Source organism: Pigmentiphaga sp. NML080357 (assembly GCF_002188465.1).
Classification (GTDB): Bacteria; Pseudomonadota; Gammaproteobacteria; order Burkholderiales; family Burkholderiaceae_B; genus Pigmentiphaga.
In genome coordinates this window covers 55,038-112,001 of sequence record NZ_NINW01000045.1, presented here as the reverse complement: position 1 = coordinate 112,001, position 56,964 = coordinate 55,038, and the positions used below count along the sequence as shown (strand labels likewise).

Annotated in this window: 51 protein-coding genes and 1 other RNA gene (1 of these 52 cut by a window edge); 37 read left to right on the top strand and 15 right to left on the bottom strand. The window is 67.5% G+C overall.

The window, feature by feature from the left end; translation table 11 throughout:
• Positions 1–41: 41 nt before the first annotated feature.
• Positions 42–1,061 carry a tripartite tricarboxylate transporter substrate binding protein gene (locus tag CDO44_RS20785; RefSeq protein WP_158213366.1) on the bottom strand — a complete coding sequence of 340 codons (1,020 nt, stop codon included), beginning with the start codon at positions 1,059–1,061 and terminating at the stop codon, positions 42–44.
• 188 nt (positions 1,062–1,249) lie between these two features.
• Between CDO44_RS20785 and CDO44_RS20780 the strand changes: the two genes are divergently transcribed.
• The 5 genes from CDO44_RS20780 to CDO44_RS20760 all read left to right on the top strand — a co-directional run bounded on the left by CDO44_RS20780 (position 1,250) and on the right by CDO44_RS20760 (position 6,780).
• Complete coding sequence (locus CDO44_RS20780; RefSeq protein WP_158213365.1) at positions 1,250–2,539, top strand: CaiB/BaiF CoA-transferase family protein; 1,290 nt, start codon at positions 1,250–1,252, stop codon at positions 2,537–2,539.
• 86 nt (positions 2,540–2,625) lie between these two features.
• Positions 2,626–3,408 (top strand): IclR family transcriptional regulator, encoded by a 783-nt coding sequence (locus CDO44_RS20775; RefSeq protein ID WP_158213364.1) that lies wholly within the window; start codon positions 2,626–2,628, stop codon positions 3,406–3,408.
• Positions 3,409–3,456: 48 nt separating this feature from the next.
• Entirely contained in the window at positions 3,457–4,434 is a 978-nt protein-coding gene (locus CDO44_RS20770) for a tripartite tricarboxylate transporter substrate binding protein (protein WP_087782193.1), read from the top strand.
• Between the two features lie 18 nt (positions 4,435–4,452).
• Positions 4,453–5,427 (top strand): NADPH:quinone oxidoreductase family protein, encoded by a 975-nt coding sequence (locus tag CDO44_RS20765; protein ID WP_087782192.1) that lies wholly within the window; start codon positions 4,453–4,455, stop codon positions 5,425–5,427.
• 177 nt (positions 5,428–5,604) lie between these two features.
• Entirely contained in the window at positions 5,605–6,780 is a 1,176-nt protein-coding gene (locus tag CDO44_RS20760; protein ID WP_233146293.1) for a PQQ-dependent sugar dehydrogenase, read from the top strand.
• A gap of 66 nt (positions 6,781–6,846) precedes the next feature.
• On the opposite strand, the gene CDO44_RS20755 is transcribed toward CDO44_RS20760, so the two are convergent.
• The gene (locus tag CDO44_RS20755) at positions 6,847–7,218 is read right to left on the bottom strand and encodes an SWIB/MDM2 domain-containing protein (RefSeq protein ID WP_087782190.1); all 372 of its coding nucleotides are present in this window, start codon (positions 7,216–7,218) and stop codon (positions 6,847–6,849) included.
• Between the two features lie 374 nt (positions 7,219–7,592).
• On the opposite strand from CDO44_RS20755, the gene CDO44_RS20750 reads away from it, so the two are divergent.
• The 6 genes from CDO44_RS20750 (at position 7,593) to CDO44_RS20725 (ending at position 12,730) form a co-directional block, all read left to right on the top strand.
• Positions 7,593–8,318, top strand: coding sequence for a DUF3047 domain-containing protein (locus CDO44_RS20750; protein WP_158213363.1), 726 nt, complete (start codon positions 7,593–7,595; stop codon positions 8,316–8,318).
• Between the two features lie 55 nt (positions 8,319–8,373).
• Entirely contained in the window at positions 8,374–9,567 is a 1,194-nt protein-coding gene (locus tag CDO44_RS20745; RefSeq protein ID WP_087782213.1) for a M20 aminoacylase family protein, read from the top strand.
• 146 nt (positions 9,568–9,713) lie between these two features.
• Positions 9,714–10,769: a dihydroorotase gene (pyrC, locus tag CDO44_RS20740; RefSeq protein WP_087782188.1), complete on the top strand. Its 1,056-nt coding sequence runs from the start codon at positions 9,714–9,716 to the stop codon at positions 10,767–10,769.
• Complete coding sequence (locus CDO44_RS20735; protein ID WP_233146292.1) at positions 10,751–11,587, top strand: DUF3025 domain-containing protein; 837 nt, start codon at positions 10,751–10,753, stop codon at positions 11,585–11,587. The genes pyrC and CDO44_RS20735 overlap by 19 nt, the downstream gene beginning before the upstream one ends.
• 11 nt (positions 11,588–11,598) lie before the next feature.
• An RNA gene (gene rnpB, locus CDO44_RS20730) (RNase P RNA component class A) lies at positions 11,599–12,013 on the top strand.
• 150 nt (positions 12,014–12,163) lie between these two features.
• A complete protein-coding gene (locus CDO44_RS20725; protein ID WP_087782187.1) occupies positions 12,164–12,730 on the top strand; it encodes a LuxR C-terminal-related transcriptional regulator in 567 nt (188 codons plus the stop codon).
• A 30-nt stretch (positions 12,731–12,760) separates the two neighbouring features.
• On the opposite strand, the gene CDO44_RS20720 is transcribed toward CDO44_RS20725, so the two are convergent.
• Genes CDO44_RS20720 through CDO44_RS20700 form a run of 5 tightly spaced genes read right to left on the bottom strand, consistent with a single transcriptional unit; the run spans position 12,761 to position 18,519 of the window.
• Positions 12,761–13,738, bottom strand: a complete 978-nt coding sequence (locus CDO44_RS20720; protein WP_087782186.1) for a fumarylacetoacetate hydrolase family protein — start codon at positions 13,736–13,738, stop codon at positions 12,761–12,763.
• A complete protein-coding gene (locus CDO44_RS20715; protein WP_087782185.1) occupies positions 13,738–14,748 on the bottom strand; it encodes an MBL fold metallo-hydrolase in 1,011 nt (336 codons plus the stop codon). The genes CDO44_RS20720 and CDO44_RS20715 overlap by 1 nt, the downstream gene beginning before the upstream one ends.
• Positions 14,749–14,797: 49 nt before the next feature.
• Positions 14,798–15,775 (bottom strand): tripartite tricarboxylate transporter substrate binding protein, encoded by a 978-nt coding sequence (locus CDO44_RS20710; protein WP_087782184.1) that lies wholly within the window; start codon positions 15,773–15,775, stop codon positions 14,798–14,800.
• Entirely contained in the window at positions 15,772–17,331 is a 1,560-nt protein-coding gene (locus CDO44_RS20705; RefSeq protein ID WP_087782183.1) for a class I adenylate-forming enzyme family protein, read from the bottom strand. Before CDO44_RS20705 ends, CDO44_RS20710 begins: the two co-directional genes overlap by 4 nt.
• 18 nt (positions 17,332–17,349) lie before the next feature.
• The gene (locus CDO44_RS20700; RefSeq protein ID WP_087782182.1) at positions 17,350–18,519 is read right to left on the bottom strand and encodes an acetyl-CoA acetyltransferase; all 1,170 of its coding nucleotides are present in this window, start codon (positions 18,517–18,519) and stop codon (positions 17,350–17,352) included.
• Positions 18,520–18,899: 380 nt separating this feature from the next.
• Here CDO44_RS20700 and mraZ point away from each other — a divergent pair, with 380 nt between their 5' ends.
• From mraZ to lpxC, 16 genes are all read left to right on the top strand, one after another.
• Positions 18,900–19,328 (top strand): division/cell wall cluster transcriptional repressor MraZ, encoded by a 429-nt coding sequence (gene mraZ / locus CDO44_RS20695; RefSeq protein ID WP_087782181.1) that lies wholly within the window; start codon positions 18,900–18,902, stop codon positions 19,326–19,328.
• Between the two features lie 4 nt (positions 19,329–19,332).
• Positions 19,333–20,394, top strand: coding sequence for a 16S rRNA (cytosine(1402)-N(4))-methyltransferase RsmH (rsmH, locus tag CDO44_RS20690; RefSeq protein ID WP_087782180.1), 1,062 nt, complete (start codon positions 19,333–19,335; stop codon positions 20,392–20,394).
• Between the two features lie 10 nt (positions 20,395–20,404).
• On the top strand, positions 20,405–20,755 hold the full coding sequence (gene ftsL / locus CDO44_RS20685) for a cell division protein FtsL (protein WP_087782179.1): 351 nt from the start codon (positions 20,405–20,407) through the stop codon (positions 20,753–20,755).
• Positions 20,752–22,485, top strand: coding sequence for a penicillin-binding protein 2 (locus tag CDO44_RS20680; protein ID WP_087782178.1), 1,734 nt, complete (start codon positions 20,752–20,754; stop codon positions 22,483–22,485). The genes ftsL and CDO44_RS20680 overlap by 4 nt, the downstream gene beginning before the upstream one ends.
• The gene (gene murF, locus CDO44_RS20675; RefSeq protein ID WP_087782177.1) at positions 22,482–25,454 is read left to right on the top strand and encodes a bifunctional UDP-N-acetylmuramoyl-L-alanyl-D-glutamate--2,6-diaminopimelate ligase MurE/UDP-N-acetylmuramoyl-tripeptide--D-alanyl-D-alanine ligase MurF; all 2,973 of its coding nucleotides are present in this window, start codon (positions 22,482–22,484) and stop codon (positions 25,452–25,454) included. Before CDO44_RS20680 ends, murF begins: the two co-directional genes overlap by 4 nt.
• The gene (mraY, locus tag CDO44_RS20670; protein WP_087782176.1) at positions 25,444–26,613 is read left to right on the top strand and encodes a phospho-N-acetylmuramoyl-pentapeptide-transferase; all 1,170 of its coding nucleotides are present in this window, start codon (positions 25,444–25,446) and stop codon (positions 26,611–26,613) included. The genes murF and mraY overlap by 11 nt, the downstream gene beginning before the upstream one ends.
• Before the next feature lie 21 nt (positions 26,614–26,634).
• Positions 26,635–28,173 (top strand): UDP-N-acetylmuramoyl-L-alanine--D-glutamate ligase, encoded by a 1,539-nt coding sequence (gene murD / locus CDO44_RS20665; protein WP_087782211.1) that lies wholly within the window; start codon positions 26,635–26,637, stop codon positions 28,171–28,173.
• Positions 28,174–28,177: 4 nt separating this feature from the next.
• Positions 28,178–29,371 carry a putative lipid II flippase FtsW gene (gene ftsW / locus CDO44_RS20660; RefSeq protein ID WP_087782175.1) on the top strand — a complete coding sequence of 398 codons (1,194 nt, stop codon included), beginning with the start codon at positions 28,178–28,180 and terminating at the stop codon, positions 29,369–29,371.
• On the top strand, positions 29,368–30,435 hold the full coding sequence (gene murG / locus CDO44_RS20655; protein ID WP_087782174.1) for an undecaprenyldiphospho-muramoylpentapeptide beta-N-acetylglucosaminyltransferase: 1,068 nt from the start codon (positions 29,368–29,370) through the stop codon (positions 30,433–30,435). The genes ftsW and murG overlap by 4 nt, the downstream gene beginning before the upstream one ends.
• A 5-nt stretch (positions 30,436–30,440) precedes the next feature.
• Positions 30,441–31,880 carry a UDP-N-acetylmuramate--L-alanine ligase gene (murC, locus tag CDO44_RS20650; RefSeq protein WP_087782173.1) on the top strand — a complete coding sequence of 480 codons (1,440 nt, stop codon included), beginning with the start codon at positions 30,441–30,443 and terminating at the stop codon, positions 31,878–31,880.
• Entirely contained in the window at positions 31,877–32,821 is a 945-nt protein-coding gene (locus CDO44_RS20645; protein ID WP_087782172.1) for a D-alanine--D-alanine ligase, read from the top strand. Before murC ends, CDO44_RS20645 begins: the two co-directional genes overlap by 4 nt.
• A 19-nt stretch (positions 32,822–32,840) precedes the next feature.
• Positions 32,841–33,656 carry a cell division protein FtsQ/DivIB gene (locus tag CDO44_RS20640; RefSeq protein ID WP_087782171.1) on the top strand — a complete coding sequence of 272 codons (816 nt, stop codon included), beginning with the start codon at positions 32,841–32,843 and terminating at the stop codon, positions 33,654–33,656.
• Entirely contained in the window at positions 33,653–34,885 is a 1,233-nt protein-coding gene (gene ftsA, locus CDO44_RS20635) for a cell division protein FtsA (RefSeq protein ID WP_087782170.1), read from the top strand. The genes CDO44_RS20640 and ftsA overlap by 4 nt, the downstream gene beginning before the upstream one ends.
• Positions 34,886–35,206: 321 nt before the next feature.
• On the top strand, positions 35,207–36,382 hold the full coding sequence (gene ftsZ / locus CDO44_RS20630) for a cell division protein FtsZ (RefSeq protein WP_087782169.1): 1,176 nt from the start codon (positions 35,207–35,209) through the stop codon (positions 36,380–36,382).
• 387 nt (positions 36,383–36,769) lie between these two features.
• Positions 36,770–37,273 (top strand): peroxiredoxin, encoded by a 504-nt coding sequence (locus CDO44_RS20625; RefSeq protein WP_087782168.1) that lies wholly within the window; start codon positions 36,770–36,772, stop codon positions 37,271–37,273.
• Between the two features lie 221 nt (positions 37,274–37,494).
• Complete coding sequence (gene lpxC, locus CDO44_RS20620; RefSeq protein WP_087782167.1) at positions 37,495–38,418, top strand: UDP-3-O-acyl-N-acetylglucosamine deacetylase; 924 nt, start codon at positions 37,495–37,497, stop codon at positions 38,416–38,418.
• 255 nt (positions 38,419–38,673) lie between these two features.
• Here lpxC and CDO44_RS20615 read toward each other — a convergent pair whose 3' ends face one another.
• Positions 38,674–39,207 carry a DciA family protein gene (locus CDO44_RS20615; protein WP_158213362.1) on the bottom strand — a complete coding sequence of 178 codons (534 nt, stop codon included), beginning with the start codon at positions 39,205–39,207 and terminating at the stop codon, positions 38,674–38,676.
• Between the two features lie 82 nt (positions 39,208–39,289).
• Between CDO44_RS20615 and CDO44_RS20610 the strand changes: the two genes are divergently transcribed.
• Positions 39,290–40,249: a M23 family metallopeptidase gene (locus CDO44_RS20610; RefSeq protein WP_087782165.1), complete on the top strand. Its 960-nt coding sequence runs from the start codon at positions 39,290–39,292 to the stop codon at positions 40,247–40,249.
• 33 nt (positions 40,250–40,282) lie between these two features.
• Here CDO44_RS20610 and CDO44_RS20605 read toward each other — a convergent pair whose 3' ends face one another.
• Positions 40,283–41,218, bottom strand: a complete 936-nt coding sequence (locus tag CDO44_RS20605) for a LysR substrate-binding domain-containing protein (RefSeq protein WP_087782164.1) — start codon at positions 41,216–41,218, stop codon at positions 40,283–40,285.
• 111 nt (positions 41,219–41,329) lie between these two features.
• Here CDO44_RS20605 and CDO44_RS20600 point away from each other — a divergent pair, with 111 nt between their 5' ends.
• From CDO44_RS20600 to secA, 4 genes are all read left to right on the top strand, one after another.
• Positions 41,330–42,211 (top strand): amidohydrolase, encoded by an 882-nt coding sequence (locus CDO44_RS20600; protein WP_087782163.1) that lies wholly within the window; start codon positions 41,330–41,332, stop codon positions 42,209–42,211.
• On the top strand, positions 42,211–43,095 hold the full coding sequence (locus CDO44_RS20595; protein WP_087782162.1) for a hypothetical protein: 885 nt from the start codon (positions 42,211–42,213) through the stop codon (positions 43,093–43,095). Before CDO44_RS20600 ends, CDO44_RS20595 begins: the two co-directional genes overlap by 1 nt.
• A gap of 71 nt (positions 43,096–43,166) precedes the next feature.
• The gene (locus tag CDO44_RS20590) at positions 43,167–44,129 is read left to right on the top strand and encodes a tripartite tricarboxylate transporter substrate binding protein (RefSeq protein ID WP_087782161.1); all 963 of its coding nucleotides are present in this window, start codon (positions 43,167–43,169) and stop codon (positions 44,127–44,129) included.
• A 182-nt stretch (positions 44,130–44,311) separates the two neighbouring features.
• Positions 44,312–47,062, top strand: coding sequence for a preprotein translocase subunit SecA (secA, locus tag CDO44_RS20585; RefSeq protein ID WP_087782160.1), 2,751 nt, complete (start codon positions 44,312–44,314; stop codon positions 47,060–47,062).
• A 7-nt stretch (positions 47,063–47,069) separates the two neighbouring features.
• Here secA and CDO44_RS20580 read toward each other — a convergent pair whose 3' ends face one another.
• Complete coding sequence (locus CDO44_RS20580) at positions 47,070–47,540, bottom strand: RidA family protein (protein ID WP_087782210.1); 471 nt, start codon at positions 47,538–47,540, stop codon at positions 47,070–47,072.
• Between the two features lie 165 nt (positions 47,541–47,705).
• On the opposite strand from CDO44_RS20580, the gene CDO44_RS20575 reads away from it, so the two are divergent.
• A complete protein-coding gene (locus tag CDO44_RS20575; protein WP_158213361.1) occupies positions 47,706–48,023 on the top strand; it encodes a YciI family protein in 318 nt (105 codons plus the stop codon).
• Positions 48,024–48,032: 9 nt separating this feature from the next.
• On the opposite strand, the gene CDO44_RS20570 is transcribed toward CDO44_RS20575, so the two are convergent.
• A complete protein-coding gene (locus tag CDO44_RS20570; protein ID WP_087782158.1) occupies positions 48,033–48,995 on the bottom strand; it encodes a LysR substrate-binding domain-containing protein in 963 nt (320 codons plus the stop codon).
• A gap of 131 nt (positions 48,996–49,126) precedes the next feature.
• On the opposite strand from CDO44_RS20570, the gene CDO44_RS20565 reads away from it, so the two are divergent.
• The gene (locus CDO44_RS20565) at positions 49,127–50,197 is read left to right on the top strand and encodes a mandelate racemase/muconate lactonizing enzyme family protein (protein WP_158213360.1); all 1,071 of its coding nucleotides are present in this window, start codon (positions 49,127–49,129) and stop codon (positions 50,195–50,197) included.
• A 35-nt stretch (positions 50,198–50,232) separates the two neighbouring features.
• On the top strand, positions 50,233–51,219 hold the full coding sequence (locus CDO44_RS20560; protein WP_087782156.1) for a tripartite tricarboxylate transporter substrate binding protein: 987 nt from the start codon (positions 50,233–50,235) through the stop codon (positions 51,217–51,219).
• 38 nt (positions 51,220–51,257) lie between these two features.
• On the opposite strand, the gene CDO44_RS20555 is transcribed toward CDO44_RS20560, so the two are convergent.
• A complete protein-coding gene (locus tag CDO44_RS20555) occupies positions 51,258–51,950 on the bottom strand; it encodes a FadR/GntR family transcriptional regulator (protein ID WP_158213359.1) in 693 nt (230 codons plus the stop codon).
• A 383-nt stretch (positions 51,951–52,333) separates the two neighbouring features.
• On the opposite strand from CDO44_RS20555, the gene CDO44_RS20550 reads away from it, so the two are divergent.
• Positions 52,334–52,834 (top strand): aromatic-ring-hydroxylating dioxygenase subunit beta, encoded by a 501-nt coding sequence (locus tag CDO44_RS20550; protein ID WP_158213358.1) that lies wholly within the window; start codon positions 52,334–52,336, stop codon positions 52,832–52,834.
• Between the two features lie 50 nt (positions 52,835–52,884).
• On the opposite strand, the gene CDO44_RS20545 is transcribed toward CDO44_RS20550, so the two are convergent.
• Together CDO44_RS20545 and CDO44_RS20540 are read right to left on the bottom strand one after the other, a co-directional pair.
• Complete coding sequence (locus CDO44_RS20545; RefSeq protein ID WP_087782153.1) at positions 52,885–53,352, bottom strand: hypothetical protein; 468 nt, start codon at positions 53,350–53,352, stop codon at positions 52,885–52,887.
• Positions 53,349–54,626, bottom strand: a complete 1,278-nt coding sequence (locus CDO44_RS20540) for an aromatic ring-hydroxylating dioxygenase subunit alpha (protein WP_087782152.1) — start codon at positions 54,624–54,626, stop codon at positions 53,349–53,351. Before CDO44_RS20540 ends, CDO44_RS20545 begins: the two co-directional genes overlap by 4 nt.
• Positions 54,627–55,001: 375 nt before the next feature.
• Here CDO44_RS20540 and CDO44_RS20535 point away from each other — a divergent pair, with 375 nt between their 5' ends.
• Positions 55,002–56,756 (top strand): thiamine pyrophosphate-requiring protein, encoded by a 1,755-nt coding sequence (locus CDO44_RS20535; protein ID WP_087782151.1) that lies wholly within the window; start codon positions 55,002–55,004, stop codon positions 56,754–56,756.
• A gap of 37 nt (positions 56,757–56,793) precedes the next feature.
• Here the strand turns inward: CDO44_RS20535 and CDO44_RS20530 are convergent, their stop codons facing one another.
• Positions 56,794–56,964: the end of a tripartite tricarboxylate transporter substrate binding protein gene (locus CDO44_RS20530; RefSeq protein ID WP_087782150.1), read on the bottom strand. Its footprint extends 822 nt past the window's final position; the window shows 171 of its 993 coding nt (coding positions 823–993); its start codon lies beyond the right edge, outside the window; its stop codon occupies positions 56,794–56,796.

Below are 56,964 nucleotides of genomic sequence, written 5' to 3'. Positions count from 1 at the left end.
GAACCGCTACCCCGGCGGCGAGCCGGCCGTCGTGCTGTCCGTCAATGCAGCCGCGCGCCGCTTTTCTTCACGAGCGCGTCCCACTGCGCGTTCTCGGTGCGGATCAGTGCCCGGAACTCGTCCCCGGCGATCTGGCGCGGCGCGATCCATAGCCTTTCCATCTGTCCGCGCAGAGTCGGGTCGGCCATGGCCTCGCGCGCCGCACGGGCAACCGTTGCGGTTACCGCCACGGGAAGACCGCGCGGTCCGAGAATGCCGAACCAGAACGAGATGTCGTATCCGGGAACGCCGGCCTCGGCCACCGTCGGTATCCGCGGCAATGCCGGCGACCGCTCGCGCGTGGTGACGGCGAGCGCCCGTAATTGCTGCCTTTCCAGATGAGGCATGGCGGAGGCGAACGAGACGATGGCGAAGTCCAGCCGTCCGGCGATGAGATCGTTGTAGGCCTCCCCTATGCCCTTATAGGGGACCTGCAGGAAATCGAGGCCGCCCATGTGACGGAATTGCTCGGTCGCCAGGTGGCCTATGGTGCCGTTGCCGGTTAGCGCGGCGGTGACTTTGCCCGGCTGCGAACGGATCCGGGCGATCAGCTCTTCCAGGGTGGCGATTGAGGAGTGCTGGGCCGACGTCACGACGATCATGGGCGTATCCCCGACCAGCATGATGGTGTCGAAGTCTTGTTCGGGGCGATAGCTGGCTTTCTGAAAGTGTGGCGCGACCGTGATGGGGCTCGAGGTAGTGAAGAGCAGGGTATAGCCGTCCGGTTCGGCGCGGGCCACCTGGGCCGCGCCTATCGTGGTGCCTGCACCGGGCTTGTTCTCGATGTAGACAGATTGACCCAGCAGACGGCCCATGGGCTCCGCGAACAGGCGTGCCACCACGTCGGCTGCGCCGCCCGGGGGAAACGGAACGACGAAGCGCACCTGCCGCGCTGGATAATCGGCCGCCTTCGCCATCCTCGCGCCGACCTGCCATGCCGCGGCCGCCGTCAAGGCCGCAGAGCACAAATGCCGCCTTCTACGCGACCGCGGATGGTCGCTGTCTATCGCCGCTGCTTGCATGTCTGTCTCCGATGTTGTGTAGGACGCGGTTCGCGTGGACCGATAACGGGAGTTTGCGCAGCAATCGGCCAAAGGCGCGGCCGGTTCCATACCACGGAACCGGCATGGCGGCATGCCGGCGCGGTGATTAAATCCGGGCATCCGGCGGGTCCGTCCGCCGCCACCATCGAACAGGCGCGATGTCTCGTATGAACTTTCATTCCAGTCCGAATCCCGCTCCGGATGCCGAGCCGGCGGCCACTGCCTTGGCCGGCGTGCGCGTGCTCGACTTGTCGCGCGTCATCGCCGGGCCGTGGTGCACTCAGATACTCGGCGACCTGGGAGCCGACGTGATCAAGGTCGAACGGCCCGGAGCAGGCGACGACAGCCGTGCGTGGGCGCCACCTTTCATGTGCGACGATGCGGGCAACCCCACGGGCGAGTCGGTGTCATTTTCGGCCTGCAATCGCGGCAAGCGCTCGGTGGAGATCGATCTGTCCGATCCCGCCGCCGCGGCCCTGCTGCGCGACCTCGCCGCCCAGGCCGACGTGTTGGTGGAGAATTTCAAGGCGGGCACACTCGCCCGCTATGGCCTCGACTACGCCGCGTTGTCGGCGCGCAATCCTGCCCTGATCTATTGCTCGATCACCGGCTTCGGCCAGACCGGCCCCTATCGGGACAGGCCTGGCTACGACACCATCATCCAGGGAATGTGCGGACTGATGAGTTTCACCGGCCAGCCCGACGACGTCGCTGGCGGCGGGCCGGTCAAGGCCGGGCTGCCTGTCATCGATCTGATGAGCGGCCTGTATGCCGCCGTCGGGATACTGGCGGCGCTGCAGCGCCGGTCCCGTTCCGGCCGCGGGCAGCATATCGACCTGGCCTTGCTCGACGTGGGCGTGGCGTCGCTGGCGCACCTCGGACTGCGCTTCCTGGCGGGCAACGGCGCTCCCCGGCGGCACGGCAATCGGTTGCCGATGGTTGCGCCGAGCGATGCCTATGGCTGCCGCGACGGCCGCATCATGCTCATCGTCGGCAACGACCAGCAGTTCCGCAAGTTCTGCCGAGCCTTCGGCCTCGCGCAGCTGGAGACCGATCCGCGGTATGCGACCAACGAGGCACGGCTGGCCCATTCGGCTGAGCTCGACGGCCATTTGCATGCGGCGTTCGCCTCGCGGACCGTGGACGAATGCGTGCGGCGTTGTTCCGAGGCCGGCGTGCCCTGCGGACCGATCAACGATGTCGAGCGCGTCTTCAGTGATCCGCAGGTGCAGGCGCGGGGCATGGTCGCATGGCTGCCGCATGCGCGGACGGCCGGCAGCCGGATCCCCACCATTGCCAGCCCGCTGCGTTTGTCCGAGAGCCCGGTGGTCTATCGCCACGCCGCCCCGGACCTGGGGCAGCACAATGCCGAGGTGTACGGCCTGGCCGCAAATTCTGGTACGGTGGCATGGCCCGTTCCTTCCACCGAACCCGCGCCGGACACCATGCAGCGATGAGCACGCCTCTTCTAGAGACGGGCGGAGAGGATCGTCGCGATGCCGGCCGGCGGGACCACGTCGCCTTGGACACGAGAGGTAGCGATATGCGTACGCTTGAAAGGGCATTCGCCATCATCCGTTGTTTCTCTCCCGAGCAGCCCAGTCTCACGCTGCAGCAGATCGCCGATCGCATCGGTCTGGCCAAATCCACAGCCTTCCGCCTGGTCGGTGCCCTCGAGCAGGCGGGGTATCTGGTCCGCCTCCCGGACTTACGCTACAGCCTGTCGCTGGAGTTCGTGCGGTTGGCCGGGATCGCGAACCGATCGCTGGACGTCGCGCGCTTGCTGCGTCCGGTTCTGGAGGAACTGGCCGCAGCAACCGGGGAGAACGTTACTTTGAATTCCGTCAGCGGCAACGAGCGCGTCTGCATCGACGTCGCGCGCTCCAAATCGCCGCTCATCGGCGTCAACAAACCCGGCGAGCGCGTCCCGCTGGGACTGGGCGCCGCATCGATGGTGTTGATGGCCTACCTGCCGGAGCGTGAGCTGCAAGTGGTGCTTCCCTCGGCCGCCAAGGTGGCGAAGTGCTCGGCCAAGGAACTCGTTTCCATCCTCGCGACGACGCGATCCCAGGGATATGCGGTTTCCCATGGCGGTGGGGTCGGCGGGCTCACCGGCCTGTCGACACCCATTTTCGCCAGCGACGGTTCGGTGCGCTACGCGCTCACGGTCGTCGTTCCCACCGCCCGAGCCAAGGGCCGGGTGGCGAGCCTGCTGGTCCAGGCCAGGCAAGCGTCCATCGCAGCGTCGCACAAGCTCGGGGGAGGCTGCGGCCGCATCGGCCCCATCGCAGCGGGCGCACCCAGGGAGGCAGCAACCGTCCACTAGAAAGCTGCTGGCTAGAAATTGGCAGCGAAGAACCAAGGAGGAGGCACTATGTTCGATTTTGCCGGGCGCATCGTGGCCGGCCTGCTTGCCCTATGCACCGGGCTGGCGCAGGCCGCGGACGCCTATCCTTCCAAGCCGGTCCGGATCGTCGTGGGATTTCCTCCGGCAGGCGGGACGGACATCATTGCGCGATTGATTGCCCCGCGCCTGGCCGAGGAGCTGGGCCAGCCGGTCATCGTGGAAAACCGGCCGGGCGCCGTGGGTACCCTGGCCGCCGGCGCGGTCGCGAAGGCCGAGGCTGATGGCCATACCTTGCTACTGGGCGCCAACAGTACCAACGCCATCGCGCCGGCTGTCTACCGGTCGCTGCCGTTCCGCGCCGACCGCGATTTCGCGCCGATCGCCATGCTTGCTTCGGTTCCCCACGTCGTCGCCGTCTGGCCCGGGCTGGCCGCGGCGTCGCTGGAGGAGCTCGTGGCCATTGCCCGGCGCCAGCCCGACGCGCTGTCGTACTCGTCTCCGGGCAATGGCAGCGCGCCGCATGTCGTGGGAGAGACGTTCAAGATGCTGACGGGCGTACGGCTGCTGCACGTGCCCTACAAGGGGGCCGGACAGTCCACCGTCGATCTGGCATCCGGACAGGTGCAGATCAGCTTCGATACCACGACTAGCTTGGCGCCCCTCATCCGGGCCGGCAAAGTGCGGGCGCTGGCCGTGACCTCCCCGGGCCGCTCGCGGCAGTTTCCCGATGTGCCTACCGCGGGCGAGGCGGGCCTGCGAGACTTCGTATTTCTCACCTGGATGGGGCTCTTCGCCCCGGCCGGAACGCCGGCGGCGGTGGTGAAGAAACTGAACGACGCGGTGCACTCGGTGCTGGCGTCTGCCGACATGCGGCAGCGGTTCCTGGACACCATCGGCGCCGAGATACCGACGCGGGGGGACCCGGCAGCTTTCGACGATTTCGTCTGGGCCGAGATCCGCCGCTATGCGGAGGTCGTGAAGGCGACCCGGATCACCATCGATTGAATCTGTCCGAGGAAAAACATGCATGCGCTCGTCTGCCGCGAATACGGTCCCATCGACCGGCTAGTCCACGAAGATATCCCCGAACCCGAGGTGGGCCCGGGCTGCGCCCTCATCCGGGTGCGGGCGGCGTCGGTCAATCCGCCCGATGTCCTTATGCCCCAAGGAAAGTACCAGGTCAAACCGCCGACGCCGTTCGTGCCCGGCGTCGAAGCCATGGGCACCGTGATCGACACCGGTCCCGGCGTGACGGGATTCGCCCCGGGCGACCGTGTCATGACTTATGCCGGCCAGGGCTGTTTCGCCGAACAGGTGGCGGTGCCAGCCAACCGGGTCAGGCACGTGCCCGAAGGCATGGACGATCTGGCCGCTGCGGGCTTCGTCCTCGTCTATAGCACCGCCTACCATGGCCTCGTGGACTGCGGTCAGCTGGCGGCGGGAGAGACAATCGTGATCCTGGGCGCTTCGGGCGGGATCGGGCTGTGCGCCATCCAGATCGCCAAGGCAATCGGCGCCACAGTCGTCGCGGCCGCGAGCACCCCTCTCAAGCAGCGCACTTGCCTGAACAACGGGGCCGATCATGTCATCGACAGCGATCCGGGCACGCTCGGCACCCGCATCAAGGAACTGACCGGAGGTCGGGGCGCCGACGTCATTCTCGACGTGGTTGGCGGCGACGCGACGGAAAGCGCATTACGGGCCATCGCTCCCTATGGTCGGTTTCTGATTGCCGGCTACGCGAGCGGGGTCATCCCGCTGATCAAGGGCAACCTAGTGCTGCTCAAGCAGGCGCGAGTGATTGGCGTCAGCTATCGTCTTCACCTCGAACGCAACCCGCGGCTTGCCATGGCCAGCCTCGATCGCTTGTGCGAACTCTGGGGCGAGGGTCGGTTGCGTACCGAGGTGACTCAGCAGTTTTCCTTTTCCCGCATCGTCGATGCCCTGCAGCAGATTGCGGACCGCAGGGTGATTGGCAAGGCAGTCGTCACGATGTAGTGCCGTCTCTCCGCGCGCCTGTACGGGCGCCCGCTTCCAATTGGTCACAATCCGGCAGGCCCCCGCCGCATGGCGGTGCGTCGCTCGCATGCGGTACGCTCGCTGGGAGGAACTGCAGCGCGGGAACGCCGGCGCCGGTTTCCGGTCAAGATCCGAATCGCGGGCAAGGAGAACGACATGAAGCTACGAGTGTGTTGCATGGCCTGGTGCGTGGCGGCGCTCATCGCGGGAGCGGGTGCCGCGCAGGCGCAGCCGGTCAGGCCGGGCAAGGATGTGCCGATGGCCAGGGCGGCGTTGCCGGCAGGGGTGACGGTTTCGACCTGGGCCGAAGGCCTGGAGCATCCGTGGGGCCTGGCCTTGCTGCCCAACGGCGGGGCGCTGGTGACCGAACGTCCGGGCCGGTTGCGGGTGGTGTCCCCGAGCGGCGAGCTGTCCCCCCCGGTAAGCGGGACACCCAAGGTCGACGCCCGCGGCCAGGGGGGGCTGTTGGACGTGGTCTTGCATCCGGACTTCGCGCGCAACGGGCTCGTCTACCTGAGCTACGCCGAAGCGGGCGAGGGGGGCAACAGCACGGCCGTGGCGCGCGGCAAGCTGGTGCAGGACGGCGATCGATGGCGCTTTGCCGATTCCAGGGTCGTCTTCCGCCAGGCGCCCAAGTTCGCCAGCACCCTGCATTTCGGCTCGCGCCTGGTCTTCGCGCGCGATGGGAAGCTGTTCGTCACCCTTGGCGAGCGCTCCAGCCGCAGGACGCGGCCGGACGCTCAGGGTTTGGACACGCACCATGGCAAGGTCGTGCGGATCAACGACGATGGCAGTGTCCCCTCGGACAACCCCTTCACCAGTGACAAGAAGGCATTGCCCGAGATCTGGTCGCTCGGCCACCGCAACCCCCAAGGCGCGGCGCTGCACCCGCGCACGGGCGAACTGTGGCTGGTCGAACATGGGCCGCAGGGCGGCGACGAGCTGAATGTCGTGCGCGCCGGGAAGAACTACGGCTGGCCGCGCTATACCTATGGCGAAGAATACGGCGGGGGCAAGATCGGCGAGGAGGCCTCGCCGCCGGGATTCGAGCCGCCCCTCTACAGCTGGGTGCCGTCGGTCTCGCCCAGCGGCCTGGCGTTCTACACCAGCCAGGCCATCCCCGGATGGAACGGCAGCGTCTTCACCGGTGCGTTGAGCGGGCAGGCCTTGATACGCCTGCAGATGGACGGGCAAAAAGTGGTGCGCGAGGAGCGCCTGCTGACCGACATGGGGCGCCGCATACGCCACGTGGTGGCGGGGCCGTCGGGAGAGCTGTATCTGCTGACCGACGCCGGGCAGGGGCAGATACTCGTGATACGCGGCGGACGCTGAAAAACAAGGCGCCCGGACCGATCCGGCCGGGCGCCCGATGGAGCCCCGCGAACCGGGGCGGCCTCTTTACTTCAGGTGCGCGTTGACGATCTTGGTCAACTCGAACATGTCGACGCTGGGCTTGCCGAAGAGCTCCTTGAGCTTGGCGTCGGCGTTGATGTTGCGCTTGGCCTTGGGATCCTGCAGCTTGTGCTTCTTGATGTATTCCCAGACCTTGCGGGTGACTTCCGTGCGCGGCAGCGGGGCCGGGCCGATGATGGCGGCCAGCGTCGCGCTGGGGGTCATGGGCTTGAGGAAAGCGGCGTTGACCTTGCGGGGAGCCTTGGTCGCGGCCTTCTTGGCCGGGGCGGCTTTCTTGGCAGCCGGGGCTTTCTTAGCCGGAGCGGCTTTCTTGGCGGGCGCGGCTTTCTTTGCCGGCGCCTTTTTGGCTGTGGCCATGCTGTACTCCTAAAAAGGGTTCAATCGTCAGATCGTTAGCAGGGCCACACCGCAGTGCGCGAGAGGCAGACTCCAGAACTGCGGAATAACCCCGCGAGCGCAGCATATCGCCTTGCTGGGCAAAGTCACAACAAAATTCCAACAGAAACGGCGTTTCCCTGGGGTTTTCGACGGGTATGCAACGCTTCCCGGGGCGATACGCCCGGTAGAATGGTCGCATCGCCGTCTTCCCCAGCGCCGGGGCGCGCTTGCCGATGTCCGTATCCGTTCCGCCTTGTTTCCGGTTTTCGACCGTTTTGCTGGCTGCCGCCGCTTTGTTGGCGGCTTGCGCCAGCCCCTCCGCGGACCGGGAGGCGACGGCGGAGGTCCCGCCGGTGGACGGCGCCGCCGCGCTGGTGTTGTCACAATCGGTGTCCGCCGTGGGCGAACCGCCCGCAGGCTGGCGGCCCTGGATCATCCGGCCGGACAAGGTCCGTACCCGCTACCAGATCACCCGCGCCCGGATCGAGGGCGAAGACCGCCCCGTCTTGCATGCGGTGGCGCAATCGGCCGCCAGCGGCATGTGGGTGCCTCTTGGCTTGCCGGCCGTCGACGCGCCTTATGTGCGCTGGTCCTGGCGCACGGATGCCATGATCGAACGGGCGGACAGTTCCCGCCCCGAAACCGAGGACGCGCCGGTGCGCCTGGTGCTGGCGTTCGACGGCGATTGGCGCAAGCTGCCGCTGCGCGAGCAGATGCTGGCCGAGACCGCGCGCATGCTGCTCGGACGCGAAGTCCCTTATGCCACGCTGATCTATACGTGGGACACCCGGCTGCCGGTCGGGGCCACCCTGGTCAATGCCCATAGTTCGCGGGTCCGCCTGAAGGTGGTCGAATCCGGTCCCGAGGGCGTGGGCCGATGGCTCGACTACGAACGCAACTACGTGCAGGACTACACCGAGCTGTTCGGCGAGGCGCCCGGCACGCTGATCGGCGTCGGCGTCATGACCGACACCGACAACACCCGGGGTTATGCCGAGAGCTGGTATGGGGACATTCAGCTTTTGACACCAAGTCGGACAGCCCTGGGGGAACTCCCGGACGGTCCGGTTATCGATTGATATTCGGGCCGCGTTCCGGCGGCCGCAGGACCGGAGAGCAGGAATGGAAGCTGGGGTGGCGCTGCGTTCGCCGCTGGAAGCAATACGCAAGTTTCACGATGATCTGACGCTGCTGCGGCGCGACCTGCACGCGCATCCCGAGCTCGGATTCGAAGAGGTGCGCACCTCGGGCATCGTGGCCAAGGCCTTGGAGCTGCTGGGCGTGGAAGTGCACCGGGGGATAGGCAAGACCGGCGTGGTGGGCGTGATCCGGGGCCGCCGCTGCGACAGCGGACGCATGATCGGCCTGCGCGCCGACATGGACGCGCTGCCCATGACCGAGGACAACGCCTTCGACCACCGATCCAGCAAGCCGGGCCTGATGCATGGCTGCGGCCATGACGGCCATACGGCGATCCTGCTGGGCGTGGCCCGCTATCTGGCCAAGACCCGCAATTTCGACGGCACCGCCGTGCTGATCTTCCAGCCAGCCGAGGAAGGGCTGGGCGGTGCGCGCGCCATGATGGAAGACGGCCTGTTCGATATCTTTCCTTGTAACGAAATCTACGCACTGCACAACTGGCCGGGCCTGCCCGCCGGCAAGGTGGGCATCAATCCCGGCCCGATGATGGCGGCTTCCGACCGCTTCGAGATCGTGATCGAGGGACGCGGCGGCCATGGCGCCCACCCTTACCTGACCATCGATCCGGTGGTGGTGGCGGGCCAGATCATCACCGCCACGCAGTCCATCGTCGCGCGCAATGTGAACCCGCTCGATTCGGCCGTGGTGTCCATCTGTTCGGTGCAGGCAGGGCATCCGGGCGCGATGAGCGTGATCCCGCGCGAGGCCCGGCTGGTGGGCACCGTCCGGACCTTCCGCCGAACCGTGCAAGAGATGGTCGAGACCCGGCTGCGCGAGCTCTCGACCTCCATTGCGGCGGCCTTCGGCGCCACGGCCACGCTCAAGTACGAGCGCATCTATCCCGCCACGATCAATACTCCGCGCGAGGCCAATTTCGTCGCGGACGTGGCCACCGCCATGCTGGGCAAGGAAAACGTTATCCGCGACCTGACGCCGTCGATGGGCGCCGAGGATTTCTCGTTCATGCTGCAAGGCAGGCCCGGGGCGTATTTCCGGCTGGGGCAGGGTGGCGCCGAAAGCGGCTGCTTCCTGCACAACAGCAACTACGACTTCAACGATGCCGTGATCCCGCTCGGCGCGGGGATCATGGCTTCGCTCGTCGAGCGGAGCATGCCGGTGGTGGACTGAGCCCCTCTAAGACTGGCCCCCCTACGCGCTGACGCGCGCCCAGTATGGAGGGCCCCCCTGCCGGTCCGCCAGCGCCGCCCCCTTGAGGGGGACGCGCGAAGCGCTAGGGGGGGCGTCCCTTGCGCCGAGGGAGGTAAAATCCTTCTATGACTACTTCCACGCTCACCATCACCCGCCCCGACGATTGGCACCTGCACCTGCGCGACGGCGAGGCGCTCGAAGCCGTCGTCGGCCATTCGGCGCGGCAGTTCGCCCGGGCCATCGTCATGCCCAACCTCAAGCCGCCCGTCACCACGACGGCGCAAGCGCTGGCCTATCGCGAGCGGATCCTGGCGGCGCTGGGCAAGAGCGGGGCGGACGCGGTGGCGTTCACGCCGCTGATGACGCTCTACCTGACCGACAATACCGCGCCCGACGAAATCGCCCGCGCGCGCGAGTCGGGGGCGGTGCACGCGGTGAAGCTCTATCCCGCGGGGGCAACCACGAATTCGGACGCCGGCGTGACCGACCTGCTCGGCCGCTGCGCGAAAGTGCTGGAAGCGATGGAGAGGATCGGCATGCCGCTCCTGACGCACGGGGAAGCCACCGATCCTGCCATCGACGTATTCGATCGCGAGAAGGCTTTCATCGATCGGGTCATGATCCCGCTGCGCCGCGCGTTTCCCGGCCTGAAGGTGGTGTTCGAGCACATCACCACTGCCGATGCCGCGCAGTACGTGCGCGACGCCGAAGGTCCCATCGCGGCGACGATCACGCCGCAGCACCTGCTGTACAACCGCAATGCCCTGTTCCAGGGCGGCATGCGCCCCCACTGGTACTGCCTGCCGGTGCTCAAGCGCGAGACCCACCGCCAGGCCCTGGTGGACGTGGCCACCAGCGGCAACCCCCGTTTTTTCCTCGGCACCGACAGCGCTCCGCATGCGCGTGGCCTGAAGGAACATGCTTGCGGATGCGCCGGTTGCTTCACCGGACTGCACGCGATGGAGCTCTACGCGAAGGCGTTCGACGATGCCGGCAAGCTGGATGCGCTGGAAGCGTTCGCGAGCTTCCACGGTCCCGATTTCTACGGCCTTCCTCGCAATACCGGCACGCTTACGCTGGTGCGCGAGCCGTTCCGCATTCCCGATGAATTGCCTTTCGGCCAGCAAACCATCGTGCCCCTGGCCGGCGGGGAGACCCTGCCGTGGCGGGTCTCGACCTGAGCCCCATCGACTGGGGGCAGCCCTGGTTCGCCGGCATCGCTCACAAGGGCGAAATGCTCGCGCGCGGGAGCGGCGAACCGTTATGCGACAGCCTGAACCGGCTGCTGACCGCGGGCGAGGCCGGAGGCGGGGCGCGCGGCGGCCGCATGCGGCTGGCCTCGGGCAAGTCGCTGTTGTTCGTTCCTCCCTCGGACCTGCCCGAGGGCCGGGCTTACGAGACGCATATCCATCAAACTGGCCGGGTGCCCACCCGGGATAATCTGCATGACCTTTTCAACGGCCTGGTCTGGTTCGCCTTTCCGCAGATCAAGGCGCGCCTGAACGCGATGCAGGCCCGGGCGCTGAAGAAGTCCGCCAGCGCGGCAACGGGCCGGGGCCCGCTACGGGACGCGGTCACGGTATTCGACGAAAACGGCCTGGTGCTGGCCTGCTCCAGCGACGACCTGGCGCAGGCGCTGCGCCGCTTCGACTGGCGCACGCTGTTCATCGAGCGCCGCACCGCGACCCTGATGCAGACCGAACCCTGGGCGGTCGGGCACGGCCTGCTGGAAAAGCTGGTGCGGCCCTACAAGTCGATCACCGCGCATACGCTCATTATTCCGGTCGACGATTCGTACTTCCGCGCTTCGCCGCACCAGCGCCGGGCGACCGTCGACCGGCTGGTGGCGGATTGGCTGGACAACTGGCCCTTCTTCAACACGCGCGACCTCTGCCCCCTGCCGGTGCTCGGCCTGCCGGGCTGGTGGCCGGACAATACCGCGCCGGGGTTCTACGACGACAAGGAAGTTTTCCGCCCCGGGCGCAGCCGCCAGCGGTAAAATAGAAAGGCAGAGCAGATCAGGCAGTCGCGGTGCCCTTGGGCGCCGAGGAAGGTCCGGACTCCACAGGACAGGATGGCGGCTAACGGCCGTCCGGCGATCGCCGCGGGCGCAAGCGCGCGGCGCGAAGCCGAGGAACAGGGCCACAGAGACGAGTCTGCGGCGAGGGCGGATCTTTCCGCACCGGCACGGCTACTTCCGTGCCGTTCGCGCGGCAATGCCGCGGCGAGTCGTTGCAGGGTGAAACGCGGCAACCTCCATCCGGAGCAACACCAAATAGGCATGCGCGCGGCTTCGGTCGCACAGGGCGGTCCGTCCGAGCATGCGGGTAGGTGGCTTGAGCCGTCCGGCAACGGGCGGCCTAGAGGAATGACTGCCCGCGGGGCGACCCGTGTACAGAATCCGGCCTATCGATCTGCTTTGTCTCCATTCCCATGCCTGAGCCGCCCGTCTTCGGGGTAAATCCCTCGTCGCCGGGCGCGGCCAGGTGTTGTACAAAGCGGTCATCGGAAACACCCGGCTCGGGGCGCCGGCCGTGGCACGAGGCCGCGCGGCCTGGGCCCGCACGTCGAGCACATGACCCCGCTTGCTTCCACGCTGTCCGACCTCGCGTTCGAGCTGGCCCCGGTGGGCCTCCTGGTCACGCGCGAGCGCGTCATCGAGCGCTGCAACCGCGCCTTCGCCAACATGTTCGGCTACAGTTCCCAGCAACTGCTCGGCCATACCACCGAAATGCTGTATCCCTCGCACGCGGAATACGAGGACATCGGCGCGCGCGGCGTGCGCAGCATGCTGGCCGAGGGCATCCACCGCGACGAGCGCATCATGCTCCACCGCAACGGCGAGATGTTCTGGTGCGCGGTGTCCGGCCAGCCGGTGGAGCCCGACCAGCCCTACGCGTGCGCCATATGGGTGTTCGAGGACCTGCGGGTGCGGCGCCCTCTGGGCATGGCGCTGACGCCTCGCGAACGGGAAATCTCGGCCCTGATACTGGCCGGCCGCACCAGCAAGCAGATCGCCCGGGACCTTTCGCTGAGCCCCCGTACCGTCGAGACCTATCGCTTGCGCCTCATGCGCAAGCTCGAGGCCAAGACGGTCGGGGAGCTCATCTCGCGCATGCTGGGCCTGCCGGTCGGGCCCTGACACCACCCCGAGGCCAGGCGCCGGGTGTCGCTAGACGGGGATGCGAATGGGAAACGGCGGCGGCGTCGGCACGTGCGGCGCCACGATGCGGTTGCGCAGCGTGCCCAGCCCGCTGACCTCCAGTTCCAGCACGTCCCCGTCCTTCAGGAAGCGGCCGAGCTCGTTGCCGCAGCCGCCTCCCACCGTCCCCGACCCCAGCACCTCGCCCGCGTACAGGGTTTCGTCGGCCGACACATAGGCGATGATGTCCAGGAAGGTGTGATGCATGTCGCGCGAATTGCCCCGCGACCATTCCTCGCCGTTCACCCGCGTGACCATGGTGAGCGCCTGCGGGTCGGCGATTTCATCCGCGGTGACCAGCCACGGCCCCATGGCATTGCCCGTGTCGAAGTCCTTGCCCTTGGCGGGTCCCAGGCCGCCCTGCATTTCGGCGTACTGCGCGTCGCGCGCCGAGAAATCATTGAAGATGGTGTAGCCGAAGATGCAGGAGGCGGCCTCGGAAGCGGGAATGTTCTTGCCGCCGCGAGCGGTGACGACGCCGATCTCGAGCTCGTAGTCGATGACCTGGGAATAGGACGGCCAGTGGACGTCGGCGCCGTCGCCCACCACGCTGAACGGATTGCCCTTGTAATAGATAGGGCGCTCGTACCAGACGCGCGGCAGCTCGATCGAGGCCGGATCCAGCCGCCGCGTGCCGATGCCGAACAGGTGGCGATTGGCGCGCGACTGGCGGAAGTGGGTCTCGAAGCACAGGCAATCCCTCAGCCGCCGCGGCTGCGGCAGCGGGGCCAGCCGGGCCAGGCCTGCAACGGGAAGGGTGGCGGCGGGCCTGGCCGCGAGCGCTCGCGCGTGGTCGAGCGCGGGCGCACCGCCATCGATCAGGTCCAGCATGCTGCGGAAGTAGGGGGCGGCGTCGCCCGCCGTGAAATCGGAGACCGCGGATTGGTCAGGCAGCAGCGCGCCGATGTGGGGCGTGCCGTCCGCGGCAAGGAAAGTGGCCAGTTTCATCAGTGGTTCCCGTCGCAGTGTTCGTGTCCGCAGGCGTGCTGCTTGCGGGCGAAGTGGCGCTTGCCCATCAGGGCCAGCATGTCCAGGACGTTGGGCTTGGGCAGGGCGTCGCCGGAGATCTCGCGGTAGCAGGCGTAGACGTTCACGCACAGGCGCTCTTCCTCGCCCCAGGCCGCCCAGCGGTCCATCGAGATGGCGTCCACCGCCTGCTCGAACGACATGCCGGCCTCGAAGCACTTGCGGGACTCGGCCAGCAGGTAGACCAGGTAGTCGCGGAAGTCCCGCACGCCGGCCTTGTCGGTAATGGGGCCGTGGCCGGGCACGATGGTTTCCACGTCCCAGCCCAGCATGCGGTCGCAGGCGGCGATCCAGTTCGAGACGGGCCCCGTCCAGATGGCCGGGTGCCCGCCCACGAACATGATGTCGCCGGTGAAGACGACGCGGTCCTTGGGCACGTAGACCAGCACGTCGCCGCGGGTGTGGGCCGGTCCGACCTCGATCAGCTGGACTTCCTTGTCGCCCACCGTGAGGTCCATCCGATGGTCGAAGGTCTCGGTCGGCAGCGTGAGGCGGATGCCGCTGAAGTCGAACCGCGAGCCGATGACCTCCTGCCAGAATTTGCCGGCCATGCCCATGTTGGGCCAGTCCTTCTGCCAGTCGAGATACTGCTCGGGCGGCCGGTGCTTCATATCTTCCACGCAGCCGTTGGAGGCGATGATGCGCGAGCCTTCCAGCAACTGGTTGCCGAAGGTGTGGTCGCCGTTGCCGTGGGTGTTGACCAGCGCGCCGATCCGCTTGGCGGCGGGTACGGCGTCGCGCATGCTGGCCAGCATTTCGGCGGTCAGGGGCAGGTCGAACAAGGTATCGACCAGCAGCGATTCGCCGCCGTCGGATATGAGGCCGGCGTTGGACCAGCCCCAGCTGCCGTCGGGCACGAGGTAGGCGTGCAGGCCGTTGCCCAGGTCGTGCAGGCCCTTGGTGTAGCGCCACTTGGCGGTGGATGTCGTCATGTCGTCTCCTTCGGGTTCTCGGGGTCCTGGCCGCGTCATCCGCGGCCGCTCAGTCCAGCCGGATGTTCGCGTTGCGGATGACCGCGCCCCATTTTTCGTAGTCGCGGCGCAGGATCGCGCCGAGCTCGGCCGGGGTCGATCCTACCGGCTCCAGGCTGGCCGTGGCCAGGCGTTCGCGTACGTCGGGCATGGCCAGCACGCGGGCGATGTCGGCGCTGAGCCTGTCGACCACCTCGGGCGGCGTGCCGGCCGGTGCGAACAACCCGTGCCAGGCATCGGCCACGTAGCCAGGCACCGTTTCGCCTATGGTCGGCACGTCGGGCAGGTTCCCGGTACGCTTGGCCAGAGTCACCGCGAGAGGACGGACCTTGCCTTCCCGGGCGGCGGCCACGCCATTGGTGTAGGGCTCCATGGCCAGGTCGATCTGACCGCTCAGCAGGGCCAGCACCTTGTTGGTATTCATGGGCACGTGCAGCATGGGGGTGTCGGTCATGCTGGTCAGCAGCTCCATCACGATGTGGTTGCCCGAGCCGTTGCCGGCCGAACCGTAGGTGAGCTTGCCCGGGTTCTTCTTCGCGTAGGCGATGAGTTCCGCCACATTGCGGGCTGGCAGTTCATTCCGGGCGAGCAGCACGTAGCCCAGGTTGACCATCAGCGACACCGGGGCGTAGCTCTTGAAGGGGTCGTAGCCGAGCTTGGCGTAGAGGTGCGGATTCGCGCACAGCACCGAGTTGACGGTGTAGAGCACGGTGTAGCCGTCGGGCTGGGCCTGCGCGACAGCCGCCGCGCCGATGCCGCCCCCTGCGCCCGGGCGGTTCTCCACGATCAGCGGCTGGCCCCAGATGTCTCCCAGTTTCTGGCCGACGATGCGTATGACCACGTCGGGCGAGGTGCCGGGGGCGAATGGCACGATCACCCGGACCGGATGGGACGGGTAGGCCTTTTCGGCGCCGTGGGCCGGCCAGGCGGCGCCGACCGCGAGCGCCAGCGCGCCCCGGCCGAGCATGCTTGCAAGAGTGGTCTTCATGTCGTCTCCTTGGGAGGTGTCGGCTCATTCCGGCCGGCGAGCGCGGCCTTGAGCTCGGTTTTCAGGACCTTGCCGTAGTTGTTCTTGGGTAGCGCGTCGACAAAGCGATAGCGCTTGGGCCGCTTGAAGCGGGCGATGTGCGCCAGGCACAGGCGATCGAGCTCGGCCTGCGTCGGTTCGGGCCCGTTGCGCGGGACGACGAAGGCCACGACCTCTTCGCCCCATTCCGGGTCGGGCGCACCGACCACGGCCACTTCGGCCACGCCGGGGTGGGTAAGCAGGACCTCTTCGATTTCCCGCGGGTAGATGTTGGAGCCCCCCGATATGATGACGTCCTTGGAGCGGTCCTTGAGGGTGAGAAAGCCCTCGTCGTCCATGAGGCCGACGTCGCCCGTCCACAGCCATCCGCCGCGCAGCGTCCTGGCGCTGGCGTCCGGGTCGCGCCAGTACCCGCCCATGACCACGTCGCCGCGGACCTGGACTTCGCCGATCTCCCCGGCCGGCAGCGGCGCGCCGTGGGCATCGGCCACGCGAACCTCGACTTGCGACTGGGCCACGCCCACCGAGGCCAGCCGGGCCGGCCAGCGCGGATGGCCGCGATCGGCCAGTTGGCGGCGCGATAGCGCGGTGATCGTCATGGGCGATTCGCCCTGGCCGTAGATCTGCACGAAACGGTCGCCCATGACCGCGAGCGCGTTCCTGATGTCTTCGACGTACATGGGGCCGCCGCCATAGACGATGGTCTTGAAGCCGGCCGGATCGTCGCCCGCCGACTCGATGCGGGACACCAGCCGCTTGACCATGGTTGGGGCGGCGAACATAGACAGCCGGTCCAGTCCGCGCGCCAGGCCGGCCAGTTCCGCCGGGTCGAAGGCTCCCGACTCCGGGATCACGTGGCGCGCCGCGGCCATCATGTGCGGCAGGCTGTACAGGCCGGCGCCATGCGACATGGGCGCGGCGTAGACCGTGGCGTCCCGGACGTCCACCGCGTCGACATCCGAGAAATAGCAGGCCGTCATCGCCAGCAGCATCCGGTTCGTCTGCATGACGCCCTTGGGCCGTCCCGTGGTGCCGGAGGTATAGAACAGCCAGGCCAGGTCCTCGGGGCGGCGGGATGCCGGAGGAAGAGGGGCGGCGCCGAGGAGGGCGCGATAGCCGCCGGTCCCCGTTTCGAATACGTGGCGTACGGAAGGCGCGCTGCCCAGCAGGGGCAGCAGGCCGGCCGACAGCTCCGGGCTGATGAACAGCGCGCCCGCCTGCGCATGGTCGAGGATGAATGCCGCCTCGCGGGGGTGGAGCTTGGCGTTAATCGGCACGATGACGAGGCCTGCCCACCATGCGCCGTACATGGCCTCGAGATATTCCGGGCTGTTGGTCATGAACAGCGCGACGCGGTCGCCGGACGCCAGGCCGGCGCGGTTGCGCAGGCCGCCCGCGATGGCGGCGGCGCGGGCCGCGAGGCCGCGGTAGTCGTGCAGCAGGGAAGTCCCGAGGTAGACGGCCGGCAGGTCGCCATGGACCCGGGCGGCGCGCGCGAGCAATTGGGCAAGATTCATGGCGTCGTTCCCTGGGCCCTAGGCGGCGCGTTCGAGCACGCTCACGTAGTTGGCGACGACGGCGCCGCCCATGTTGAAGACGCCGGCCAGGCCGGCTCCCGGCACCTGGATGGCGCCGGCCTCGCCGCATAGCTGCCTGGCGGCCATGACATGCATGGAGACGCCGGTGGCGCCGACCGGGTGGCCCTTGGCCTTGAGGCCGCCCGAGGGATTCACGGGCAGCGCGCCGTCGAACGCCACGGTGCCGTCCTCGACGCAGCGCGCGCCCTGGCCGGTTTCGGCCAGCCCCATGGCTTCATAGCAGAGCAGTTCGGCGATGGTGAAGCAATCATGGACCTCGGCCAGGTCCAGGTCGCCGACGTCCGCCCCGGCTTCTTCGAGCGCGCGCCGCCAGGCCAGGCGCGGGCCCTCGAACGCCACCGGGTCGCGCCGGGACATGGGCAGGAAATCGTTGACCTGCACCGCCGCGCGAAAGCGGACCGCGCGCCGGAACTCGCGGGCCAGGGGGGCCGCGGCCAGTACCAGGGCCGCCGCGCCGTCGGCCACGGTGGAGCAGTCGGTCTTTCGCAATGGGGCGGCGATGAGCGGGTTGCGCTCGGAAACCGTGTTGCAGAACTCGAATCCGAGGTCGCGGCGCAAGTGGGCGAGCGGGTTGCGCGCCCCGTTCGCATGGTTCTTGGCCGCGATGCGGGCCAGTGTGGCCCCGTGGTCGCCGTGGCGGGCGAAGTACTCCCGCGCGATCCGGGCGAAGATGCCGGGAAAGGTCATCCCTTGCGCGCCTTCGTCCCGGTAATGGCTGGCGCGCGCCAGGGCCGCGGTGACGGCGGGCCCGTCGGCCGCGGTCATTTTTTCGGCGCCCACCACCAGCGCGATGCGGGCGCGGCCGGCGCCGATGGCGTCGAGCGCGGCATGGATCGCGGCCGAGCCGGAAGCGCAGGCATTCTCCAGCCGCACGGCGGGCTTGAAGCGAAAGCCTTCGTCGGCGCCGAACGGCAGCGAGGACACGAAGCCGTCGGGCACCATGCCGGCGTTGAAGTGGGACACGAATACGGTATCGATGTCCCGCGCCTGCAGGCCGGCGTCGGCCAGCGCGGCATGCGCGGAATCGACCATCAGCCGCTCGAGGTCGAAGGCGTCGAGGCGGCCGAACGGGGTATGGCTCCATCCGACGATGCAAGCGTGCTCCATGGCGTCTCCTGTGGCGCTTGTCCGTGACCGGCATGCGCGCTCGTTATGGAGCCCATTATTTCCAAGGCCCGTACCCGGGCCTAGTCGTAGGAATACGCTAGTCGCGGCCCCCGGCCACCCTCAACCCCGCATCACGTCTCGCGTTTTGTTACCTTGTCGCGCCTTGCGGCGCCGCGGCACGGATTTCTTCAGACGCTACCTTCACTTCAAATTCCAATGCACTGATTTTATGGAATATTTCGCAATATGAATGTTGAGGAAGTGCGGCTAAGTCCTTGTTACTTATGAAAAAACCCGGCCGGAGCGGCTTGACCCCGCTTGAGCGCTCCTTTAGAGTGGGAAATAGTAGAATTTTGTGCAAAAAAGTGGGGTGACGAGTCGTGTTTCAGGGCAGCAGCGCGCTCACGCTCGATGCGAAGGGAAGGGTCTCGATCCCTACCCGGCATCGTGACGCGCTCATGGCGCAGGCCGAAGGCCGCCTGACCCTGACTCGGCATCCGGACGGTTGCCTTCTGATCTACCCCCGTCCCACCTGGGAGGTGAAGCGCGAGCAGATCGCCGCATTTCCGATGCAGGCGCGCGCGCTACAGCGGTTGCTGCTGGGCAATGCCCAGGATGTGGAGCTCGACAACGCGGGCCGCATCCTGATCGCTCCCGAATTGCGCACCGCGGCCGCCCTGAACCGCGACGTGATGCTGCTCGGCCTGGGCGCGCACTTCGAGCTGTGGGACGCTGCCGTTTTGGCCCAGCGCGAGCAGGAAATGCTGGCGCAGGGCATGCCCGAAGTCCTGAACCAGTTTTCTTTCTGACGCCGTGACGACCCCATTCCTGCATCGGCCCGTGCTGCTGGAGCCGACGATAGACGCGTTGGCCGTACCCGCCGACGGCGTTGGCGCCGGGGTCTGGGTCGACGCCACTTTCGGGCGCGGCGGACATTCCCGGGCGTTGCTCGCGAGGCTCGGACCGGACGCGCGGCTGGTGGTCTTCGACAAGGATCCGCAGGCGATTGCCGCGGCCCGTGCGCTGGCCGACCAGGATGGCCGGGTGACGGTGGTCCACGAAGGCTTCGGCGAACTGGCCGACGAGTTGTCCCGGCTGGGGGTCGACCGGATCGACGGCCTGATGATGGACCTGGGTATTTCTTCGCCGCAGATCGACGACGCGGAGCGCGGATTTTCCTTCATGCGCGACGGCCCGCTCGATATGCGGATGGACACCACGCGCGGCGAAACCGCCGCGCAATGGCTCGCTCGCGCGAGCATCGACGACATGCGGGAGGTCATAGCACGCTATGGTGAAGAACGGTTTGCTTTCCAGATTGCAAAGGCGATTGCAGCTAGCCGCGAGAAACGGCCTATCACGACCACAGGCGAGCTTGCCGACGTCGTGGCTGGTGCCGTCCGCACGAGGGAAAAGGGTCAGCATCCAGCGACCCGCACCTTTCAGGCTATACGGATTCACCTCAATCAGGAGCTTGAAGAGCTCCCGCGTGCGCTAGCGGCGGCGCTCGACCTGCTGGTTCCGGGCGGGCGGCTGGCGGTGATCAGCTTCCACTCGCTCGAGGACCGCATCGTCAAGCAGTTCATTGCCGCAGCTTCGCGGCCGGGGGCCGAAACCGCCAGGCTGCCGCTGCGCGAGAGCGAACGGCCGCAGCCCGTGCTGGCCTCGGTGGGGCGCGTCCTGCCCAGCGAAGCCGAAATCCAGGCCAATCCCCGCGCCCGTTCCGCCGTCCTGCGTGTGGCCGAGCGCACGCACGTGGCCCTGCCGGCCGAGGGCGGCAGGGCTTTCCTGAAGATGCCCGAGGCGCCGGCCGGCCGGCGGCGCCAGCCGGCCCGGACGCGCACGCCGCGCGCCCAATCCTTCGCCTGCGCATAAGGAGGCCGACATGGGGCGCCTGCTCTTCGTCCTGACAGTCGCCTTGGTCGGCTGCTCGCTATCGCTGGTCAGCAGCCAGTACAAGGCGCGCAGCCTGTTCGTCGAATTGGAGCGTGCCCAGTCGGTGGCGCGCGACCTCGACGTCGAATGGCGCCGCCTGCAGCTCGAGCAGACCGACCACGCCAAGCATGCGCTGATCGACAGTGTGGCCCGCACCACGCTGAAGATGGAGCCGGTCACGCCGGCGCGCACGATCTATCTGGCGCAATCGCGCGACGCCCAGACCGGCCCGGCCCTGCTGCCCTATGGCCCGCCGGGCGTGCCCGTGCCGCCCAAGCCCCCTGCGAGAGGTGCACGATGAAGCGCGTGCGTTTTTCGTCCGAAAACCCCGTCCTGAACCTGAAGCTGCCCGCCTGGCGGTCGCGTTTCGTGCTGTTCCTGCTGTTCGCCGGCTTCGCGGCGCTGGTGGTCCGGGCCCTGTACCTGCAAGGATTGTCGAACGAGTTCCTGCAGAAGCAGGGCGAGTCGCGCTATGCGCGCACGCTGGTCCTGCCCGCTTCCCGCGGCAAGATCACCGACCGCAACGGGGTGGTGGTCGCATCCAGCATCCCGGCGCGCGCGGTGTGGGCGATCCCCGAGGACGTCAAGGCGCCTCCTTCCAAGCTGGCCGAGCTCGCCAAGCTGCTCGACACGCCGTTGCGCGACTTGCAGCGCAAGCTGGCCAACGAGGACAAGACATTCGTCTACCTGAAGCGCCAGGTGCCGGTGGAGGTGGCCGAGAAGGTGGCGGCCCTTGGGCTGGATGGTATCCACCAGCAGCGCGAGACGCTGCGCTACTACCCCGAGGGCGAGGTGCTCGGCCATGTGCTGGGTTTCACCAACGTCGAGGACCGCGGGCAGGAAGGCATCGAGCTGGCCTACAATTCCCAGTTGGCAGGCCGTCCTGGCAGCCGCCGGGTCATCAAGGACCGCCTGGGAAGGGTAGTCGAGGACGTACAGGCGGTTCGTGCGCCGGCCAATGGTCACGACCTGACCCTGTCCATCGATACCCGAGTGCAGTACCTAGTGTTTTCGCAGTTGCAAGAAGCAGTCGAGCGCCACAAGGCCAAGGGCGGCGCCGCCATCGTGGTGGATACGCGCACCGGGGAGATCCTTGCCTTGGCGAACCTGCCCACCTACAACCCCAACCACCGCGAGACGCTGACCGGCGCCCGCCTGCGCAACCGCGCGCTGACCGATACCTTCGAACCGGGTTCCACGATCAAGCCGTTCTCGATCGCGCTGGCGCTCGACCTGGGCCGGGTGCAGCCTTCGACGGTGGTGGATACCGGCGGCGGCCGCATGAACTTCTACGGCCGCACCATCAGCGACACCCATGGCTACGGCAAGCTGGACGTGGCCGGCGTGGTGCAGAAGTCGAGCAACATCGGCACCACCCTGATTTCGCAGCGCCTGGAAAACAAGGAAATGTGGGAGAAGTACACCGAGCTGGGCCTGGGCCAGGCGCCCAAGCTCGACTTCCCCGGCGCGGTGGCGGGGAGGCTGCGCCCCTATGACAAGTGGAAGCCCATCGAAAAAGCCACCATGTCCTATGGCTACGGCCTGTCGGTATCCCTGGTGCAGATGGCCCATGCCTATACCGCCTTCGCGCGCGACGGCGACACCGTGCCGCTGACTTTCCTCAAGACCGAGCGTCCGCCCGCGGGCACGCGCATCTACTCGGCTAAGACGGCGCGCACCATGCGGCAGATGCTCGAGGCCGTGGTCGGCCCCGGCGGCACGGCCTCGCAGGCGCAGGTCATGGGCTACCGCGTGGCGGGCAAGACCGGCACCGCGCGCAAGATCGTCAACGGCGCGTACGTGTCCAAGTACGTCGCGTCCTTCGCCGGGTTCGCGCCGGTTTCCAATCCGCGCATCGTGGTGGCGGTCATGATCGACGAGCCCACGGTGGGCAGCATCTACGGCGGCGCGGTGGCCGGACCGGCGTTCTCCAAGATCACCGGCGGCACGCTGCGCATGCTCGGCGTGGAGCCCGACGCACCGTTCAAATCGCTCGTCATTCCCGAGCATCCCCTGGAGGACAGCCTGTGACGGCGGCAACGTCCCCCGCCTCCGCGATCCTGGAGTGGCTGCGCCAGCACGCCTCTCCAGGTTCGCATTTGCGCCTGGATTCCCGGGCGGTGCAGGCGGGCGACATTTTCCTGGCCTATGTCGGCGCGCGCAGCGACGGCCGCGATTTCATCGGCCAGGCGCTCGATCGCGGGGCGAGCGCGGTGGTGTTCGACGATGCCGACCCGGGGCGCACGGCCGCGCTGCTGCGCACCCTCGGCGAGCGCGGCGTGCCGGCGCTGCCGGTATCCAGCCTGAAGCCGGCGCTCGGCGCCGTGGCCTCCGGCTGGTACGGCGAGCCGTCCCGCGACATGCGGGTGATCGCCGTGACGGGCACCAACGGCAAGACGTCCTGCACGCAATGGCTTGCCCACGCGCTGACGGCGGGCGGCATGCCTTGCGGCGTGATCGGCACGCTTGGCATACAGATACCTGCCTCCGACGGCGGCTCGCGCTCGCTGGCCACCGGCCTGACCACGCCGGACGCCGTGGCCCTGCACCGGGCGCTGGCCGACATGCGCCGGGACGGTGTAGCGGCGGTCGCGATCGAAGCGTCCTCGATCGGGATCGCCGAAGGGCGCCTGGACGGACTGCACGTCGACATCGCCGTATTCACCAACCTTACCCGCGATCACCTGGACTACCACGGCGACATGGCCGCCTACGAAGCCGAGAAGGCGCGGCTGTTCTCCTGGCAAGGCGTGTCGGCTGCGGTCGTGAACCAGGACGACGAGGCCGGCCGGCGGCTGATCGCCGCGCTGCAGGCCGGCAGCCGGCCGGTGGCGCTGACCACCTATGGCCTCGATGCGGCGCCGCAGGCCGCGGGATCGCGCGCCCTCATCGCCTCCGACCTGCACGCGACCGGGCACGGCATGGTGTTCACGTTGAACTGGCAGGGCCGCGCGGTGCAGATCGCGACACCGCTGCTCGGCGAGCACAACGTGTCCAACCTGCTGGCCATGGCGGGTGTGCTTTTCGAACTGGGATGGAGCGTCCAGCGCGTGTCGGCGGCGCTCTCGTCGGCCCAACCCGCGGCGGGCCGGCTACAGGCTGTCGCGGTGGCGGGACGCCGCCCCGGCGAAGGCGGCCCGCTCGTGGTGGTCGACTACGCCCATACGCCCGATGCCCTGGCGCGCGCGCTCGAGGCGCTGGTGCCGGTGGCCCAGGCCCGTGGCGGCCGGCGCATCTGCCTTTTCGGATGCGGCGGTGACCGCGATCCCGGCAAGCGGCCGCAGATGGCGCAGGTCGCATGCACGCATGCCGACCAGGTCATCGTAACCAGCGACAATCCCCGCGGCGAATCACCCCAGTCCATCATCGACCAGATCCTGGCCGGCGTGCCCCGGGGCTTCGTCGTGCGGACCGATCCCGACCGCGGGCGCGCCATCCGGGATGCCGTGCTCCAGGCCGGCCCCGAAGACCTCATCCTGGTGGCGGGCAAGGGGCATGAGGCCTATCAGGAGATAGGCGGCGTCCGCCATCCGTTTTCCGATGTCGAGCAGGCCGAACTCGCCCTTGCCGCCTATCGCGTCGATCCCGCTGCGGCGGGCCTGATGACGCTGGCCGACGCGGCGCGCGCCATGCGCGGCGTCGTGCACGGCGAGACGGGTGCCGATTACGTGGTTTTCGGCTGCGTGGGCAGCGACTCGCGCAACGTCGCCCGGGGCGAGTTGTTCGTCGCCCTGAGCGGCGAGCGCTTCGACGGCCATGCTTACGTGCGGGCCGCGCGGGATGCCGGCGCCGTGGCTGCGGTCGTGCAACGTCCGGTCGAAGATGCGGGCATGCCGCAGATCGTGGTGGCCGATACCCGGCGCGCGCTGGGCGATCTTGCCGCTGCCTGGCGCGGCCGTTTCGCCATTCCGGTGGTAGGCGTGACCGGCAGCAACGGCAAGACGACCACCAAGGAAATGATCGCCGCGATTTTCGCGGCGCGCCATGGCGCCGAGGGGCGCCTGGCCACGCAAGGCAACCTGAACAACGAGATCGGCGTGCCGCTCACGCTGATGCGGCTGCGCGATGCCCATCGCTGCGCGGTGATCGAACTGGGCATGAACCATCCCGGCGAGATCGCCGAGCTGGCGCGCATTGCCGCGCCTACGGTGGCGCTGGTCAACAACGCCCAGCGCGAGCACCAGGAATTCATGCATACCGTCGAGGCCGTGGCGCGCGAGAACGGCGCCGTCATCGCCGCGCTGGCCGCAGACGGCATCGCCGTCTTCCCGGGCGATGATCCTTACACGCCGGTGTGGGTCGAGCTGGCCGGCACCCGCCGCTGCCTGCGCTTCGGCCTGGGCGGCGACGTCGAGGTGGGCGCGCGGGACGTCCGCCTCGATCCGTTCGAGACCCGCTTCCAGCTCAGCACGCCCGACGGCGAGGTCGAGATCGTCCTTGCCGCGGCCGGGATGCACAACGTGCGCAACGCGCTGGCAGCGGCCGCCTGCGCTCTGGCGGCAGGCATCGACCTGGCCGCCATCGCGCGCGGCCTGGCGGAATTCGCGCCGGTCAAGGGGCGCATGCAACGCCATCGGCTCCCTGGCGGCGCGTTGCTGATCGACGATACCTACAACGCCAATCCCGATTCGGTCCGGGCCGCCATCGACGTGCTCGCGAGCCTGCCGCAACCGCGCGCGCTCGTGCTGGGGGACATGGGTGAAGTGGGGGACCAGGGGCCGGCCATGCATGCCGAGGTCGGCGCATATGCGAAGGAGCGGGGCATCGATGCGCTGTTCGCGCTGGGGGATGCCACCCGGGCTACCGCCCAGGCGTTCGGTGGCGGCGGCGTGCATGCCGATGCGGTCGAGCAGGTGGCGCCTGCCGTGATGGCGATCCACCCCGCATCGGTATTGGTGAAGGGCTCGCGCTTCATGCGCATGGAGCGGGTAGTGCAGGCATTGCAGGCCGGCCTCCCGTCGGATCATTCTTCTATTGGTAATAATAAGCATGCTGCTTGAACTGGCCCAATGGTTATCGGAGGATTACCGGGCTTTCTCGGTGTTCAGCTACATCACGTTGCGCGCGGTGCTCGCGTGCGCGACGGCGCTGCTCATCGGGCTGATCGCGGGTCCGTGGGTGATCCGCAAACTGACCGCGCTCAAGATCGGCCAGGCCGTGCGCAGCTATGGTCCCGAGACCCATTTGATCAAGAGCGGCACGCCCACCATGGGGGGCGCGCTCATCCTCATCGCCATCGGCGTCTCCACGCTGCTGTGGGCGGACTGGAGCAACCGCTTCGTCTGGGTGGTGCTGCTGGTCACCTTCGGTTTCGGCTGGATCGGCTGGTCGGACGACTATCGCAAGGTCGTGCGCCGCGATCCCGAGGGCATGCCGGCGCGCGAGAAGTTCTTCTGGCAGACGCTGATCGGTCTGGTGGCCTCGGTCTACCTGGCTTTCGCCATCTCGGCGCCGGACGCGGCCGGCACCTGGTCGCTGCTGGTCGACTGGGTTTCGGGCGGGTTCGGCTACCACCTGCCGCAACGGGCCGACCTCATCGTGCCGTTCTTCAAGAGCGTGAGCTATCCGCTGGGCGTGATCGGCTTCATCGCCCTGACGTGGGCCGTGATCGTGGGAAGCAGCAACGCCGTCAACCTGACCGACGGCCTCGACGGGCTTGCCATCATGCCGACCGTGCTGGTGGGAACCGCGCTGGGCGTGTTCGCCTACGTGGTCGGCCGGGTCGATTATTCCAAGTACCTGCTGTTCCCGTACATACCGGGCGCTTCGGAGCTCATGGTGATCTGCGCGGCGCTGGGCGGAGCCGGGCTGGCTTTCCTGTGGTTCAACGCCTATCCGGCCCAGGTGTTCATGGGCGACGTCGGCGCGCTGGCGCTGGGCGGCGCGCTCGGCACCATGGCCGTGATCGTGCGGCAGGAGATCGTGCTTTTCATCATGGGCGGCGTGTTCGTGGTGGAGACGCTGTCGGTGATCCTGCAGGTGAGCTGGTTCAAGTACACCAAGAAGCGCTACGGCCAAGGCCGTCGGATATTCAAGATGGCGCCGCTGCACCACCATTTCGAGGTCAGCGGCTGGAAGGAAACCCAGGTCGTCGTCCGGTTCTGGATCATCACCATGATGTTGGTGCTGGTCGGGCTGGCGACGTTGAAGTTGCGTTAAGTGTCGGACGAATCGTTGAACATGCAAACACCGCTCGAGCCCGTCGCGCAAGCGCCGTTCACCCTGGTTCTGGGCCTGGGCGAATCGGGCGCGGCCGTCGTGCGCTGGTGCGCCCGGACGGGAGGGGCGCTGCGCGTGGCCGACTCGCGCGCCGCGCCGGCGGGGATCGAGGTCCTGCGCGAAGTCGCGCCGCATGCCGAGTTCCGGCTGGGCGAGGCGGCGCTGCTGGAACGGGACGGCGAGCGCTGCTTCGACCCGGATCTGCTGGCCGGTGTCGAGCGCGTGGTCATCAGCCCGGGGCTGCCGCCGCACGCGGCGCCTGCGCGGGAACTGGTCGCCGCCGCGCGCGAGCGCGGCATTCCCGTGATCGGTGAAATCGAATTGTTCGCCCAGGCCCTGGCCGACCTCGCGGCCACGCGGTCCTATGCGCCGCGCGTGCTGGCCGTGACCGGCACCAACGGCAAGACGACCGTATGCGCGCTGGCCGGCCGCCTGGTGGAAGCCGCCGGCCGTTCCGTGGGCGTGGCGGGCAACATCGGTCCCGCCGCCCTGACGGCGCTGATGGCGGCGCTCGAAGAAGACAGGCTGCCCGAGGTCTGGGTGCTGGAGCTCTCCAGCTTCCAGTTGGAAACCACCAGCACGCTCAAGCCGCATGCCGGCGCGGTGCTGAACCTGACCCAGGATCACCTGGACTGGCACGGCGACATGCAGGCCTATGGCGCGGCCAAGGCCCGGCTGCTGGCGGCTTCCGCCACGGCCATCGTCAACCGCGACGATCCGGCGGTGGCGGCAATGGTCGACCGGCTGGACGGCGAACGGGTGCGCAGTTTCGGACGCGAGACCCCGGTTTCCACCGGCGATCTGGGACTCGATCACAGCCATGGCGTCGCCTGGCTGGCTGAGGCCGCCGCGGACGACTTCGAGGCGCCGCCCGTCAAGCGCAAGAAGGGCGAGGTCGTGACGCGTCCGGAAGGTCGGGTCAACCGGCTGATGCCGGTCGATGCCCTGCACATACGCGGCGTGCACAACGCCTTGAACGTGCAGGCGGCGCTGTTGCTGGCCCGCAGCCTGGGCCTGCCCTGGGCACCGCTGCTGCGGGCGGTGAGCGAGTACCGCGGCGAGCCGCACCGGGTGGAGTTCCTGCGCAGCATCGCCGGCGTGGATTTCATCGACGACAGCAAGGGAACCAACGTCGGCGCTACCGTTGCCGCCCTGGAAGGGCTGGGGCAGCGGTGCGTGCTCATCGCCGGCGGCGTCGGCAAGGGCCAGGATTTCTCGCCGCTGGCGCGCGCCGTGGCGCTGCACGCCCGCGCGGTGGTGCTGATCGGACGCGATGCGCCGGCGATTGCCGAGGCGCTGGGCGCTTCGGGCGTGCCGCTGGAGCAAAGCCCGGACCTGGGCGCCGCCGTGAACGCGGCCATGGCGCGGGCCGAGCCGGGCGATGCCGTGCTGCTGTCGCCAGCGTGCGCGAGTTTCGACATGTTCCGCGACTACAAGCATCGTGCCGACGTGTTCGCCGACGCCGTGCAGACGCTCGCGGCCGACCGGGGGGAGGTGTGACGCCATGAGCCTGTTCGCCGAACTGACCGGTAGCGTCAATGCCGTGCGGCCCAGCCGCACCCGCATGCTGAACTACGACGCGGCGCTCGTGACGTCCGCCATCGCCCTGCTGCTGCTCGGGCTGGTCATGGTGTATTCCGCCTCCGTTACGCTCGCGGACTCGCCCAAGTTCGCCAACTACGGCAATTACTATTTCCTCGTCCGCCACACGGCCTACCTGTTGCTGGGCGTGGTGGTGGCCGCCGCCACGTTTACGATACGCATGGACGTCTGGCAAAAGTTCTCCATGCCGGTGTTCGGCGTGGCGCTGTTCCTGCTGGTGCTGGTGCTGATCCCGGGCATAGGCAAGGAGGTCAACGGCTCGCATCGCTGGCTGCCGCTGGGCTTCGTCAACTTCCAGCCCTCCGAGCTGATGAAGCTGGCGGTATTGATCTACGCGGCCGACTACACGGTGCGCAAGCAGGCGTACATGCAGAATTTCACGCGCGGCTTCCTGCCCATGGCCTGCGCGATGGCGGCCAGCGGCCTCCTGCTGTTGCTCGAACCCGACCTGGGCGCCTTCGTGGTCATCGTCGCGATCTCGATGGGCATCCTGTTCCTGGGAGGCATCAACGGCAAGCTGTTCGGCGGCCTGACCGCGGTGCTGGTATCGACCTTCCTGCTCCTGATCTGGGCCGCGCCGTGGCGGCGCGAGCGCCTGTTCGCCTATCTCGATCCCTGGACCGAGGCCAACGCGCTCGGCAAGGCCTACCAGCTCTCGCACTCGCTGATCGCCTTCGGCCGCGGCGAATGGTTCGGCGTAGGGCTCGGAGCCAGCGTGGAAAAGCTCCACTACCTGCCCGAGGCGCACACCGACTTCCTCCTGGCCGTCATCGGCGAGGAGCTGGGGTTCGTCGGCGTGCTGGTCGTCATTTCGCTGTTCTTCGTCATCGTGCGCCGTGGCTTCGAGATCGGTCGCCAGGCCATCGCCATGGACCGGGTATTCAGCGGCCTGGTCGCCAAGGGCGTGGTCCTCTGGATAGGCGTGCAGGCGCTGATCAACATGGGCGTGAACCTCGGCCTCCTGCCCACCAAGGGCCTGACGCTGCCATTCATGAGCTTCGGCGGTTCCGGCATCATCGCCAACATGGCGGCGCTCGCCGTGCTGATGCGCGTGGACTACGAGAATCGCATTCTGATGCGCGGGGGGCGGCTATGAACGCGCCGCGCACGCTGATGGTGATGGCCGGCGGCACCGGCGGCCACATCATGCCAGGGCTCGCCGTGGCCGGCGCCTTGCGCGCGCGCGGCTGGAGCGTGGTCTGGATGGGCAACCCGGAGGCCATGGAAGGCCGGCTCGTGCCGCCCCACGGCATCCCCATCGCGCCGGTGCGTTTTTCCGGCGTGCGCGGCAAGGGACCCGCCACGCTGCTCAAGCTGCCGTTCACGCTGGCGCGCGCGGCCGCGCAGGCCTCGTCGGCCCTGCGGCGCCATCGGCCCGACGTGGTGCTCGGCATGGGAGGCTATGTGGCCCTGCCCGGCGGCATGATGGCGCGCCTGCGCGGCACGCCCCTGGTGGTGCACGAACAGAACTCCGTGGCGGGCATGACCAATCGCTTGCTGGCGCGATGGGCGAACCGGGTGCTGACCGCCTTCCCGAACGCCCTGCCGGGCGAACTGACCGGCAACCCGGTGCGGCCCGAAGTGGCCGCGGTGATGCCGCCCGCCGAGCGTTTCGCGGGCCGCGAGGGGCCGCTGCGGCTGCTGGTGGTAGGCGGCAGCCTCGGCGCCCAGGCACTCAACGACGTCGTGCCGCGCGCGATCGCGGCCCTGCCCGCGGACCAGCGTCCGCAGGTCGTGCACCAGGCGGGCGAGAAGCACATCGACGCGCTGCGGACGGCCTACGCCCAGGCGGGCGTGCATGCCGACTGCCGCGCCTTCATCGCCGACATGGCGGCCGCCTATGCCGACGCGGACCTGGTGATCTGCCGTTCGGGCGCGATGACGGTGGCCGAAGTGTGCGCGGCGGGCGTGGCGGCGTTGTTCGTGCCGTTCCCGCATGCCGTGGACGACCACCAGACGACCAATGCCAGATATCTGAGCGATGCGCAGGCCGGATGGCTGCAGCCCCAATCGGCCCTGACGGCCGAGTGGCTGGCCGGCTGGCTGCGTCAACGCAACCGGGCCGAACTGGCCGAAACCGCGACCCGCGCGCGAGCGCTGGCGCATCCGTTCGCCACCGAGCGGATAGCCGACATCTGCGAGGCGGCGGCGCGACGCTGAATACCATGAGACATCGAATCAGACACATTCATTTCGTCGGCATAGGGGGCTCGGGCATGAGCGGCATCGCCGAGGTGCTGCTCAACCTGGGGTACCGCATCAGCGGTTCCGACCTGGCCGACACCGCGACCACCCGCCGACTGGCGGAGCTGGGCGCGCGCATCACGCAGGGCCACAGCGCCGAGAACATCGAGGGCGTGGACGCTATCGTCACCTCCACCGCGGTGGCGGGCAACAATCCGGAAGTCATCGCCGCGCGCAACAAGCGCATTCCGGTGGTGCCGCGCGCCGTCATGCTGGCCGAGCTGATGCGCCTGAAGCGCGGCATCGCGGTGGCCGGCACCCATGGCAAGACCACCACCACCAGCCTGGTCGCCAGCGTGCTGGCTGCGGGCGGACTCGATCCGACGTTCGTCATCGGTGGCCGGCTCAATTCGGCCGGCGCCAACGCCAAGCTGGGGCAGGGCGAGTTCATCGTGGTCGAAGCCGACGAATCCGACGCTTCGTTCCTGAACCTGTTGCCGGTCATGTCGGTGATCACGAACATCGACGCCGACCACATGGATACCTACGGCCATGATTTCGCCCGGCTCAAGAGCGCCTTCGTCGAGTTCACGCAGCGCATGCCGTTCTACGGCACGGCGGTCCTGTGCATCGACGACGCCAACGTGCGCGAAATCCTGCCTTTCGTCTCGCGGCCGGTGACCACCTACGGCTTTGCCGCCGACGCCCAGGTCCGCGCCGTGGACGTCCGTGCCGACGGCCCGCGCATGTGCTTCACGGTAATGCGGCGCGACCGGCAGGTCGAGCTGCCGCCGCTGGACATCACGCTGAACCTGCCGGGCGAACACAACGTGCGCAACGCGCTGGCCACCATCGCCGTGGCCACCGAGCTGGGCGTGCCGGACGATGCCATCCGCGAGGCCCTGGCGGCCTTCCGCGGCGTGAACCGCCGCTTCACCCACGCGGGTGTGTTCCCGGTGGCGGCCGAGCATGGCGGCGGCAGCTTCACGCTGATCGACGACTACGGACACCATCCGGTCGAAATGGCCGCCACCCTGGCGGCCGCGCGCGGTGCCTATCCCGACCAGCGCATCGTGCTGGCTTTCCAGCCCCATCGTTACACACGCACACGGGATTGCTTCGAGGATTTCGTCAAAGTGCTGGGTACGGCGGATGCCTTGCTGCTGGCCGAGGTCTATGCGGCCGGCGAGCCGCCCATCGTGGCGGCCGATGGCCGGTCGCTGGCCCGCGCGGTGCGGGTGGCGGGCCGGGTCGAGCCGGTATTCGTCGAAGACATTGCCGACATGCCGCGGACCATCGTGGATTTCGCGCGCGACGGCGATGTCGTCATCGCGATGGGCGCCGGCTCCATCGGCAGCATGCCGGCAAGGATCGGGGCGCTGTTCGCCCCGGCATCGGATCAGAAAGGGACACAGCAATGAGCGCGCAGTTCGGCAAGGTCGGGGTTTTGTACGGCGGCAAGTCCGCCGAGCGCGAGGTGTCCATCATGTCCGGCACCGGCGTGCACCAGGCGCTGCGCAACGCCGGGGTCGAGGCGCATCTGTTCGACACGGGGATGCGCTCGCTGGCCGAACTGGCCGAAGAGCGCTACGACCGCGTGTTCATCGCCCTGCACGGCCGCTATGGCGAGGACGGCACGCTGCAAGGCGCGCTCGAGCTGCTGGGCGTGCCTTACACCGGCAGCGGCCCGCTCGCGTCGGCCCTGGCCATGGACAAGACCATGACCAAGCGCATCTGGGTCAACGAGGGCCTGCCCACGCCGCGCTTCGAAGTGCTGGACCGGACGTCCGACCTGGCCGCGGTGGCGGCCAGGCTGGGATTACCCCTGATCGTCAAGCCGCCGCACGAGGGCTCCACCATCGGCGTGACCAAGGTGGCCGACGTCGCCGGCATGCGCGCCGCCTATGGCCTGGCGGCCGAGTACGACGAGCAGGTGCTGGCCGAGTCCTTCGTGCAGGGCCGCGAGCTGACAGTCGCGATTCTGGGGACGGGCGCGGCGGCACGCGCGCTGCCCGTAGTCGAGATCGTGGCGCCCGAAGGCAACTACGACTACGAGCACAAGTATTTCACCGACGACACCCGGTATCTGTGCCCGGCGCCGCTGCCTCCCGCAGTGACGCAGCGCGTCCAGGAAGTCAGCGAAGCCGCCTATCGCGTCCTGGGATGCGAGGGCTGGGGCCGCGTGGACGTCATGCTCGACGCCGACAACCAACCCTATTTGCTGGAGGTCAATACATCGCCCGGCATGACCGGCCACTCGCTGGTGCCCATGGCGGCCGCCGCCAGCGGCATGAGCTACGAAGCCTTGTGCGTGGAAATCCTTCGGGACGCACGCTGCAAGATCTCGGGCCGGTCTTCGTAAGCCTTGAATCGGACACTCTGTGTGGAACGACTCCCGAACCCTGAACCTCATCGCCAATGCGCTGTACCTCGCCGCGGCACTGGTACTGGGCGCATGCGCGCTGCTGTGGCTGGCGCAGCGGCCGGTGTTCGCGCTGCAGACGATCTGGATCGAGGCCGAGGACGGCACGCTCCGGCACGTGACGCCCGCAAGCGTGCACACGGCCATCACGGGGCGGCTGGTGGGCAATTTCTTCACCGCGGACCTGGAACGGATGCGCCAGGTGTTCGAGACCGTGCCCTGGGTGCGGCAGGCATCGGTGCGCCGGCAATGGCCCAATTCGCTGGTCGTGACCATACAGGAGCACCGCACGCTCGGCCTGTGGAACGAGAACCGCTTGCTCAATACCTATGGCGAATCGTTCACCGCCAACCTGGGCGAAGCCGAGGACGAGCGGGAACTGCCGGTCTTCGGCGGCCCCGACGGCTCGGAGAAGCTGGTGGCCCAGCGCTATGCGGAGCTGGTGCGCTGGTTCGCGCCGGTCAAGCTCGATCCCGAGCGGGTGGTGCTGACCCCGCGCTACGCCTGGCAAGTGGAGCTGTCCAACGGCGCCGTGATCGACCTGGGGCGCGAGCCGACCACCGCGCCGGGCAGCGACACGGCGTCGCTGGAGTCGCGCGTGCAGCGCTTCGTGCAGGCCATCCCGGTCATCGAGGCGCGCATCGGCCGATTGGAACATGCGGACCTGCGCTATCCGAACGGCTTCGCGGTCACCACCGCCAAGCCGCCCGCCAGCGCCAAACCCAATACCAGGAAACCTGCATCAACCATGCAACCTAACCAGAAAAGACCATGACTCGTGAAACCAAGGATCTGATCGTTGCCCTCGACATCGGCACCAGCAAGGTGGTGGCGGTCGTGGCCGAGATGCTGCCTGAAGGGCGCTTCGAAGTGCTCGGTCTCGGGCAGCATGAGTCGCGCGGCATGCGCAAGGGCGTGGTCGTCAACATCGAGACCACGGTCAACTCCATCCAGCGCGCGCTGGAGGAGGCCGAGCTCATGGCCGACTGCAAGATCCGCGACGTGTTCACGGGCATCGCCGGCAGCCATATCCGCAGCTTCAATTCCAGCGGCATGGTGGCGATCAAGGACAAGGAAGTCACCGCCACCGACGTGGCGCGCGTCATCGAGACCGCCAAGGCGATCAACATTCCGACCGACCAGCAGGTGCTGCACGTACTGACGCAGGAATTCATCGTCGACGGCCAGGAGGACATCCGCGAACCCATCGGCATGAGCGGCATCCGTCTCGAAGTGCGGGTGCACATCGTCACCGGCGCGGTGAGCGCGGCGCAGAACATCGTCAAGTGCGTGCGCCGCTGCGGCCTCGAGGTACAGGACCTGATCCTGCAGCCGCTGGCCTCGAGCCTGGCGTGCCTGACGCCCGATGAGAAGGAACTGGGCGTGGCGCTGGTGGACATCGGCGGCGGCACGACCGACATCGCGATTTTCACCGGCGGCGCGATCCGCCATACCGCGGTCATTCCCATCGCCGGCGACCAGATCACCGGCGACATCGCCGCGGCGCTGCGCACGCCCACGCCCGACGCGGAGGAAATCAAGCTTCGCTACGGGGTGGCCAAGCAGGTGCTGGCCAGTCCCGACGAGCGCATCGAAGTGCCGGGCCTGGGTGACCGCGGTCCGCGCCAGCTATCGCGCCAGGCGCTGGGCGCCGTGATCGAACCCCGCGTGGAAGAGCTGTTCACTTTCGTGCAGCAAGTGATCCGCGAGTCGGGCTACGACGAACTGCTGTCGTCGGGCATCGTGCTGACGGGCGGGACCTCGCAGATGCCCGGCATGGTGGAGCTGGCCGAGGACATCTTCCTGAAGCCCGTGCGCCTGGGCGTGCCCGAGTACACCGGCAGTCTGGCGGACGTGGTCCGCAGCCCGCGGTTCTCGACGGTGATGGGCCTCTTGGCCGAGGCTCGGCTGCAGCGCGTGCGCGGCCGCAAGGTGGCGCAGCAGACCGGGAATGTCACACAGGTTTTCTCTCGTATGAAAGAGTGGTTTCTGGGGAATTTTTGACGCGATGCCCCGTCGCATACGTTCTTTGAATCCGTGCAGTCCTTCGAGTCCAACGCAGTCCCTTGAAGCAGTGCCCGTTCTTTGAGCCGTGCAGTTGCAAGTCAGTACCGGTCGTCGCAAGCCGGCCGGAGCAGTTCAAGTCCCTTGTTTCAGAAGTTCGTCATCAACCCTTATTTACTTGAGTCGAGGAGGTGCGTGACCGGGGAAGGTGAAACGTGAAGCGCGATCCCAAGGCGGGGTCCTGGTCGATTCGGCCCGATCACATTTCACATTTCACATTTCCCAGCCGCCACTAATCCGCCAGAAACTCCGGAGGTTCCTATGAAATTCGAAATGCTAGACACCGATTCCCGCGGAACGGTCATCAAGGTGGTGGGCGTGGGCGGCGCCGGCGGTAATGCCGTCGCTCACATGATCCGCCGCGGCGTGCAAGGCGTGGACTTCGTCTGCGCCAATACCGACGCGCAAGCGCTGTCGCATACCAATGCGCCGGTGCAGATCCGCCTTGGCCGCAGCGGCCTGGGCGCCGGCGCCAAGCCCGAGCAGGGCCGCGCCGCCGCCGAAACCGCACGCGAGGAAATCCGCGACGCGCTGCATGGCGCCAACATGGTGTTCATCACCGCCGGCATGGGCGGGGGCACGGGCACCGGCGCCGGTCCGGTGGTGGCCGAAGTCGCCAAGGAGCTCGGCATTCTGACCGTTGCCGTGGTGACCAAGCCCTTCCACTTCGAGGGCAGCAAGCGCATGCGCATGGCCGAGGAAGGCATCGACGCCCTGTCGCAGCACGTGCATTCGCTGATCGTCGTGCTCAACGAAAACCTGTACGAGCTGCTGGGCGAGGACGCGACCCAGGAAGACTGCTTCAAGGCCGCCGACGACGTCCTGCACAACGCGTGCGCGGGCATCGCCGAGATCATCAATGTGGACGGCAACGTCAACGTCGACTTCGAAGACGTCAAGACCATCATGAGCGAGCAGGGCAAGGCCATGATGGGTACGGCCATCGCCAGCGGCGTGGACCGTGCCCGCGTGGCGTCCGAGCAGGCCATCGCGTGCCCGCTGCTGGAGGGCATCGACCTGAACGGCGCCCGCGGCGTGCTGGTCAACATCACCGCCAGCCGTTCGCTGAAGATGCGCGAAACGCGCGAAATCATGGACACTATCCGCAGCTACGCCGCGGAAGATGCCACCGTGATCTTCGGTGTGTCGTACGACGATGCCATGGGCGAAGACCTGCGCGTGACCGTGGTGGCGACCGGCCTGGGCCGCAACAAGGCCAAGCCTCAACTGGTGCAGAATTCCATGCCCCAGCTGCGCACCGGCACCGACAACGTGCCGGCCTACAACGCCCAGGTTGGCGGCACCAACTACCACGACTACGACACGCCCACGGTCTTCCGCAACCCGCGCGACGCGTCCATGCGCGTGCAGGCGCTGGAAAGCTCGGGCATGGAGCATCTCGACATCCCGGCGTTCCTGCGCAAACAGGCTGATTGATAGGCCCCCCTACGCGCTTACGCGCGCCCCCCAGGGGGCGATGCGGGTGGACCGGCGGAGCCGGATCCACCGCATCCTGGGTCTAGGGCCGCTTTCTTGGAATGTGGCGCCGGTGCTTCGCTGGCTGCCAGCGGTAGCAACGGTGCACAAACCAAGAAGCTCGTACTAGATCCAGGGCGCCGCGGATCCGGCTTTGCCGGTCCGCCGGCGCCGCCCCCTTGAGGGGGACGCGCGAAGCGCGGAGGGGGTGGGCTTCCCCTCGAGGCTCTACTTCCGGACACCTTTTTTGCCGGGTGGTCAGTGTACTGGGGGCGGTACGAGACCTATACTGCCCTCCGGTGTTTCCCTTTTCTATTTTCTACTGACCAGATCAGAAGGAGTCTTCCAATGACCATCAAAGTAGGCGATCGCGTGCCCGACGGTACGCTGACCGAGTTCATCGCGGTGGAGACCGAGGGCTGCACGCTCGGGCCGAACGCGTTCCAGGTGGCGGATCTGGCCAAGGGCAAGAAGGTCGCGGTGTTCGCCGTGCCGGGCGCGTTCACGCCCACGTGCTCGGCCAAGCACGTGCCCAGCTATCTGCAGAACCACGACGCGCTCAAGGCCAAGGGCGTGGATGAGATCTGGTGCGTGGCCACCAACGACGCGTTCGTCATGGGAGCCTGGGCCAAGGAGCAGGGCAGCCAGGGCAAGATCCGCATGCTGGCCGACGGCTCGGCCAAGTGGACGAAGGCGCTGGGCCTGGAGTTCGACCTGACCGAGCGCGGCATGGGCGTGCGTTCGCAGCGCTACTCCATGCTGCTGGACGATGGCGTGGTCAAGCAGTTGAACGTCGAGGCCCCCGGCAAGTACGAAATCAGCGACGCCGAGACCCTGCTCAAACAGCTGTAAAGCCAGACGCCGCTCGCGGCCGGACGCCTGCCGGCGGCCGCCGCCTGCGTCACGCCTCGGCTGGTCGGGCGGCGCACCCGCCGCCCGTCTGCCGGGTCAAGCCCTGCCGGCGGTCCGGACCGCCATGCATGCGCGGCGGGCCCGCATAGGAACCACTTCTCGCGCGCCCGTTCTAACACAGAAACGTTACAATATAGTATTAACCCGGATCCCTCTCCGCCATGCTTTGCCAGCGCACCATACGAAGCGTCACCCGCACGACCGGCGTCGGCCTGCATTCCGGCCGGAGGGTGGAGATCACGCTGCGCCCGGCGGCACCCAATACCGGCATCGTTTTCCATCGCATCGACCTGCCCGAACCAGTCGACCTGCCCGCGTCGGCCATGACGGTCGGCGATACCCGCATGGCGTCGGTGCTGCAGAAGGGGGATGTCCGGGTATCGACCGTCGAGCATCTGATGTCCGCCTGCGCCGGTCTGGGCATCGACAACCTGCACGTGGATCTGACCGCCGAGGAAGTTCCGATCATGGACGGCAGCGCGGGCACGTTCGTGTTCCTGCTGCAATCGGCGGGCATCGAAGAGCAGAACGCTCCCAAGGAATTCATCCGGGTATTGAAGCCGGTCGAAGTGCGCGAAGGCGAGGGCGCCGCGGCCAAGTGGGCGCGGCTCGAACCCTACGACGGCTTCGCGCTCGCGTTCTCCATCGACTTCCACCATCCGGCCATCGATGCCACGTCGAACTTCGCCGAGATCGACTTCGCCGAGCACTCCTACATCAAGGAAATCGCCCGGGCACGGACGTTCGGCTTCATGCAGGACGTCGAGAACCTGCGCGCGGCGGGCCTGGCGCGCGGCGGCAGCCTGGACAACGCCATCGTGATGGATGAATTCCGCGTCCTGAACAGCGACGGCCTGCGCTACGAGGACGAGTTCGTCAAACACAAGATCCTCGACGCCATCGGCGATCTCTACCTGGTCGGCAAGCCGCTGATCGCCCGCTACGTGGCGCACAAGTCCGGCCACGGCATGAACAACCAGCTGGCCCGTGCCCTGCTTGCGCAGCGCGACGCCTGGGAACTCGCGACCTTCGAGTCCAAGGCCGGCGCTCCCAAGGCCTTCCGCGAAGACTGGGTGACAGCGTAGACCACCCCCTCCGCGCTGCGCGCGTCCCCTCAAGGGGGCGGCGCTGGCGGACCGGCAAAGCCGGATCCGCGGCGCCCTGGATCTAGTCCGGCTTCCTCCGTTTGCAGCATCGTTGCTACCGCTGGCAGCCAGCGAAGTTCCAGCGTCACGCCCCAAGAAATCGGGCCTAGACCCGGGATGCGGTGGATCCGGCTCCGCCGGTCCACCCGCATCGCCCCCTTGAGGGGACGCGCGCAGCGCGGAGGGGGTGTTCCCCTAGCGCGTAGGGGGGGACCTCTTCATCAGCCTGCCCACCGCGTCGGCCAGCGGGCCATCGCGCAGTTGCTGGTGCAACTCCGCGATGGCCTTCCGGCCTTGCTCGCCCAATTGCCGGGGAGGATCGCGGCGTGTCGCCGATTGTGACAGTTCTGTCTGGGAGAGCCGGGTAAGCGTTGCTTGAACGCGGACGGCGATTCCGTTAACCTGCCACCCTTGCTTTTCCAAGGCCGCGACCAGCCGCGGCGCCAATTGGCGCAGCTTGGCGGAATGGGTCGCCGCCGGTACGCCCAGCGTCAATTTGCCGTCCTCGAAGCGCAGCACGCGGCACGACGACCCCAGGGGACTCGGCAGGGCATTGCAGACCTGCCGCTCAAGCTCTATCAGGCGCCTGGCGGTGCCCAGCAGGCTTGATCCCTTGCCGTCGCGCCCCAGGCACGACAGCGCGGCGGTTTCCTGCGCCGGGTCGGTGTAGGTCCGTGTCCGCCGCTTCCTTGCTATCGCGGCGGGCCGGGTGCGAAAAGTGTCGATCACGAACTCCCTGGAGTCTCGGGAACATTCAAGAGGATACGGGGCGCCGAGCAGGGCGCGTCTTTAACGGCAGGAGGCACGTTCCGTGCAGATCATCATAGTGCATCCGCGCCTGCCCGAGGCCCGGACGCTGACTGTAACCCCCAGGCTCATCGCGGGGATGATCGCGGCAATCGCTGCCATCGTGGTCGTGGGCGCCCTGTTGTTGCACTACGCGGCTTCCGGCATTTCCTGGTTTTCCGGCGGTCCCAGCGTGGCCGAGCGCAGCCGCGAGGAAGCCCGGCAGCAGGCGGTCCTGCGCGAGAACATCAACCTGCTCGCCAAGCGCGTGGGCGAGATGCAGGCCAAGCTGATGCAGCTCGATGCGCTGGGCGAGCGCGTCGCCGGCCTGGCGGGCGTCACGCCGGCTTTCTCCGTCAAGGGCGTGCCGGGCCGCGGCGGCCTGCTGGTTTCGCCCCAGCCCATGTCGGCCCAGGATGTCAGTTCCGAACTCGACAAGCTCGAAGCCCAACTGGTGGAGCGGGCCGATTATCTCAGCGTGCTCGACGCGCAGCTCACGACCCTGTCGGTACGCAAGGCCATGACGCCCACGGTCCTGCCGGTGTCGCAGGGCTATAACGGCTCTTCCTTCGGCTGGCGGGTCGATCCCTTCACCGGTACCCGCTCGCTGCACGAAGGCATCGATTTCGCCGCGCCCGTCGGCACGCCCATCGTGGCGGCCGCGGGAGGCGTGGTGCAGGCGGCGGAATACCATGCGGGCTACGGCTACATGATCGACATCGACCACGGCAACGACCTCATCACCCGCTACGCCCATGCGTCCAAGCTGCTGGTCAAGCCCGGCGACCTGGTCAAGCGCGGCCAGCGCGTCGCGCTGGTAGGCAGCACGGGGCGTTCCACCGGCTCGCATTTGCATTTCGAGGTGCGGCTGGGCGGGGTGGCGGTCAATCCGAACAACTTCCTCGCCCACGGTCCCGGCAAGCAGCCGGTCGAACCGTTCTCCAAGGTGGTGACGCTGCCGGCTCCCGGCGGGGCGCTCGACTAAGGGCCGGCGGAACCCCAACCCGTAGCACTAATCCTATAGTTTCAGGCCGGCAGCCACTTCGCGCAGGCATTGCATCAGCAATTCGCTGGCCGGCGACAGCGCGCGCTGCTTGCTCCAGGTCAGCCCGATGGGCCGCAGCAGGCGAGGCAGTTCCAGCGGAAGGACGGCCAGCATGCCCAGGTCGCAATAGTGGCGCGCGGCCACGGGGGAGAGCAGCCCGACCGCCTGGGTCGATTGCAGGTAGGTCGCGATGACGGGCACCGAGAGTGTCTCGATGTAGTCGCTCGGCATGGGAATGTCGTTGTCTTCGAATGCGGCTTCCAGCGGCTCCCGCGGCAGCGAGGCCACCGGCGGCAGCACCCAGGGGTAGCCTGCGAGATCGCGCCACTTTACCTCGCCGGCGCCGGCCAGCGGGTGCTCGCGGCCCACCACGACCATGCTGGATCCCTCGAACAGTACGGTTTCCGCGAAGTCGGTGGAGGGGCGGCTGCTCAGGCGGCCGACGAGAACGTCCAGATTTCCCCGGCGCAGCTCCGGCAGCAGCGTATCCATCGACCCTTCTTGCACATGCACCGTCGTCGTCGGCGAGCTGCGCTTGAGCGTTGCCAGCGCAAGCGGCACCAGGGCCGAGGTCATGGCCGGCATCGCGCCCAGGGCGGTGCGGCCGGAGGCGCCGGACAGCAGGGCGCGCAGTTCGTCGCGGGTCTGCGCCAGGGTGTTGAGCATGACGCGGGCCTGTCGTACCAGGCATTCGCCGTACACGTTGGGCTGCACGCCCCGCGCGGTGCGGTCGAACAGCTTGAAGCCCAGCCCCTTCTCCAGTTCCGCCAGCGCCAGCGAGACCGCCGGCTGGGTAATGTTGAGGCTGGCCGCGACCTTGCCCAGATTGCGCAATTCGTCCAGCGCCACCAGCAGTTGCAGGTGGCGCGGCTTCAGATTGGCGCGGATGTACCAGTCGAGTCGAGCCATGGCGGATGTTCCAGTCAAAACATAATCAAATGCTTATGATGGGTGCGGTATTTTTAAGTAGTTTACTTATATCGGCACGGGCATGATGTGGGCCTTCGATCAGGAGCCCCCGTGTCTTTTCCCAAGCCGACATCGATCATCGATCTCCATACCCACGTCATTGCCGACGACCAGGACGCCTATCCGCTGGCGCCCCTCGCCGGCAAGCAATCGGACTGGTCGCGCGAGCGGCCGGTCACCTACCCGGCCATGCTCGCCGCCATGGACGATGCGGGCATCGCCAAGGTCGCCCTGGTCCAGGCGTCGACCTGCTATGGCCACGACAACCGATATGTCGCCGATTCGGTGGCGGCGCGGCCCGACCGCTTCATAGGGATCTATTCCATCGGCCTGACGGACGAGGATGCGGCCGAGCGCATCGCCTACTGGCACGGCCGCGGCCTGCACGGCATGCGCGTCTTCATCGCCGGCCATACGGCGGCCGACCGCGGCGCCCGGCTGGACGACCCGCGCGGTTTCCCCGCCTGGGAACGGGCGCAGGAGCTGGACATTCCGGTCTGCGTGCAACTGCGGGCGGACGGCCTGCCGCAGCTGGAGAATGTTCTCCAGCGTTTTCCGCGGGTGCGCGTGCTGCTGGACCACTTCGCCCGGCCGCGGCTGGACGACGGGCCGCCCTACGCCGCCGCCGCCAGTCTGTTCGGGCTGGCGCGCCATGCCAACCTTTTCTTCAAGCTGACCACGCACAATGTGCGCGAAGCGAAAGAGGGTGCCGCCACGCAGGCCAGCTTCCTGCGCCAGGCGGTCGATGCCTTTGGCGCCGACCGCATCGCCTGGGGGTCGAATTTCCCCGCCTCGGCGGGCAGTCTTGTCGCCCTCCTGGGCGAGGCGCTGGAGGCGACCGCCTCGCTGTCGGACGAGGAGCGCGAGTGGATCTTCCACCGTACCGCCAAGGCGCTGTATCCGGCACTGGGCGCCGCCGGGGGGAGGGCGTGATGCAAGCCATGCGACTGCGCACCCTGCTGGGGGACTATCCCAATACGCTGGCGCTCAAGCGCGGCGAGGTGGCTTCGCCACTGGTCGGTTTCGAGTTCGATCCGGTCAAGGTCGCCAACCGGGCGTTCAAGCGCGTGGTCCGCGAAGGCGCGTTCGACGTGGCCGAACTGGCGCTGGTCACCTTCCTCCAGGCCAAGGCCTACGGCAAACCGTTGGTGTTGATGCCGGCGGTGGTGGGCGCCGGCCGCTACCAGCACCACTGCCTGGTGCACAACGTCGAGCGCGGGCGCTTGCGCGTGGCCGAACTGGCCGGCAAGCGCATCGGCATCCGCGCCTACGCCCAGACCACGGTGGCCTGGGTGCGCGGCATCCTGGCCGACGATTATGGCGTGGACCTGGACGGCATACGCTGGGTGACTTTCGAGGACGGCCACCTGGCCGAGTTCCCCGATCCCCCGGGCGTGGCCCGCGCGCCGCAGGGCAAGAACATGGTGGAAATGCTGCTGGCCGGGGAACTCGATGCCGCCATCATCGGCACCGACTTGCCCGACGATCCGCGCCTGGCCCCGGTGCTGCCGGATCCGCATGCGGCGGCCGCCGCCTGGGGCGCAAGGCACGGCATGGTGCCGATCAACCATATGATGGCGATCGACCGTTCCCTGTGCGAGCAGCGTCCGGACGTGGTCCGGGAAATCTACCGCCTGCTGCAGGAAAGCAAGGCCGCCGCCAGGCTGGGCGCCGCTTCCCCGGACCTGACGCCGTTCGGGGTGGAAGCTAACCGGCATGCGCTCGAGCTGATCGTCCACTACGCCTATGACCAGCGATTGATTCCGCGCCGCTATGCCGTCGACGAATTGTTCGACGACGTGACTCGCGTCTTGTGACTGTGTCCGGCCGCGGCCGGAAAAAGACATGGGCGGGCTTCTGCCGCCGCTTCGATACCTCAGGAGACACCATGAAATGGTTCGCAATCCTGGCCGCCTGCATGGCGGCCGTCGTTTCGCCATACCCTGCCCAGGCCCAGATGGGCGGCCCGGTGACGCGCATCGTCGTCCCGTTCGCCGCCGGCGGCGCACGGGAGCTGCTGGCGCGCACCTTCTACCAGGAGCTGGGCCAGGCGCTGGGCCAGACCATCATCATCGAGAGCCGTCCGGGAGCGGGCGGCGCCATCGGCACCGCCAACGTCGGGCGCGCGGATCCGGACGGCCGCACGCTGCTCATGGCCGCCTCCAGCCACTTCGTCACGGCCGAGCTGGGCGCCAAGCCGCACTATGACCCGATCAAGGACTTCAAGCCGGTGGCCAACATCGGCACGCAAAGCTACGTGCTGATGATCAGCAGCGACCTGCCGGCCAAGAACGTGGCCGAGTTCATCGCCTATGCCAAGAAACGCCCCGGCGAGCTCAACTACGGGTCGGCCGGCATCGGCAGCTCCACCCACCTGGCCATGGCGTACTTCCTGAGCACCGCCGGACTCGACATGTTGCACATTCCCTATAAATCCACCCAGGAAGCGGCCAACGACGTAGCCGGCGGGCGGGCGCAGGCGGTCATCGTGCCCAATGCCGGCGTGGGCGCCTACCTGCAGGATCACCGGCTGCGGATCATCGGGGTGACCTCGCGCCAGCCCTCGCCGCTGCTGCCCGGCGTGCCGCCGATCGCGCAGGCCGGGTTGCCTTCCTACGTGTTCGAGTCGTGGTTCGGCCTGCTGGCCCCCGCCGCCACGCCGCCGGCCGTGGTGCAGCGGATCAACGCCGCCGTCGCCAAGGTTCTGGAGATGCCGGTCATCAAGGAGCGGCTCGCCACCCAGGGCGTCGCGCCCGATGCCATGAGCGTTGATGAGTTTGCAAAACTGTTCGCCCAGGACAGGCAGCTCATGGCCCGCATCGTCAAGGAGGCCAGGCTGACCCGGGAATGACGGGTGGCCGGCCAGCGGGCGGGAGGGGGTGCCGCGGGCGCGGGGCCGGGCAGGGATGTCCGGCCCGGCGGGATGCGCGATTCAAGGTCCTCCCACGGTGCTAAACTGGCTGGCTTATCCCATATCCCCGGCTGGGATGCCAGGCTTGCGCCCGGTGTCCCGGTTGCTTGCAAAAATCGCGCATGGTTTCCTCTCTGCTCAAGAAAATTTTCGGCAGCCGCAACGACCGGCTGCTGAAGCAGTACGGCAAGTTGGTCGATCGCATCAACGCGCTGGAGTCCCAGACGGCCGCACTCAGCGACGAGCAACTCGCGGCCCGCACGCAAGAGTTCAAGCAACGCCACCAGAACGGCGAGTCGCTCGACGATCTCCTGCCCGAGGCCTTTGCCGTCGTTCGGGAAGCCGGCAAGCGGGTGCTGGGCATGCGCCACTTCGACGTCCAGCTGCTGGGCGGGATCGTGCTGCACAGCGGCCGCATCGCCGAGATGCGCACCGGCGAGGGCAAGACGCTGGTGGCCACGCTGCCCGTCTACCTGAACGCGCTGGCGGGCCGGGGCGTTCACGTGGTGACGGTCAACGATTACCTGGCCCAGCGCGACGCCGCCTGGATGGGCCGCCTGTACCGTTTCCTGGGCCTGAGCGTGGGCGTGGTGGTCTCGCAGCAGCCCAACGAGGAAAAGAAGGCCGCCTACCAGGCCGATATCACCTACGGCACCAATAACGAGTTCGGTTTCGACTACCTGCGCGACAACATGGAATACCGCGTGGAGGACCGCCGCCAGCGCGCGCTGTTCTACGCGGTGGTCGACGAGGTCGACTCCATCCTGATCGACGAGGCGCGCACGCCGCTGATCATTTCGGGCCAGGCCGAGGACCATACCGAACTCTACATCCGGATGAACGCGGTGCCGCCGCTGCTCACCCGCATGGTGTCCGAGCCCAAGTCCAACGAACCCGAGCCTCCGGGCGACTTCTGGGTGGACGAGAAAAGCCACCAGGTCTACCTGTCGGAAGCCGGCCACGAGAAGGCCGAGCAGATCCTCGAGCGCCAGGGCCTGCTGCCCGAGGGCGAATCGCTGTACGAACCGCGCCACATCAGCCTGATGCACCACCTGATGGCCGCGCTGCGGGCGCACAACCTGTTCTTCCGCGACCAGCACTACGTGGTGCAGAACGGCGAAGTCATCATCGTCGACGAGTTCACCGGCCGCCTGATGGTCGGCCGCCGCTGGTCGGACGGCCTGCACCAGGCGGTGGAGGCCAAGGAAGGCGTCAAGATCCAGAACGAGAACCAGACCCTCGCCTCGATCACCTTCCAGAACTACTTCCGGATGTACGAGAAGCTGGCCGGCATGACCGGCACGGCCGACACCGAAGCCTACGAGTTCCAGGAAATCTACCGGCTCGAGACCGTGATCATGCCGACCAACCGGCCCATGATCCGCGTCGACCAGAACGACCAGGTCTTCAAGACCACCCAGGAGAAGTACAACGCTATCCTGGAAGACATCCGGGATTGCCAGAAGCGCGGCCAGCCGGTGCTGGTGGGCACCACCAGCATCGAGAACTCCGAACTGCTGTCGGCCATGCTGACGAAGGCCGGGCTCAAGCACGAGGTGCTCAACGCCAAGCAGCACGCGCGCGAGGCCGAGATCGTGGCCGAGGCCGGCAAGCCGGGCCACATCACCATCGCCACCAACATGGCGGGCCGCGGTACCGACATCGTGCTGGGCGGCAGCGTCGACAAGCAGGTGGACCTGATCCGCGCCGACGACTCGCTGTCCGAGGCCGAGAAGGAGGCCCGCATCGCCAAAGTGCGCGAGGAATGGAAACCGCTGAACGAGCAGGTCAAGGCCGCCGGCGGCCTGCGCATCATCGGTACCGAGCGCCACGAGTCGCGCCGCATCGACAACCAGTTGCGCGGCCGCGCCGGCCGCCAGGGCGACCCGGGTTCGTCGCGGTTCTACCTGTCGCTGGAAGACTCGCTCATGCGCATCTTCGCGGGCGACCGCGTGCGCGCCATCATGGAGCGCCTGAAGCTGCCCGAGGGCGAGCCTATCGAGGCCGGCATGGTCACCCGCTCCATCGAGTCGGCCCAGCGCAAGGTCGAGGCCCGCAACTTCGACATCCGCAAGCAACTGCTCGAATACGACGACGTCGCCAACGACCAGCGCAAGGTCGTCTACGCGCAGCGCAACGAGGTGCTGGAAGCCGCGTCGATCGCCGACGTGATCGCCAACCTGCGCGACGCCACCTTCACCGAGGTCTTCCGCCAGTACGTGCCGGAAGACTCCGTCGAGGAACAATGGGACGTCCCGGGCCTGCAGAAGACGCTGGAGCTGGATTGGCAGATCGAACTGCCGCTGGCCGCCATGCTCGAGAGCGAGCCCAACCTGACGGACGACGACCTGCTCGAGCGCGTGCTCAAGGCCGCGACCGAGGCCTACGACGCCAAGGTCGCCCTGGTGGGCACCGAGATGTGGGGCCAGTTCGAGCGCTCCATCCTGTTGCAGTCCATCGATACCCACTGGCGCGAGCACCTGGCGATGCTGGATCATCTGCGCCAGGGCATCCACCTGCGCGGCTACGCCCAGAAGAATCCCAAGCAGGAATACAAGCGCGAAGCCTTCGAGCTGTTCTCCGGCATGCTGGACCGCATCCGCAACGACGTGGTCAAGGTCCTGATGACGGTGCGCGTCCAGTCGGCCGAGCAGGTCGAGCAGGTGGAGCAGGACGCCGCACAGTCCCACGTGCAGAACGTCCAGTACCACCATTCCGACTACGACGAGGCGCTGGCCTCCGCCAATGCCGCCGCCGGCCAGCAGGCCGCCGCCGCGACGGTGCGCAACGTGGTGCCCAAGGTGGGACGCAACGACCCCTGCCCCTGCGGCAGCGGGAAGAAATACAAGCAGTGCCACGGCAAGCTCGGGTAGGGGGCACCTACACCACCTCGAACAGCGCCTCTATCTCCACGACCACGCCGTGCGGCATGCTGGCTACGCCTACGGCGGTGCGCGTATGGGCGCCAGCCTCGCCGAATACTTCCACCATCAGGTCCGACGCTCCGTTGACCACTTCCGCGATCCGGACGAAATCCGGCGTGGAGGCGACGAAGCCTCTGAGGTTCACGACCGAGACGACGTCGTCCAGCCCGTGGGGCAGGGCGGCGCGGGCTTGGGCGAGGACGTTCAGGGCGCTGGCGCGGGCGGCCTGCTGAGCCTGGGCCAGGCTGAGGGTGTCGCCGACGCGGCCGAGATGGTGCAGCTCCCCGTCCCAGCCCGGCAATTGGCCGGATACGAACAGCAGGTTGCCGAGCTTGCGCGCCATGCGGATGCGGGCGGCGCGCGGCGCTGGGGCGGGCGGCAGGACGATGCCCAGTGCGGCCAGGCGGGCGTCGATGATGGACACGATGTCTTCCCCGTAGCGGTCTCGAGGCAGCCATTCTCGCGCCGGCGCCGCGCCCGCGGCCTGATTTTTTCCGCCCCGGCCATAACCGTCCGGTTGTGGCCGCCAGCGAAACGGGAATGCGGCGCCGCCCGCGCCGCTCCTATCATGGCTGTTTTGAAGGGGACGCGCATGCTGTACATCATCTACCAGGAAGACAAGGACGAGGGCGCCGCCGAAATCCGCGAACGGGTCAAGCCTGCCCACCTGGACTATCTGGCTCGGTTCGAGTCCAAGCTGGTGCTGGGCGGCGCGATGCTGGCCGAGGATGGCGTCAAGCGTACCGGCAGCGTGCTGATCCTCAATGTCGACAGCTACGCAGAGGCCGAGGCGTTTTCGCTGGAGGAGCCTTTCCGCAAGGCCGGACTGTTCAAGAACGTGCGCATCTCGCGCATGCGGCGCGGCCAGTGGAATCCGGCGGCCGCGCCCGCCACTGCCGAAGGGAACTGAGGCCAGGCGCTATTGCGCCGGCGGCCGGTGATAGAGCTCCCCGGCGGCTTGCCGCAGGCTCTCGACCATGCGCAGCGCGGCGGCCGAGAGGTTGTCGTGGGCATTGGTGATGATGCCAACGGGCAGGGCGGGATAGCCGATGTCCATGGGCAGCTTCACCAGCGCGCCCTGCTCGATGTCGGCCTGCACGATTTGCCATGGCAGGGCGGCGACCATGTCGCGTTGCAGGAGCAGGGCCCGTATCAACGGAAACGACAGCGTCTCCACGACGCGGCTGGGAAAGTCGAGGCCCTCGCGCGCGAAGAACATCTGGATGGGGGCGCGCGCCACGCTGCTGGCGTGGGGCATGATCCATTCCTGCGCAGCCAGGTCGGCGGGCGTGGGCGCGGGCTTGCCCGCCAGCGGATTCTGCCGCCCCGCCACCAGCACGATAGGTTCGAAGTACAGCGGGATCTGCCGGATCTGGCCGTGTCCTTCCTGCTCCGACATGCGTCCCACGACGAGATCGATCTCTCCGGCCTGCAACCCGCTCAGGAGCTTTTCCTTGCTGCCGTCCACCACCGAGATGCGCGTGGCGTCGCCGCTGCCGAAGAATATCGACAAGGCCCGCGGTAGCAGCGATGGCAGGGCCACCATGTAGCTGCCGATCGCAAGCTTGCCGGCCGCGCCTTGGCGTAAAGCCGTCAGTTCCTCGGCCGCGCGCTTGAGTTCCGCATGCAGTGAGTTGGCATAGCGCAGCACGTGGCTGCCGAACACCGTGGGAACGACACCCTTGGCGGTGCGTTCGAGCAGCCGCTCGCCCAGCAGCGACTCCAGTTCATGGATGGTCTTGGAGACTGCGGGCTGGGACATGTGCAGGGCCTCGGCCGCACGCGACACCGCGCCGCGCTCGGCAACGGTCTTGAACATGAGCAGGTGTCGCAGCTTGACCTGGGTGGTCAGCACGCGCTCGATCGAACGCTCGATTTCCATGCGGGCCTCAACGACGGATGACGGTGCGCCGGCCCATAACCGTTTGGTTTGGCCGGGCGCCCGAATCCGAATGATCGCACGGCTTGCGCGCTGATAGAGTGGGCCGTGTCCATGTGTCGCCGGAGCGCGCCTTGCAGATCAAATCTTTCGCCATCGAGCGCCTGACCTTGCCCGATGAGGACCCCAACTGGAAATTCGCTGGCCAGGCCTATCCCACCAACGACGCCTGCGTTCTGACCTTGACCGCGGAGGATGGCACGCAGGGGTGGGGCTACGCGGCCGCCTTTCCCCACCTGGCGGCGACCGCGCCCGGCGTGGAAGGGGCGTTGCAGCGCATGTGTCCCGCCGTGGTAGGCCAGGATGCAATGGCGATCGAGGCCAATCTGGCGCGCGTGCATGCCGCCTTGGCGGGCAACAATCCGGCCAAGGCCGCCATCGACTGCGCCCTGCACGATCTGAAGGCGCGGCTGCTGGGGGTGCCGCTGTACGAACTGCTCGGCGGCAAGACCACCGACCGCATCGCGATCTGCCGCATGCTGGGATTGAAGGTCCCGCCCGAGATGGCCGAGCGGGCGCAGCGTCTCGTGGACCAGGGCTATCGGCACCTGAAGCTCAAGGTGGGCGGCAATGTGCGCGAGGACATCGAGCGGCTGCGCGCGGTGCGGCGGCAGGTGGGGGACGAGGTGCGGCTGGTGGCCGATCCGAACCAGTCGTATCGCGCCAAGGACGCCATCGTCTTCGCGCAGCGGGCGGTGGAGTTCGATGTCGACATCATCGAGCAGCCGGTCCGGGCGGACGATGTCGACGGGCTGCAGGACGTCACACGCGCGTCCAGCATCGCCATCGAGGCCGACGAGAGCGCATACGATGCCTCGTCGACCTACCGGCTGGCCGCCAGCCGTTCCATCAACGCCGTGAGCCTGAAGTTGCCCAAGATGGGCGGATTGCGAGCGGTGCAGGCCGCCGCGCGGATCTGCGAGGTGGCGCACCTGGGATGCCGGATGGGAGCGAACGTCGGCAGCCAGCTGCTCGCCGCCCACGCCCTGCACCTGGCCGCCGCGCTGCCCAACATCACATATGCCTGCGAACTGGCCGAGTTCCAGAAATTGCTGAACGATCCCTTCGAAGGCCTGAAAGTCGAGGACGGATACCTGTACGTGCCGGACGCCCCGGGCGTAGGCGTGATCCGCCGCTCGGCCTGACCCCTCCCCGTTGTCGCCTTGCCAAGGAGATCTCCATGGAATACCGCAGCTTCACGCCGGTCCGCATGCTCGGGACGGCCCTGCTCGTTCTGACCGCGGTGTTCGCCGGCGCGCCGGCAGCCCAGCCGCTGCCCCGGCAGGTCAGGATGGTGGTGCCGTTCTCGCCCGGCGGGCCGGCCGACCTCATCGCCCGCAAGCTGGCCGAGCGCCTGGGACCGCAACTGGATGCGACCGTGATCGTCGACAACCGCCCCGGCGCCAACGGCGCGATCGGCGTGCAGGCGGTGGCCAAGGCTGCGCCCGACGGGTCGACGCTGCTGTTCGCCACCTCGGGCATGCTGACCATCAGCCCGGTGCTGTACAAGGACCTGAGCTACGACCCGCTGAAGGACCTGAGCCCCATTGCCCGCGTCGTGGCCAACGGCACCGCGCTGCTGGTGGGCAAGCAACTGCCCGCCGACGACATGCGCGAATTCGTCGCCTATGCGCGGCAATCGGCCAATCCGGTGCCTATCGGCTCGGCGGGCACCGGCAACATCACGCACCTCTACATGGAGTTGATGAAAGAGGCGACGCGCGGCAACTTCGTGCATGTGCCGTACAAGGGCGTGGCGCCCGCGCTGACGGACGTCATGGGCGGCCAGATCGCCGGCGTGTTCGTCGATCTTCCGGCGGCGCTGCCGCTGCTCAAGGGCGGCAAGGTAAAGGCCCTGGGGCTGGTCGGAACGGCGCGCAGTCCTTCCGCGCCGGACATCCCCACCATCGAGGAACAGGGCTACAAGGGCGTGGACGGCGTGAGCTGGTTCGGCGTGCTGGGGCCGGCCGGCATGCCCGGCGCCGTGGTGGACGGCATCCATGCCGGCATTGCCCGGGCGTTCGCCGATCCGGACATGGTCCGCAGCCTGAAAGAGATCGGGTCGGTGCCGGCGTTGAACCAGCCCGCACAAATGACGGAGCTGATGCGTGCCGAGCAGGTGCGCTGGGCACAGCTCATCAAGGCGCGCAACATCCAGGTCGAGTAGCGCGCAAGCGGGGCGGCCGGGGGGGCTGCCCCGGCTTGTCAGTTGCCCGCTGGGCTCTTGCCGGCGGCGCCGTGCTTGGCACGCACCTTCGCTACGTGCTCGGTCACCAGTTGGCGGGCCAGGCTGCCGTCGCGCGCGGCGATGGCGGCCAGTACCTTGCGGTGCCGCTGCACCAGGCGCTTGCCCACCGCCGGCGTGGTGTACGGATTGACCGACCGGTACAGCACGTACGAGATCGCCTTCATGATCGACGACAGGAACTGGTTGTGCGAGGCATCGACGATCGACTGGTGAAAGGCCAGCGACGCACTGGTGAGTTTCTCGGGCGTGAATTCGTCCGGATTGGCGACCAGTTCCTCAACCTCGGCAAGGCGGGCTTCCATGCGGGCGATGTCCTCGGCGGTGGCCATCTTGGCCGCCATTTCCGCGGCGCTGGATTCGATGATGACCTGGGCATCGAAGACTTCGCCCGAGCCGACGCCGATCAGCTTGAGCTGGATGGCCAGCGCTTCGACCACGGGGGCATCGTTGCCGTTGGCGATGCGGGTGCCGCCACCCGCGCCGGTGCGCACGTCCACCACGCCCAGCGCCTGCAGGCGGCCCATCGCTTCGCGTATGGGCAGGCGGCTGACCTGGAATTGCTCGGCCAGGTCGTTCTCGGAGCCAAGGAAGTCGCCCGGCAGCAGCTTGCCGTCGAGCACGGCTTCCTTGATCTGTTTTTCAACGCGCATTGCCGTAGACTCGGTGCGCCCGGCGCGCCACACGGGTAGATCGGCTCTCGTACGTGCCATATGTATGGGTTCCACCGTTTGTAAGTCGCAGACTGTATGACGGATTATATCTGGATACTCTGCGTCGGCCCCGCATTACCGACCGGCGGCCCGGCTCAGTATAAACACTAAAGCACATCACACGCAGGTGGAAAAGCGCCGCGTACCAAGGCTTGAGCCGCGGGCGCGGGAGGTCCCGCGCGATGCTCGGGCCCGGGCTTCGGCTTGACAGTCCAATTTATCACTCATACAGTATGAGTATTAGAATAATCTGCCGAAGCTGGGAACATGGAGACACATCGACGAGGCGGGCGCCCGGCCCGCCGGCTCTCGCGCGCTGTACGATGAGCACCGCCCTGACACCGGCCGCGGCGGCCGAGTTCCTGTACCGCGAAGCGCTGTTGCTGGATCGCCAGCGCTTCGACGATTGGGTCGGCCTGTACGCCGACGATGCGGTCTACTGGATTCCCGCCTGGAAGAGCGAGCATCAGCCGACCGACAATCCGGACACGGAGCTGTCCTTGCTCTATTGCGCTTCGCGCAGCGCCCTGGTCGACCGCGTCTGGCGCCTGACGTCCAACCTGTCGGTGGCGTCGATGCCGCTGGCGCGCACGTCCCACTCGGTGACCAACGTCCTCGTGGAGCGCGCGGAGGGCGATTGCGTCGAGGTTTGCTCGAGCTGGTCCTCGCACGTGTACAACCCGAAGTACAAATCGCAGCACGTGTACTTCGGCTCGTACGAGCACACGCTCAGGCGCGAGGACGCCGGTTGGAAGATCGCCCGCAAGAAGATCATGCTGCTGAACGATTTCATCCCGACGGTGCTGGACTTGTACATGGTCTAGCCCGGCGCGCGGGGCGGCGAAGGGCGTGCGCCATGGCGCACGCCTGCGGCTCAGAACCGGTGCATGAAGCCGATGCCGACGAGTTGCGGATCGGCGCCTACCGGGAGGCCAGATGGCGCCGAACTCATGCTGTTTCCGTTCCAGTCCATGTTGTAGTTGCGGTCGTTCAGGATTTTCTGGTAGTTGACGTAGAAGTTGGTCCGCTTGGACAGGATGTAGCGCAGCGCCAGCAGGTAGCCGTGCGCGCCCGTGTCGTCGCAGCGCGATGAAACGTTGCAGCCGCTGACGTTGCCCACGCGCATGTATTCGGCGATGAAGTGAAAGCGGCGGCCTTCGCCGAAGTACTGCGACATGCCCAGCACCAGGCCGCGCTGGCGCAGGCGGGAAGCGCTCGGATCGGCCGTGGCGTTGACGTTGAGCGATGCGCCGCCGTGCCTGACTTCGCTCTGCAGCAGGATCAGGCTGACCTGGCCGGTATCCGAGTACGAATAGCGCAGCCGCAGTACGACCTGGATCAACCCGGCTGCAGGTCGCCCTCGGTCAGGCCCATTGCGGCGCGGAATTCCGCCTTGACCTCCTCCGGCTGGCCGGCCTGGAAGGGGTAGTCGTCCAGGTGCTTGCCGAGGATGGGGTGCGCCAGCAACTGCGCGCGGGTGAGCCCTTCGGTGAACAGATGGCGGGCGGCAACCGGCAGTTCCACGCACTCGTTGGCCCGCGGGTCCCTTATCAAGCCGCTGGGATCGCGGCCGTCGGCGACGGCATCGAGATCTTCGGCGAAGCGCTTGCGCAGCAGGGCGATCCCGCGATCGCTGGAGGCCAGGTTCTCCTTGGTGCGGTCGGCTATCCGTCCCTGGCCGACCCAGGCAACGAAGTCCTGATTCATCACATGGCTGGATATCCACCGTCCGGTGTCGGGGTCCACCACCGGTCCGTGCCAGGCGGGTATGCGTTTTTGTTCGTAGGGTTCCTGTTCCTTGGGCACGCGCGAGAAGGCCCAGGTGATGCTGAGTGTGTTCTCGTCGTCCATGGGAATGCGCCACTCGATGTGATCTCCCAGGCAGAATGCCTGTGGCCAGAGGCATACGCGGCCCACGGTCCAGAGCGGATGATGCTCGCTGGTGTCTTCGCGCAATCGTTTGTAGACGATGCCGTACTCGAAGTTCTCGAAGTCGACCTTCAGGTGAGTGGGCGAATAAGGACCGGTTTCTCCCTTCAGCCGTATGCTCCAGTTCGAATGCATCCACTCGAAGTGCACCGGGTCGATGGAGTTTTCCTGGCATTGCAGCCAGTTGCAGGGGATTTCGGAAATGACGATCTGCACGAAACCGTTCTTCCAGGTGAAGGGTTCCCAGTTGGGAACGAGCGGGGCCGGCTGCGGGCCCAGGTAGGCCCACAGCATGCCGGCCTTTTCCTCTACGGGATACGCGGTAATGCGCAGCCGCTCCTTCATGCGAGCCTGGGGCGCGGCGATGTCCTCGTAGGGCTGCTCGATGCAGCGGCCGTCCTTGCCGAACAACCATCCATGGTAGTTGCAGCGCAAGCCGGTCTGTTCGACGAAGCCGTAGGAGAGATCCGCGCGCCGATGCGCGCAGCGCCGGTCGATCAATCCGAAGTTGCCGCTCAAGTCCTTATACAGGACGAGGTCTTCTCCCAACAGCCGTACCGGCTTGGTTTCAGTGGTGTCGAATTCGCTCACCGCGGCGATGGGGTGCCAGTAGCGCCTGAGCAACTCGCCCATCGGCGTGCCAGGACCTACTTGGGTCAACTGGCGGTTCTTCGCTTCACTCAGCATGGTGTCTCCCTTTGCCCGGCAGCACCTTGGCCTGCCGGGGTGTGTCGTGTCGGTATGAAATAAAGTCTGCTATTTAACATACAGTATGCGTGTTAGAGGGTTTTTGTCAAGATGAATGCCGGCGTTGGAGAGGCTGGGGAGCCTTGGCCGGCTCCTTGAAAAGCCCGGATCATGCGGACTGGGGCCGGACGGCGGAGCGGGCTGCCGGCATGCCGCTGGATGCGGGGTCCGGGAAATCCCTGGCCAGCCTCACGTCCTCGTTCTGTATAATGGTATGACAGTTTGTGCGGAGGCATTTCACTTCTGAAGTCGACACCCTCGAGGCGACAGATCGCCCCGGCACGACCGAACATCCACCAGAATCCAGGAATCGAGATGGGACAAGATCAAGCGAAGGGCACGCCGGCCGCCGGCCAGGAGGTTATCCCCGCGCTATCGGTGGGCGAGGCCTACCTGGCGCTGCTGAAGAAGCGCGGCATCGAATACTTCTACGTGGGAGCCGGGACGGACACGGTATCCATCGTCGAGGCTTATGCGCGCGCCGGCGAGTCTGGTATCGATTTTCCGACTCCCGTCCTGTGTACGCACGAGAATCTGGCCGTAGGCATGGCCCATGGCTACTACATGATTTCGCAGAAGCCGCAGGCAGTAATGCTGCACGTGAGCGTCGGCGCAGCCAATGCCGTTTGCGGCATCATGAACGCGGCGCGCAGCCAGGTTCCCATGCTGTTCACCGCCGGCCGCACGCCGCTGTTCCAGGACGGCAGGCGTGGTTCCCGCAACGGCGAGATCCACTGGGCGCAGGAGATGCTGGACCAGGGCGGCATGGTGCGCGAGCTCGTCAAGTGGGACTACGAGCTGCGCGACGGCTGCAACATGGAGCAGGTACTGGATCGTGCCATCGGCATCAGCATGGCCGAACCGAGGGGCCCGGTCTACCTGATGCTGCCGCGGGAAATCCTGGCCCAGGAGATCGACGGCTTCCGGCCATCCAAGCCGATCGCCATTCCGGCGCCCCCTCATCCCGATGTCCTTGCCGTCCGCGAGCTGGCGCGCAGGTTCGCCGCGGCACGCCACCCCGTGATCGTCAGCACGGCGAGCGGCTCGGACCCCTCGACCGTGGACCTGCTGGTCAACCTGGCCGAACGTTTCGGGATAGGCGTGGCCGAGGCCAAGAGCCGCCACGTGAACTTCCCTTCCAGCCATGCGCTGCACCTGGGTCACGACATGGACGCGGTGTTCGCCAAGGCGGACGCGCTGCTGTTCCTGGAAACCGACGTGCCGTGGATTCCCGGCAAGACGCGGCCCCGCGAGGAGGCCTTCGTCTCCCATGCCGGCACGGATCCATTGTTCAATCGCTACGCCATGCGCAGTTTCCGCTCGGACCTGACCTTGACAGCCAATGCGCGCGCGCTGATCGAAGCCCTGCATGCGGCGCTGGAGGAGGAAGGCGCGGCGCGGACCGCCGCGGCACGACGCGCGGAACTCGAGGCCAGTGCCGCCGCCGTGCGCCAGGCAGCGCAGGCCGCGATGCAGCGTGTGCTGGCCAAGGACGGTCCCATTACCAAGCTGTTCCTGACCCATTGCCTCGACCAGGTACGGCCGCAGGACGCGATACTGGTAAACGAGTACTCTGCCATTCGCCCGCAGATGACGTTCGACGTCGCGGGCACGTACTTCGGCAATCCCTCGGCCGCCGGCCTGGGCTGGGGGCTGCCGGCGGCGCTGGGCGCCCAGCAGGCCGCGCCCGACAAGACGGTCATCTGCGTGGTGGGCGACGGCGCCTATATCTTCGCCAATCCCGCCGCCTGCCACCACGCCGCCGCGGCTCACAAGCTGCCGGTGCTGACCGTAGTGTTCAACAATGCGCGCTGGGAGGCCGTCTATCGCTCGACGCTCACGGTCTATCCGGATACGCATACCGCCCGCTATGCCGAAGAGCACGCGTCCCGGACCGGCCCCCTTTCGTCCCTCGAGCCGGTGCCGGATTTCGAGAAGTATGCCGAGGCGTCGGGCGGCTGGTCCGAGCGCGTGACGCGGCGCGACGAACTGATTCCCGCGCTGCGCCGTGCGCTGGACGTAGTGACGCGGGAAAGGAGGCACGCGCTGCTCAACGTCATCGGTGCCTGAACCGCCTTGAGGGCCGGCCCGGCTACGGGCTGGCGAGCTACTCCGGACTGATCCCCTCGGTCTTGATGATGCGGCTCCAGCGCTCGAATTCCGTGCGGGTGAGGCGGCCGAGATCCTCGGGCGTGCCCAGCACCACTTCGAATCCTGTGTCCGCCAGCGAAGCCCGCATCGCCTCCGTGTCGAAGGCCGCCTTCAGCTCGCGGTTGAG

Excerpts from the sequence above, each read along its gene's own strand:
- CDO44_RS20720 (WP_087782186.1), bottom strand. The coding sequence starts at position 13,738 with ATGAAACTGGCCACTTTCCTTGCCGCGGACGGCACGCCCCACATCGGC.
- murC (WP_087782173.1), top strand. The coding sequence starts at position 30,441 with ATGAGACATCGAATCAGACACATTCATTTCGTCGGCATAGGGGGCTCG.
- CDO44_RS20770 (WP_087782193.1), top strand. The coding sequence starts at position 3,457 with ATGTTCGATTTTGCCGGGCGCATCGTGGCCGGCCTGCTTGCCCTATGC.
- CDO44_RS20575 (WP_158213361.1), top strand. The coding sequence starts at position 47,706 with ATGCTGTACATCATCTACCAGGAAGACAAGGACGAGGGCGCCGCCGAA.
- CDO44_RS20760 (WP_233146293.1), top strand. The coding sequence starts at position 5,605 with ATGAAGCTACGAGTGTGTTGCATGGCCTGGTGCGTGGCGGCGCTCATC.
- CDO44_RS20625 (WP_087782168.1), top strand. The coding sequence starts at position 36,770 with ATGACCATCAAAGTAGGCGATCGCGTGCCCGACGGTACGCTGACCGAG.
- CDO44_RS20775 (WP_158213364.1), top strand. The coding sequence starts at position 2,626 with ATGCGTACGCTTGAAAGGGCATTCGCCATCATCCGTTGTTTCTCTCCC.
- CDO44_RS20705 (WP_087782183.1), bottom strand. The coding sequence starts at position 17,331 with ATGAATCTTGCCCAATTGCTCGCGCGCGCCGCCCGGGTCCATGGCGAC.
- CDO44_RS20590 (WP_087782161.1), top strand. The coding sequence starts at position 43,167 with ATGAAATGGTTCGCAATCCTGGCCGCCTGCATGGCGGCCGTCGTTTCG.
- CDO44_RS20535 (WP_087782151.1), top strand. The coding sequence starts at position 55,002 with ATGGGACAAGATCAAGCGAAGGGCACGCCGGCCGCCGGCCAGGAGGTT.
- lpxC (WP_087782167.1), top strand. The coding sequence starts at position 37,495 with ATGCTTTGCCAGCGCACCATACGAAGCGTCACCCGCACGACCGGCGTC.
- murG (WP_087782174.1), top strand. The coding sequence starts at position 29,368 with ATGAACGCGCCGCGCACGCTGATGGTGATGGCCGGCGGCACCGGCGGC.
- CDO44_RS20680 (WP_087782178.1), top strand. The coding sequence starts at position 20,752 with ATGAAGCGCGTGCGTTTTTCGTCCGAAAACCCCGTCCTGAACCTGAAG.
- CDO44_RS20595 (WP_087782162.1), top strand. The coding sequence starts at position 42,211 with ATGCAAGCCATGCGACTGCGCACCCTGCTGGGGGACTATCCCAATACG.
- ftsA (WP_087782170.1), top strand. The coding sequence starts at position 33,653 with ATGACTCGTGAAACCAAGGATCTGATCGTTGCCCTCGACATCGGCACC.
- CDO44_RS20550 (WP_158213358.1), top strand. The coding sequence starts at position 52,334 with ATGAGCACCGCCCTGACACCGGCCGCGGCGGCCGAGTTCCTGTACCGC.
- CDO44_RS20560 (WP_087782156.1), top strand. The coding sequence starts at position 50,233 with ATGGAATACCGCAGCTTCACGCCGGTCCGCATGCTCGGGACGGCCCTG.
- CDO44_RS20540 (WP_087782152.1), bottom strand. The coding sequence starts at position 54,626 with ATGCTGAGTGAAGCGAAGAACCGCCAGTTGACCCAAGTAGGTCCTGGC.
- ftsZ (WP_087782169.1), top strand. The coding sequence starts at position 35,207 with ATGAAATTCGAAATGCTAGACACCGATTCCCGCGGAACGGTCATCAAG.
- pyrC (WP_087782188.1), top strand. The coding sequence starts at position 9,714 with ATGACTACTTCCACGCTCACCATCACCCGCCCCGACGATTGGCACCTG.
- CDO44_RS20785 (WP_158213366.1), bottom strand. The coding sequence starts at position 1,061 with ATGCAAGCAGCGGCGATAGACAGCGACCATCCGCGGTCGCGTAGAAGG.
- murD (WP_087782211.1), top strand. The coding sequence starts at position 26,635 with ATGCAAACACCGCTCGAGCCCGTCGCGCAAGCGCCGTTCACCCTGGTT.
- ftsW (WP_087782175.1), top strand. The coding sequence starts at position 28,178 with ATGAGCCTGTTCGCCGAACTGACCGGTAGCGTCAATGCCGTGCGGCCC.
- CDO44_RS20710 (WP_087782184.1), bottom strand. The coding sequence starts at position 15,775 with ATGAAGACCACTCTTGCAAGCATGCTCGGCCGGGGCGCGCTGGCGCTC.
- CDO44_RS20765 (WP_087782192.1), top strand. The coding sequence starts at position 4,453 with ATGCATGCGCTCGTCTGCCGCGAATACGGTCCCATCGACCGGCTAGTC.
- CDO44_RS20725 (WP_087782187.1), top strand. The coding sequence starts at position 12,164 with ATGACCCCGCTTGCTTCCACGCTGTCCGACCTCGCGTTCGAGCTGGCC.
- mraY (WP_087782176.1), top strand. The coding sequence starts at position 25,444 with ATGCTGCTTGAACTGGCCCAATGGTTATCGGAGGATTACCGGGCTTTC.
- CDO44_RS20645 (WP_087782172.1), top strand. The coding sequence starts at position 31,877 with ATGAGCGCGCAGTTCGGCAAGGTCGGGGTTTTGTACGGCGGCAAGTCC.
- CDO44_RS20555 (WP_158213359.1), bottom strand. The coding sequence starts at position 51,950 with ATGCGCGTTGAAAAACAGATCAAGGAAGCCGTGCTCGACGGCAAGCTG.
- CDO44_RS20700 (WP_087782182.1), bottom strand. The coding sequence starts at position 18,519 with ATGGAGCACGCTTGCATCGTCGGATGGAGCCATACCCCGTTCGGCCGC.
- secA (WP_087782160.1), top strand. The coding sequence starts at position 44,312 with ATGGTTTCCTCTCTGCTCAAGAAAATTTTCGGCAGCCGCAACGACCGG.
- CDO44_RS20715 (WP_087782185.1), bottom strand. The coding sequence starts at position 14,748 with ATGACGACATCCACCGCCAAGTGGCGCTACACCAAGGGCCTGCACGAC.
- CDO44_RS20605 (WP_087782164.1), bottom strand. The coding sequence starts at position 41,218 with ATGGCTCGACTCGACTGGTACATCCGCGCCAATCTGAAGCCGCGCCAC.
- CDO44_RS20780 (WP_158213365.1), top strand. The coding sequence starts at position 1,250 with ATGAACTTTCATTCCAGTCCGAATCCCGCTCCGGATGCCGAGCCGGCG.
- CDO44_RS20755 (WP_087782190.1), bottom strand. The coding sequence starts at position 7,218 with ATGGCCACAGCCAAAAAGGCGCCGGCAAAGAAAGCCGCGCCCGCCAAG.
- CDO44_RS20570 (WP_087782158.1), bottom strand. The coding sequence starts at position 48,995 with ATGGAAATCGAGCGTTCGATCGAGCGCGTGCTGACCACCCAGGTCAAG.
- ftsL (WP_087782179.1), top strand. The coding sequence starts at position 20,405 with ATGGGGCGCCTGCTCTTCGTCCTGACAGTCGCCTTGGTCGGCTGCTCG.